Origin of the sequence: Algibacter sp. TI.3.09, assembly GCF_038154905.1 — a bacterium.
GTDB lineage: Bacteria > Bacteroidota > Bacteroidia > Flavobacteriales > Flavobacteriaceae > Algibacter.
The window spans coordinates 122,844-180,514 of the sequence record NZ_JBAKAN010000003.1 but is presented as its reverse complement, the minus strand read 5'-3'; the positions used below and the strand labels follow the sequence as shown (position 1 = coordinate 180,514).

Below are 57,671 nucleotides of genomic sequence, written 5' to 3'. Positions count from 1 at the left end.
ATCTATAGTTTCTTTTACTTTCCAGTTATCTTCTTCCATTGGTTCAGATAATGCTAAGTAGAATTTAAAGTTCGGGAACTCTTTTTCTAACTCGTAAAAATGATCTAAATAGAATAACTCACGTTTAGAACGTCCACCATACCAATATGTTACTTTACGACCTGTTTTTAAGGTTTTGAATAAGTGATATAAGTGAGAACGCATTGGTGCCATACCTGCACCACCACCAACGTAAAGCATTTCACTCTCAGACTCATTGATGAAGAATTCACCGTAAGGTCCAGAAATAGTTACTTTATCTCCTGGTTTTTGGTTAAATATGAAAGACGACGCGATTCCTGGATTTACATCCATCCAGCCACCTTTGGCACGATCGAACGGAGGACAAGCCACACGTACGTTTAACATGATTTCTCTTCCTTCTGCAGGGTAAGAAGCCATAGAGTAAGCACGTTCTATTGTCTCTGTATTCTTCATAACCAATGGCCAAAGTTTAAACTTATCCCATTCTGCTTGAAATTTGTCTGGAGTTTCGTGTTCTTCAGGGTGTGCTGTAATATCCATATCAGAATATTTTACTTCACATGGAGGAATTTCAATTTGAATATACCCACCTGCTTTGTAACCCATATCTTCAGGGATTTCAACAACAAACTCCTTAATAAACGATGCTACGTTATAGTTACGAACTACAACAGCTTCCCATTTCTTAATTCCGAATACTTCTTCAGGAATGGTGATATCCATATCTTGTTTCACTTTAACTTGACAAGCTAAACGTGCACCATGTTTCAATTCTTTTCTTGTAAAGTGAGGTACTTCCGTTGGTAAAGCTTCACCTCCACCAGAATTTACGTGACATTCACATTGAATACAAGTTCCACCACCACCACAGGCAGATGGTAAAAATATTTTAGAATTTCCTAAAGTTGAAAGTAAACTTGCTCCAGAAGCAACTTCGATTTCTTTTTCACCATTAATGGTAATCTTTACAGGTCCCGATGGTGATAGTTTTTGTTTTACAACTAATAATAAACCAACGAGTAAAAGTAAAATGATTAAAAAAGCAATTACTGTTACTCCAATTGTTCCTATTGTACTTGCGGCTAATATCATATTACTCATTTACTTTTATGTTGTTAGCTAACACTTCTTTGTTATCCTTTGCAGAATCTACTTTTGCAGTTGTTTCCTCCTTTGGTGCTTCTTCATCACCTCCAGTTAACATACCTCCAAAACTCATGAATCCAATCGCCATTAAACCAGTAATGATGAATGTTATACCTAAGCCTCTTAATGCAGGTGGTACATTTGAATATCTAATTTTTTCACGGATAGCTGCAATAGCTAAAATCGCTAAAAACCATCCAATTCCAGATCCTACACCGTAAACTGTAGCTAAACCTAAAGTTGGTATTTCACGAGATTGCATAAATAATGATCCCCCTAAAATAGCACAGTTTACTGCAATTAATGGTAAAAAGATACCTAATGAATTGTATAATGATGGTGAGAACTTCTCTACCACTATTTCTACTAATTGTACCATGGTTGCAATAGTTGCAATGAACATGATGAATGATAGGAAACTTAAATCGTAACTAGCATACTCTTCACCTAACCAAGATAAAGCACCTGGTTGCAATAAATACTGATCTAACAACCAGTTTAAAGGCACGGTAATCGCTAATACAAAAATTACGGCTGCTCCTAAACCAACAGCTGTACTTACTTTTTTAGATACCGCAAGGTAAGAACACATCCCTAAGAACGTGGCAAATACCATGTTGTCGATAAATATTGATTTGAAAAATAACTCTATATATTCCATTTTTTTTATAGTATTCAGTTTTCAGTTTTTCAATTTTCCGTAGGTTAAAAAAATCTACAGCAATTAATCTAACTGCTCACTAATTAATGATCTTCTACTAATGCTGTATTTCTGCTACGTTGTATCCAGATAATTATTCCAACTACTATTAAGGCCATTGGTGATAATAACATAAAACCGTTATTCTCGTAACCAATAGCGTATAATCCTGTTTTTTCGATTGGATCACCTAATACTTTAAATCCTAATAAAGTACCAGAACCTAAAAGCTCTCTAAAGAAACCTACTAGAATAAGAATTAAACCGTAACCAGCAGCATTACCAATACCATCAAGGAAAGATCTCCAAGGTCCGTTTGCTAAAGCAAAAGCTTCAAAACGTCCCATAATGATACAGTTAGTAATAATTAAACCAACAAATACAGAAAGCGTTTTACTTAACTCATAAGCATAGGCCTTTAATACTTGATCGACAATAATTACCAAAGCGGCAACAACAACCAATTGTACAATAATTCTAATTTTAGAAGGAATAATATTTCTCATTAAAGAAATAACAACATTTCCTATTGCTAATACGGCCATTACTGAAACAGCCATTACAATAGATGCTTTTAACTCCGCAGTAATTGCTAAAGCAGAACAAATACCAAGTACTTGAATAGTAATTGGATTATTATCTGCTAATGGATCTGTGATTAACTTGGCGTCTTTTTTTGATAAAAGTCCCATAAATTAATTGTTTTTTAAGTTTTTAAAGAACGGCTCATAAAGCTTTAAATCGCTTTTAATCATTGCTGCAACACCATTACCTGTAATAGTAGCTCCTGCAATAGCATCGACTTCGTTATCTGTTTTATCCTCGTTTTTTGGATCGGCATTACTTTTAGAAACCTCAATACCTTTAAAACGGTCTGCGTTATCTAATAAATGCTCACCAATAAAATCGTCCATAAAGAAACGTTGCTTAATATTAGCTCCTAAACCAGGTGTTTCTCCTTTGTGATCAAAATAAGCACCTTGTATTACCATGTTTTCGTCCATAGCAACATATGCCCAAATAGCATCCCAAAGTCCTTTACCACGAATTGGTGCAATGTAAAATGTTTTACCATCCTTTTCACCTTTTAATAAAGGTAAGCGTCTTGCAATACCAGCTTTCGCATTGGTTTGTTCCTTTTTAATATCGATTAAATACGCTTGGTCATCTTGGGTAACTTTACCATCTTGAATAACCAATTGTTCTTTAATGTATTTATTGAATAATTCTGGTGCTTTATCTGTTGAAACAAAGTTAGCACTACTTTCATCATTTTCGTTTACGCCCATTGCATACAAAATGTTTTGTTGCTTTTCTAGACGTTTGTTCTCATCAATATTTGGTTTCAAAGATGATGCTGCAAAGGCTAATAATGAACCTACAACCAACACCATAACAACGGCGAAAATTATAGTATATGAATTTTTATCTGTTCTACTTTCCATCGTTATGCAACTTTAGCTTTTAAACGTTTCATTCTTTTCTTCACATTCCCTTGTACCACATAATGGTCAATTGTTGGTGCAAACACATTCATTAATAGAATAGCTAACATTACACCTTCTGGATATGCTGGGTTGAATACACGAATCATAATAGAAAGAAATCCTATTAAGAAACCATAAAACCATTTCCCTTTATTGGTTTGCGACGCCGTAACTGGGTCGGTAGCCATAAACACGGTACCAAAAGCAAAACCACCAATAAGTAAGTGATGCCAAAATTCAGTACTCATTAATCCGTAAAACTTACTTGTTTCAGTAATCCATCCAGAACTAACAACACCATTAAATATTAAGCCCATTACTAATGCGCCAACACATGATGATAACATTATTCTCCAGCTTCCAATTTTAGCAAATACTAAAAATAAACCACCTAAAATAATAAGTAACGTTGAAGTCTCTCCTACTGATCCCGGAATAAACCCTAAGAACATATCGGCAACAGAATGTGTTACTGCTTTTCCTTGAGCTAAAGTTCCTAAAATAGTTTCACCAGAAATGGCATCTAAATTAGCACCAGCTGCAATTTCATTCGTTCTTTCAACGGCACCTTCTACCCATACTTTATCTCCAGACATCCATGTAGGATATGCAAAGAATAAAAAGGCTCTAATGGTTAATGCTGGGTTTAAGATATTCATCCCTGTTCCACCAAAAACTTCTTTACCGATAACCACACCAAATATAACGGCAACAGCTAACATCCATAAAGGAATATCAATTGGTACAATTAATGGCACTAGCATACCTGTTACTAAGTATCCTTCTTCTACTTCGTGACCTTTAATTACAGCGAATAAGAATTCAATTCCTAAACCTACACCGTAAGAAACGATTACTAAAGGAATAATTTTCCAGAAACCAATCATGAAGTTATCTAATGCCCAAAACTCAGGACTAAAAAAACCTGCTGTTACAGCTTGAATTTCTCCTACCTGTAAGTTGTGTTGGTAACCTGCGTTAAACATACCAAACAATAAACATGGCACCATAGCCATAATTACTGTATTCATGGTACGCTTTAAATCGTCGGCTGCTTTTATATGAGTTCCATTATGTGTGGTCTCATCTGGCAAGTATAAAAAGGTATGGATTGCATTAAATGCAGGAGCCATTTTTGTCCCTTTATACTTTAGTTTTAATTTATGTAAATTATTTTTTAAACCCATTATCCTATTTCTTTAAGCATTAAGTCTAAACCTTCTCTAATAATTTTTTGATGCGGTTGTTTAGATACACATACAAACTCGGTTAAAGCGAAATCTTCTGGTGCAACTTCGTACATTCCTAAAGCTTCCATTTCGTCTAAATCTTTATACATACAAGCTTTTAAAATTTGCATAGGATAAATATCTAAAGGAAAAACTTCCTCGTAAACTCCAGTCGTAACAAAAGCACGATGCTCACCATTAGTATTGGTGTTTAAATCGTATTTTTTAGTTTTACTTAACCATGAGAATGTCATGGCTCTAGAAGTAGAAATTTTATTAAACACAGGTTTGTTCCATCCAAAAAGCTCATAATCATCACCTTCAGGAATAACAGATACTACATTGCTGTAATAATCTAAATTTCCGTCTGGTTTAATTTGCTTTCCAGATAATACATTTCCAGAAATAACACGATCGTTACCACCTTTAGAAACACCTTTATCGTAAATTAAAGTAGAAATTTCGCTACCAATAATGGTTTTAAAATATCTTGGTTTTTCAACCGAAGAACCTACTAAAGCTACAATACGTTCAGCATTAAACTTACCAGTTAACAAAAGTTCTCCAATAATAACTAAGTCTTGAGCACCAACGGTCCAAACCACTTCGCCTTTATTTACTGGGTTCACTTTATTAATAAGTGTACCAACATTCCCTGAAGGATGTGGTCCTGAAACTGTATGTGTAGTAACACCTGTTAAACCAGCAAGTGGCGAGCTAGAAGTACCAACTGAAATGTGCACAGCACCTTCTGTTAGTTTTCCTAAAGCCGTTACCGCAGCTTGCAATTCAGCTTCTTTACCTTTTAAAGTAAAGTCTAAATCGGCAGCCAATGGCGCGCTAGCATACCCCGAAATAAAAATCGCTTTTGGCGACTTATTCGGATTTGCAATCACATCATACGGACGTTGTTTTACAAACGGCCAGCATCCTGATGCTAACAAATGTGCTTTTACAGATTCCGCTGTGGCACTGTTTAAATCAAATGCTGCTAAATCTGCGTATACTTGCGATTTATCGGCTTCAATTTTAATAGCGTCTATGCGTCTTTTTGGTCCACGTTGTACTTCTATCACTTTCCCTGAAACTGGCGATGCGAACATAACCGACTCCTGAGATTTATCGAAAAACAAAGTATCTCCAGCTTTTACTGAAGTCCCTTCTTTTGCAACAAGTTTTGGAATTACGCCGTGAAAATCCTCTGGCCTTATAGTGTAGTAGTTACTGATAATCGCTTGTTCAACGGTTTTATCAGCTTCGCCTATAAGTTTAATGTCCAGACCTTTTTTGATACGGATGTCGTTTGACATATTTATTTTTATTGAAATTAGTTGTCTAAAAATCGGTGCAAAAATACAAATAAATACCTAAATTATTCGTCCTAAAAAATGCTTATCATTTATTTATATTAATTCTAAATAACTAAATTTAATTAGGCATAGATTTTGTTTATATTTACACACAAAACTATAATGAATATGCATTCTAAGGTAATAAAAATATTTTTAATCGTACTCCTGCCTACTCTTGTTTTTTCACAGGTTAAAGAAGTAAATCCGCCAGATTATATTAAAACTATAAATTTTAAAAGTAACACGCCTGAAACCCAACTTCCTATATTAAAATTAGGCGAATATGTGGTTTTAGAGTTTGATGCTTTAAATGGAGAAGAAGCCGATTACTACTATAAAATCGAGCATTTCAATTCCGATTGGACTCCTTCAACACTTATAAAATCAGAATTCCTGAGCGGCTTCGATAACCAACGTATTCGCGATTACGAGAATTCATTAAACACCTACCAAATATTTTCGCATTACAAACTCACCATTCCTAATCAATTTACTAAAGGCTTACTGGTTTCTGGAAACTACATGATTTCGGTTTACAATGACGAAGATGAGCTTCAGTTTTCTAGAAAATTTATGATTTATGAAGATAAAACAGCTGTTGGCGTAAGTGTAAAACGCTCTAGAAACATCGAATTTATAGAACAAAAACAACGTATAGAACTCATAATTACTTCAAATAATATTCAATTAAACAACCCAACTCAAACGGTAAAAGCTGTTATTATTCAAAATAATAATTTAAACAATGTTATTACCAACATAAAACCTCAATATACGCTTGGCAACCAACTTATTTACAGATACGATAGTGAAACGAGTTTTTGGGCAGGTAACGAATTCCTGTTTTTCGAAAATAAAGATGTTCGTGCCGCTAATACAGGCATTCAGTTTATAGACTTAAAAGACCTTTACCACAACTACCTTTACACCAATATGCCGCGCGCCAAAATGCCGTACACATACAATCCAGATATTAACGGTAATTACCTTATCACCAATGTAGACGCCGATGATGCCAGCATTGAAGCCGATTACGTGTGGATGCATTTTTCTCTACGTGGCGACGACTTTTTAACCAATAAGAACGTACATATATATGGAAACTTTAATAACTATGCTATAGACGATAGCACAAGAATGATTTTTGATGAAGCCAACAATCGCTTTATCAACACCATGCTTTTAAAACAAGGTTTCTACAACTACAAATATATTGTAGTTAACGATGATGGTACTGTGGACGATGGTGCAGTGAGTGGTGATTTCTGGCAAACCGAAAACAATTACAAAGTACTTGTTTATTACCGCGATCTAGGCGCTCGATACGATAAAATAATTGGTTTAGGCGAAGCCAGTTCGGTAAACATCACAAATTAATACGTTAATATTATAAAATCGACAAAATACAGGGTAAGAAATGCATTTCAACTAATTTATTCGCCAAACCCGTTGAAATCAAGTACTAACTCTTTAATATTTATTATTTTAGCAAAGTAAATTGCTTAATCAATCATGGTACAACAAGTTACATCCGGCATTAAAATTTCGGTAGTTACAAACTTCGAAGGTTCATTTTATAAAAACTATAAAATGCAATACGCCTTTGGTTATACCGTAACTATAGAAAACCAAAGTAAAGATTCTGTGCAACTTTACGCGCGTCATTGGGAAATTCTAGACGCCTTAAACAATGTTGAAACCGTTATCGGCGAAGGCGTAGTAGGTAAAAAACCGGTTTTAAAACCTGGAGAATCTCACACTTACACCTCTGGCTGCCTACTCACCTCTCCTTTTGGTGCTATGCAAGGGCATTACAACATGGTTAACTTTACAACCACTAGAAAATTCCAAGTTACTATCCCTACATTCAAATTGAGCGCTACTTTTGCTATCAATTAATTTCTGAATTTATTTTAGTTTAGCGTTACCCGAAAAGGGTCGGGCTTTCCGCTATATCTTTATTTGTGCAGTATCATTTCGGCTTAGCAACACGCTATTTTCTAAATCCAAACTTTACGGCTTTCAACTAATTAAAAGGCTTGCACAAAAAAGGATGTCGCATCAATCCCTAACGCAATTATCCGCAAATATTTTCACATCACCTAAATCTATTCTCGCCCGCATATCAACACTGCATTTCACAAATAGATAACACCTTCTTAAAAAATAAAACACCGCTCCTACTGTAACATTTCAACTCAAATCGTTACTTATATATAAAGCAGCTACTTTTAAATATTCTTAAGATTATTAACCAATAACCTTAAACACGCTTGTTGAATATCTCAACAGTGTTTCACTTTAAAATATAAAATTATGGGAGGCGAAGGATCAATGATGGCTGCAAACCAGTCATTAAAAAACAATAGAAGTTTAACCGCAAAACGCAAAGAAAAAGGAGCGTTATCTGGCAGTTATGCCAATATAGAATTAAAAGAGTTTCCAAAAGCAACACAAGAACAACTAGACACTATAAAGGAGCAAACCATAACGGATAACAAAAAAGCTTTAATACAAACCATTGTGTTTTTCATAATCGCCAGCCTAGGTTTACTTATCGCTGCACACTACTTATTCTAACAAAAAAAAGAGCTGCTAGATTTAAAAATCTAGCAGCTCTTGATATATATAAGTTTTTTAAAGAACTAGCTTACTACTTCTTTAATACGCTTAATAGCTTCAATAATTTGTTCTTGCGAAGCTGCATAAGAAATACGAATACAGTTAGGGTTACCAAAAGCATCTCCCGTTACTGTTGCCACTAAAGCTTCTTCTAATAAATATAAAGAAAAATCGGTAGCATTATTTATTGTTTTTCCTCTTAACGTTTTTCCGAAGTAATAAGATACATCTGGGAATACGTAAAACGCACCTTCTGGCGTGTTTGAGTTAAAACCTGTAACATCGTTCAATAAGTCTAAAACTAAATCACGACGCACTTTAAATTCATCTATCATGTATTTTACAGCACTCGGATCTGCGTTTAAAGCAGTAATTACAGCACGTTGTGCAATACAGTTAGCACCACTAGTAATTTGACCTTGCATTTTATTACATGCACGAGCAATTTTTTCTGGAGCACCAATAAAACCAATACGCCATCCCGTCATAGCAAAAGCTTTCGAAACACCGTTTACAGTAATAGTGTTATTATACATATCATCAAATTCTGCTATACTTGCGTGACCAGAACCATAGTTAATATGCTCGTAAATTTCATCTGAAACTACATAAATATTAGGATATTTAACCAATACATCGGCTAAAGCTCTTAACTCTTCTCTACTGTAAACCGATCCACTGGGGTTACATGGAGAACTAAACCACATCATTTTGGTTTTAGGCGTAATAGCCGCTTCCAATTGTGCAGGTGTCATTTTAAAATCTGTATCGATAGATGTTGCAACCTCAACTGGCACACCACCGTTTAACTTAACAATATCAGAATAACTTACCCAGTAAGGACAAGGTAAAAGCACCTCATCACCATCATTTAACATAACAGCCGCTATATTTGCCAAACATTGTTTAGCTCCTGTAGAAACAACAATTTGTGGTAAAGTATACGTTAAATTATTATCACGTTTAAACTTTGTAATAACTGCCTCTTTCAACTCTACATAACCATCTACTGGCGAGTAAGAATTGTAATTATCATTCACAGCTTGAATAGCTGCTTCTTTAATAAAATCTGGCGTGTTAAAATCCGGTTCCCCAAGACTTAAACCAATAATGTCTTTGCCTTCGCCTCTTAATTCGCGCGCTTTGGCAGCCATAGCTAACGTTGCCGAAGTAGCCATGTTTAAAATTCTTTCAGATAATAATTGCATGAAATGTGTTTATGAAGTAAATATAAAGTTTAGGCAATATTAGGATTTTTCCCAAGTACCTTTAGTTGATTATAATGTTCTGAAACGGCTTTCCAAAATGTGTTGTATTCATTATATGGTAAGCTAAATTCGTTTGCTGTTTCCTTTACTATTTTCGCTATTTTGCTATAATGCACGTGGCTAATATTTGCAAATAAGTGATGCTCTACTTGTCTGTTTAATCCACCTGTATAGAACTCGGCCAACCAACTTTTAGGTGAAAAATTACATGTAGTAAATAATTGGTGAATAGCCCAAGTATTTTTCATATTACCATCTTCATCTGGTAATGGCATAACTGTACTTGGTACCACGTGAGCCAATTGAAAAACAACACTTAAAATAATTCCTGCTGTGTAGTGCATAATTAAGAAGCCAATTAATACTTGCCACCAAGTAAAACCAACTACTAAAGGTAATGCGACCCAAATAGAATAATATACAATTTTACCAATAATAAGCTTAGTCCATTGTGTTGCAGGACTTGGTAACTTACCGTAAGCTAATTTACGCTTTAGGTATTTGTAAGTTTGTATAAAATCTGTTGTGATGGCCCAGTTTGCAGTAAGCAAGCCGTATAAGAAAAACGCATAATACTTTTGGTATTGATGAATTTTAAACCATTTTGAATGTTTAGAAAAACGAATAATTCTACCAGCATCAATATCTTCATCGTGCCCTTGAATGTTTGTGTACGTATGGTGTAAAACATTGTGTTGTACTTTCCAGTTATAATCGTTACCAGCTAAAATATAAATGCTGCTTCCCATTAATTTATTAACCCACTTTTTACTAGAAAAAGAACCATGGTTAGCATCGTGCATCACATTCATGCCTACACCAGCCATACCAATCCCAACAACTACCATGCATAAAGCTTGTAGCCATCCAGACATTGGAACGGTTAAAATTAAAACTGCAGGAACAATTAATAAAGCAAACATTACTATCGCTTTTATATATAATTCCCAGTTTCCTGTGCGTTTAATATCATTTTCCTTAAAGTAATCGTTAACACGTTTATTCAACGTTTTAAAGAACTTCGCGGGGTCTTTTCTCGAGAACGAGACAGTTTGTTTAGTCATTCTAATAATTTTAATATGATTTCTAAAATGTTTTTTTGATCATACCTATCGGCAAAGATATGAATAAAGCTATTTAAGTAATCCCAATTTTTTGTAAAATTATGTACTTAAAAAGTATATTTTTGTTGAAAATTTAACACAAATGAAACTGCTTTTAAAATATTTCCCTAACCTCACCGAAGACCAAATTGAAAAATTTACACTTTTAGAATCCCTATATCAAGATTGGAATTTGAAGATAAATGTAGTTTCACGTAAGGATATCGACGAGTTATATTTACGTCATGTATTACACTCTTTGGGTATTGCCAAAGTGATAGAGTTTAAAGATGGTAGCCACATTTTAGATGTTGGTACAGGTGGTGGATTCCCAGGAATCCCGTTAGCCATTATGTTTCCTGAGTGTTCTTTTCATTTAGTAGATAGCATTGCTAAAAAACTAAAAGTTGTAAACGAAGTGGTTGAAGGCTTAGGCTTAACCAACGTTAAAACGACACACAGCCGTGTTGAAGAAATTAAAGAAAACTACGATTTTATTGTAAGTCGTGCCGTTGCCGCTATGCCTACTTTTGTACATTGGGTAAAAGGAAAAATTGCAAAAGAGCAAAAACACGAATTGAAAAATGGTATTATCTATTTAAAAGGTGGCGATCTAGAAGAAGAGCTAAAAGATTACAAAACCACTACTATTTATAATTTAAGCGACTATTTTGAGGAAGATTTTTACGAAACCAAAAAAGTAGTACACTTACCTTTAAAATACCGTGGGTAGTTTATAAAACACTTATTAAAAATAAAAGTCAGTAATAACAATTGTTATTACTGGCTTTTATTTTTTCTATATAATTGCATTAACATGGTAAATTAATTACAATGCAACCACACCTATCACGTTATTGAAAACTTAAGCTTTCTCAGGTATTTCTTTTAAAATTTCAATAACGAAATCCCAATATTTTTGAGCCGATGAAATTTGAGCACGTTCATCTGGAGAGTGTGCTCCTTTAATAGTTGGCCCAAAACTAATCATATCCATATCTGGATAATTGGTTCCAAGAATTCCACATTCTAAACCAGCATGACATGCTGCAACATGTGGCTTCTCGTTATTTAACTTTTCGTAAAGTTTTGTCATCACTTTTAAAATAGCCGAATCCATGTTTGGAGACCAACCAGGATAATCACCCGTGCATGTAACCTCGCAACCTGTTAACTCAAAAGTTGAGCGTAGTGTATTTGCTAAATCCCATTTAGAACTTTCTACAGAAGAACGTGTTAAACAACCAATTTTTACAGCACCATCTTTTACAATAACTCTTGCTATATTGTTTGATGTTTCTACCAATTCAGGAATATCTGCACTCATACGGTACACACCATTCCAAGCGGCATAAATAGCACGTGTTAAACCTTCTTGAACTCCTAAGTCCATGATTTTTTCTGGAGTTTCAACTTTAGAAACCACAATTTCTAAGTTAGGTTCCATAGTTTTTAACTCAGCCTTTAACATCGCTTCTTGTTCTTTTGTTTCTAAAAGAAAAGCTTCTTCGTGTATAGCATCTATTGCAACAACGGCATTACTCTCGCGAGGAATGGCGTTACGCAAACTTCCGCCATCGATTTCCGAAATACGTAAGCCAAAATTCTCAAAACCATCAAATAATACACGGTTCATTATTTTGTTAGCATTACCTAAACCTTCGTGAATTTGCATTCCCGAGTGGCCACCTTGTAAACCTTTTACTGTTAGTTTGTAACCTATTTTGAATTCTGGAGTTTCCTCTTCCTCGTAAGTTCTAGTTGCAGTAACATCGATACCACCGGCACAACCTACTCCAATTTCATCATCTTCTTCAGTATCTAAGTTTAATAGAATTCCACCTGTAAGCAAACCACCTTTTAAACCCATTGCTCCTGTCATTCCTGTTTCTTCATCTATAGTAAACAAAGCTTCAATTGCAGGATGTGCAATATCTGTACTTTCTAGAATAGCCATAATGGTGGCAACACCTAATCCGTTATCAGCACCTAAAGTGGTACCTTTTGCACGAACCCAATCACCATCAACATACATTTCAATACCTTGAGTATCAAAATCGAATTCAGTATCATTATTTTTTTGATGTACCATATCTAAATGCGATTGCATCACAATGGTCGTTCTATTTTCCATACCTGCCGTAGCTGGCTTTTTGATAATAACATTACCAACTTCGTCTTCTATAGTTTCGAAACCAAGTTTTTTACCAAAGTCTTTCATAAAAGCGATAACACGTTCTTCTTTTTTAGACGGACGTGGTACAGCATTTAGATCGGCAAATTTATTCCAAAGCTGTTTAGGTTCTAAATTTCTTATTTCTGAGCTCATTCTGTTTACATTTTAATGCAAAGTTAGCAAAAATACACAGATATTGGTAGCTACTCCTGATTGATGTGGCATCCTTTTTTTTTGGAATACCGAATAGTTCTCCAAAAACTCCAAGTTTTAATAATTAAGATTGATGTTACCTAATAGAAAAATACGTGCATTAAAAAAAAGATATAACTGAAAGCAGGAAGAAACCTTTATAAATATGTATAACCTTTGGGTACAAATTTTTACTATTTTTGGTTTATGCTGAAAGATAAAAAAACGATTATTGCACTGCTGTTGATTCCGCAGTACTTTTTAGTGAAATTATTAGGGAATTACCCCGATTTTGTGGAGACTTTTTACAGTAACGGACTTTATGTATATATATCCAAAATGTTTCGGTTTTGCTTGGGTTGGTTGCCTTTTTCTTTCGGCGATTTGTTTTACGCAGCAGGTTTAATTTATATTTTTAGATGGTTTTATAAGAATTGGAAACGAATTAAAACCGATACCAAACAATGGTTTGCTGATGTATTTTCGGCAGTTTCTATATTGTATTTCGCGTTTCATTTATTTTGGGGATTCAATTACTACCGATTGCCATTGTACAAAAGTTTGGATTTAAATCCGGAATACAGCACAGAACAATTAGTTAAAGTTACAGAGCAACTTATTTTAAAGGCAAACGCTTTACATTTTGAAATCACAAAAAACGATTCTATAAAAGTAGATGTTCCGTTAACCAAAAGCGAGATTTTAAAATTGGCTCCAGATGGTTATTTGGGATTAAAACAGGTGTTTCCAGATTTGGAATATTCGCCTCGAAGTGTAAAAAAATCCTTATTTAGTTATCCCTTAACGTATATGGGCTTTAGTGGTTACTTAAATCCGTTAACCAATGAAGCGCAAGTTGATGGCCTTATCCCTACTTTTAAATTTGCCACTACCACCACACACGAAATTGCACATCAGTTAGGTTTTGCTGCAGAAAACGAAGCTAATTTTATTGGTTGCTTAGCAGCCATAAACCATGAGAATATTTATTTTAGATATTGCGGTTACACCTTTGGCTTACGCTATTGCTTAAATGAAATTTACCGACGCGATCCAGACCTTTACCAAAAAACGGTTGAAAATTTAAATATTGGTGTTTTAAAAAATTACGATGAAGTGCGATTGTTTTGGGAAGCACACCAAAATCCGGCCGAACCCTTTTTTAAAAGCTTCTATAGCGGCTTTTTAAAAGCAAATAAGCAAACTAAAGGCATGGAAAGTTACAGCTATGTTGTTGCATTATTGGTTAATTATTTTGAAGAAAAATGAGAAATTCTTAAAGATTACAACTTTATATGTAAAGGAACTTTGATTCTAGATAGATATCCGTATTTTTAGCTAAAACTAACAGATTGTATCTATGATTAAAAAATGTATTGGAATCTTGAGCTTCTTTTGCTGCAGTTGCTTATTCGGTCAAGATTATTTTCCAAAAAATGATGGTGTTAAAACTACAAACACCAACTACACAGCATTCACGAATGCAAAAATCCATGTTTCTAGCGGACAAATTATTAACAAAGGCACCTTGTTAATACATAATGGAAAGGTAATTTCTACCGGAACAAATGTTTCGATTCCGAAAAACACTAAAATTATTAATATTGAAGGTAAAAGCATTTACCCTTCTTTTATTGATATGTATTCCGATTTTGGAATTGAAAAACCAAAAGCACAACCAAGAAGCAGAAGTCAGGCACCCCAATACGATGCCAGCAGAACGGGATATTATTGGAACGACCATGTGATGCCAGAAAACGAGGCACTTTCTAAATTTAGTTACGATTCTAAAACAGCCAAAGCATTATTAGATGCTGGGTTTGGAGTAGTGAACACACACATACAAGACGGTATCCATAGAGGAACCGGTGCTTTAGTGGCGCTTAATAATAAAGAAGGTAATGAAACACGTATACTAAAAGAGAACTCGGCACAATATCTATCTTTCGATAGAAGCGCCACGTCTCGACAAGCTTACCCAAATTCTATAATGGGTAGTATTGCTTTGCTACGTCAATTGTATAACGATGCGGCATGGTATAAAAAAGGACTTAGTAAAACAAAAGATTTATCTATTGAAGCCTTAAACAGAAACCAAGATTTAATTCAAATTTTTGAAGCTGGAAGTAAAGCCAATGCACTAAGAGCCGATAAAATTGGAGATCAGTTTGGTATTCAATATGTTATTTTAGGTGGTGGTGACGAGTATGAGCGTATTGATGAGATAAAAAACACCAATGCTGCGTTTATACTTCCTGTAAATTTTAAAGATGCTTATGATGTTGAAAACAGTTTTTTAACAAGTTCATTAGCACTTAGCGATATGCGTGCATGGAGCCAAGAACCAACAAATCCAAAGGTTTTAGCCGATAACAATATTAATTTTGCACTTACAACGCATACTTTAAAATCGCCAAGTGAATTTAAAGACAAATTAATGCAAGCTATTAAAAACGGACTTTCTAAAGAGAAGGCTCTAGAAGCATTAACGCTTATTCCTGCACAATTACTTGGGCAATCTACAGCAATAGGAACACTTAACAATGGTGCTTATGCTAACTTTTTAATTACCTCGGGTGATATTTTTGAGAAGAAAACCAAGCTTTACGAAAACTGGGTACAAGGTCAGCAACATATTGTTACCAACATGAACACTATAGATATTATTGGTGATTATGAGTTTAGCGTAGATAATACGGCTTATAAAATGACTGTAGAAGGCGATATTAAAAAGCTGAAATCTAAAATTACAAGCGAGACTAAAACCTTAGGTTCAAAAATTAGTTATAATAATGACTGGGTTCAAATCTCGATGACTACAAAAGATTCTACGTCGCAAGATTTTATTCGTATTGTAGCTCATGTTGAAAACGATGCTGCTTTAAAAGGAAAAGCTACTTTACCTAATGGTAATGAAATTCCTTTTTCAGCCAAAAAGAGTACAAAAGCCGAAGACGATTCCGAAGAAAAAAATAAAAAGAACGATGGTTCTAAAAACAACATAGCCTCTATCTCCTACCCTAACACTGCTTACGGATTTAAAACACTACCAAAACAAGAAACGCTTTTGTTTAAAAACGCAACGGTTTGGACTAACGAAACCGATGGTATTTTAGAAAACACAGACGTGCTTATTAAAAATGGTAAAATCGTTAAAATCGGTAAAAACCTAAGCGACGGAAAAGCTCAAATTATTGATGCAACCGGCAAACATTTAACGGCTGGTATTATAGACGAGCATTCGCATATTGCAACCGCCTCTGTTAACGAAGGCGGGCAAAACTCGTCTGCAGAAGTAAGCATCGAAGATGTTATCGATAATGAGGATATTGGCATTTACCGCAACCTTGCTGGTGGTGTAACCTCAATACAAGTATTGCACGGTTCGGCCAACCCAATTGGTGGACGTTCGGCTATTATAAAATTAAAATGGGGCGAATCTGCCGATAATTTAATTTATAACGATTCACCTAAATTTATAAAATTCGCTTTAGGAGAAAATGTAAAACAAACCAGATATTCTAATGGTGTGCGTTTTCCACAAACCAGAATGGGTGTCGAGCAAGTTTACATCGATTATTTTACACGCGCTAAAGAATACGATGCTTTAAAGAAAAGTGGCAAACCTTATAGAAAAGACGTCGAAATGGACGTGCTTGCCGAGATTTTAAACAAAGAGCGTTTTATTTCTTGCCACTCTTACGTTCAAAGTGAAATTAATATGCTTATGAAGGTTGCCGAACAATTCGACTTCAATATTAACACATTCACTCACATTTTAGAAGGTTACAAAGTAGCCGATAAAATGGTTGAACATGATGTTGGAGGTTCTACATTTAGCGATTGGTGGGCGTACAAATACGAGGTTAACGATGCTATTCCATACAATGCCGCCATTATGCACAATGCAGGCGTTACGGTTGCTATAAATAGTGACGATCCAGAAATGTCTAGACGTTTAAATCAAGAAGCTGCAAAATCTATTAAATACGGCGGTATTAGCGAAGAAGAAGCTTGGAAGTTTGTTACTCTAAACCCTGCTAAACTTTTACACATCGATAACCGTGTAGGAAGTATAAAAGTTGGTAAAGATGCCGATGTTGTTTTATGGACCGATCACCCAATGTCTATTTATGCTAAAGCAGAAAAAACAATTATTGAAGGTGTCACTTATTTCGATTTAGAGCGCGATACAATGCTGCGTTCGGAAATTAAGAAAGAAAAAAACGAGCTTATCAACCAAATGCTAAAAGCTAAAAACAAAGGCTTAAAAACGCAACCTATTAAGAAAAAGGAAAAAGTAGATATGCATTGCGATTTTATTGGCAATATAATTAACTAAAACATAGAAAATGAAATATTTCAATTTATATATAGCGTGTGCCTGCCTCCTATTTTTCGGATCCATACACGCCCAACAAACTCCAGCAGACAAACAAAGCAAAGCTATATCTATAGAAGGTGCCACGGCGCATTTAGGTACAGGTGAAGTTATTGAGAACGCCCTTATTATGTTTAATGAAGGTAAAATCACTTTCGTAGGAAGTGCTAATATGAAAATTGCTCGTATTGGTGATGTTATCGACGGTAAAGGTAAACACGTCTATCCTGGTTTTATTATCCCGAATTCAACTTTAGGCTTAGTTGAAATTGATGCTGTAAAGGCCACTGATGATGATTCTGAAATAGGAACTTGGAACCCTAACATTAGAAGTATAATTGCTTACAATACGGAATCTAAAGTTGTAGAGTCTATGAGACCAAACGGTGTTCTAATAGGGCAAATTACGCCACGTGGTGGTCGAATCTCAGGAACCTCATCTGTAGTGCAATTTGACGCTTGGAACTGGGAAGATGCTGCTGTAAAAACAGACGACGGAATTCACATAAACTGGCCGAGCAACTTCAAAAGAGGACGCTACTGGTTAGGCGAAGATCCTTCCTTAAAGGTGAATAAAGAATACGGCAACCAAATTACAGAAATAGAAGATTATTTTAATAACGCCAAAGCCTATTTAAAAGCAACCCCTTCTATCACCAATCTATCTTATAAAGCATTAGAAGGTATTTTCAATGGTTCTAAAAAACTTTACATTAATGTAGATGATGAAAAAGGCATTATCGATGCTGTAAATTTCACTAAGAAAAACGCCATTCCAAGCATGGTTATTGTTGGTGGAGCAGAAGCCTATAAAGTAACCGGTATTTTAAAATCGAATAATATATCTGTGGTTTTAAACCGTATACACTCGCAACCAAGCCAAACTGATGACGATTACGATTTACCATATAAATCGGCTAAATTATTAGTAGACAACGGCATTACAGTAGCCTTACAAGCCAACGGACAAATGGAACGTATGAATTCTAGAAACCTACCATTTTACGCAGGTACAACCGTAGCTCACGGATTAACAAAAGCACAAGCGCTACAGTTAATCACGTTAAATCCAGCAAAAATACTGGGTATCGATGCTCAGTATGGTTCTTTAGAAACTGGCAAGAGCGCCACCTTATTTATAAGTGAAGGTGACGCCTTAGATATGCGTACCAACATAATTTCTCATGCTTTTATAGACGGACGCTTAATTAGTCTAGAAACGCACCAAACAGAATTATGGAAACGTTATTCCAAAAAATATCAATCCAATTAATACCAACAAAAAAAGCAAGCTTCTCAGCTTGCTTTTTTTATTTTATATCAATTATTATTTAAAACTTACTTAGCAACCTTAGCGGTTTCAGGAGTTTTAAATACGCTACTATCAGGAGCTTCTGTAGATAGTTTTACGTCTATAAATTTATCTTCACGACCAGCAGCTGTTGGTACATTCTCTTCAGCTTTATAGCCAACCATCGCTTCCACTACGTCTAAGCCATTTACATTTTGCCAAGCTGTATAGCGCCTAAAATGTAATTCGCTACTTTTCTCTTTAGAGAAATACGTAACTGTATATCCTAACCATTCCATTTTATAGGTTGTTGGGTTATAGTAAAGCACATAATCGTCACCCGATGATTCACCAACACCATTTTGGTAAGAAATTTTTATTCCAGGATACGTAACGCCTTCAAAAGTTAAAGGTTCAGCATCACCATAAACAATTCCATCATCAGCTAAAACAAAAGGCATCGCGTAAAAATAAAACATTAAGTTATAGAAAAAACGAGGGTTTCCTTTAAACGCTTTCTCTCCTTTAGTATTTAACCAAACATCCTCATCATTAGCACCAATAGTATGCTCTGGCATATCTACAACAATGTTTCTATTCTTTAAATTAGTAATCGTAGACACATTGCCACTTTCCTTCACTTGTGTGTATGCTAGAGATTGCATATTATTCCATGTGTTTAATCCGCCATGCGCATCGAATACTTTAACTAAAGCTTCAGGGTAGCGGTTTTCCATTGCTACTTGTTTTTCCTCTTGAGGTTCAACAGGTTTTACGCTTGCATTTTTAGTTTCATTCTTGCAAGAAAAGAATGCCATTGTAATAAATAAAAAAAGAATATTTCTCATGATAAATTTTTGATTTGGTATAAGGTCGTAATTATCAACTCGAAATTACAACATTTAAATTATTAGTAAATAAAACAGTTTGTTAAACTAAAATAAAATAGGCGATAACGTATTATAAACCAATTGGATTTAATAAGTTTGAAACTTAGAGTCCAGAAAAAACCATTTTAACAAAATTAAGATAATAAATGAATTCAAATTTCACTGTGTCAACAAATAAGGTGTTTTTAAAAATTCCTTTATTAATATTAATTTTAACTATTCTGCATATCTTTAGGTTTATTACTTATGAATATACACCAGATACAGCACTGTATATTTTAGTTTGGAAACTGGTGATTGCGAGCATTACGGGCTTTTTTTTTAGTTGGTATTTCTATCTGAATAAAAAATGGGTGCTAGGTATTATTACACATTTACTATTCATTCTTTTTGCTTTTCAAACCAATTTATCAAATTTAATAGATTATTATTTTAGCATTGATAACAGTAGTTCCATAAGGACCTCTTTACAAACTATTCTCTTTCTAGTATCTGCTTCGTGGTTTGCTTTTGGCTTTTTTAAAACTGAAAAGGTAAAGCCAAATAAAAAAGCATTTCTAAACGTTTTTCTTTTAGTAATTGCAACCTATTTTGTTCTTGCTAGTGGGTTAGGGAAACTTAGCGAACTCTTTCAACAAATAATATCTAGCGATTCTAGTTTTTTCGAATATCTAGTTCAACTACTCGTTATATTAACGCGTGTACTTAAGTGTTTTGTATTATTAATTGGGTTTTACTACCTATTATCTAAAATTATAAATACAAACAAGGAAAGTAATATTTTAGCACCTCAATATATTTCTAAATCGTTTTTTAGTAAAGGTTTTGCCATTTCATACACATTAATTTTTCTTGTGTTTTTTAGTGTTTTAGAAAATATTGTCGCATTTGTTTTGTTCAGTTTTTTCTCTAGAAACTCTTTTGATTTTTACGAAAATATTCAATTACTATCTAATTTCGCCTATCTAATTTATGCTGTTTGCTTTTTAGGCCAACTTATGCAATACAGAAGTTATTCCTTGAAACATTTTTATGGCATATTTTCGGCTGTAGCTTTATTTCCAGTATTAAATACGGTATCACTATTTGTTCTTAGACACAAAAGGAAAGTAAAATCCGTATCCGATTTTATAAAAACCGCACTTAAACAAAGAAACACTCACCTTTTTATTTATGCTGTTTTAATGATTGCTTTTATACTTTTCATAAATAAAGATGATTTAACCAATGAAGATGAGTTAGCTTGGATTTTCGCAGGTATTATTCTGCATTGTATTTGCTTGTTTATCGTTTCATTAAACAAAAAAAACGTTTATATCGCACCTGCTATAATTACGCTTTTATGGATTATTAAAAATTACAGCTCTTTTTCTTTTATTGAAACCATTACAGAAAACGTTTTCGATGTCAGTATACTATCTCAAGGCATCTTTATTATCACCATTTACTATTTAACCTATTATTTATTGTTTTACATCTACCATAAGGCCTTTTATGTTAATACAGACGAAGAACAAATAAAAGCAGAATTAGATACTCATTTTTCTAACACTAACGAGTCCGAAGTTTTATAGAGAAACTTCCTCTTGAATAAAAGCTTATATTATCTTTTGAGTAAAGTTTAAAACTAAAACTATAGTCCCCATCTTCTGGAACTACATAAACTCTAGATTCGGCCTCATACTCACTTGTTACACGTGTAATATCGACTTCTTCCTCTTCGTTGTCGTCATTATATCTTGTTTCTGTATCCGATTCTTCTTCTTTTGAAGATTTAATAAAATGAGAAAAAACCAATGGAAAATACCGATCGACCAGCATCGAGTCCTTATCCTTTTCTATGTAGTATTTTATAGAGTAATCGTCTAGGTCTGGAGATTCGTACGCTTTATATTCTAAGCTAGATTTTGTCCAAATTACAACCTCTTCTCCTTTTTTCAAAGACACATTATCTATAGTAGAAATTGAGGAAGTCGATAACCCTATTTCTTTATCCAAATCATCACCAACAACATTGCAGGCATGCAACATTCCTAAACATAATAAACAATAAAAATATTTTATATACCGCATTTTATTCAATCATTAAAGTGTTATGTTCCATTTGATAATCAAGCATTTTTTTATAAAAATCTGTCGAGTTTTCATCCACGCCCTCTTTTCTAAAATAAAATACTTTATTGTGCTTTTCTATTCGATAGTAAAAATGATCTGCATAACTAGTTTCACCATCATAATTTTTGCTGTTTTTAGTAATCACATAGGCGTTGCCTTCATGCTTTACATTAACCATAAAACCATCACTTCTAAATGTTCGCCTTCTAAACTCCCACTCGGTCTTACCATCATTTACCTGCTTCACAAGGTTTTTATCGAGCATAGCTCCCTTTTTCAGAGCATTAATAATATTTAAAAATGATGTATCGAATTTTTTAGAAGCATAATAAAAATCGAAAGTTCTATAATTATATAAACTTCTTAAATCAATTTCTTCATTTTCCTCCATAAAAACCCTCATCTCTTTATCAACATCTTTAAGAGCAAAATTATAGGCTTTTATAGTAACTACAGGATACGTTGCCAAATAATCTGCCCAAGACTTAACAGTTAAATCTTGCTTGTTTTTAGGTTCCTTGGTTAAACTCTTAGCTATACCTAAAGAATAAAGAGCCATTTCAAAATTCTCTTTTCTATTTAAGTCCATCATATCGATTACAGCTTCATAAACAATAAAATACTCGTGTATCTCATCATATTCAAAATACACAACATTAAAACCATCTCTCTCGGAATAAATAACGCTGTTTGCATCTTGATACTCTACAATTAAATCTTCCCAAACTTTATTTTCGGCATCACTTATATCTTTTTTAAGTTTTTCAAAAGTAATTGCTTCTTTATCTTTAGATGGTAAGAGTACAATACCTTCAGAAATTCCATAAGCATCAAAATCTTCACCACTTTCAATATCAATTGCTACAGCTCTGTCTTCTCGTATTGTTAAATCTCCCCAAATATATTCTTCATAATCACTTGCTTCATAATCTTCAAAAGCATCCTTACCTGTAATATCATACTCATAATTAACTGGCAACAAAATCTTTGGATATAGCGTACTATCGTTTAAATATTGAATTGGAAGACGATCTATTTGTCTATTTAAAATAGACGCTATTCGCTCTTTAGATAACAGTTCTTTAGGCGTATCTACAATTTCAATCTGCTTACTTTCCTCTTTTTCCTGACATGAAAAAAGAGTAAGAAAAACGCAAAAAAATGTTTTCACTAAATATTTCATCATTATTTATTTAAAAATTCTAAAATACTCAAAATTAAAACGGTTTTAGAGTTCAATTCCATTTTTTAAAAACAGATTACAAATTAAAAAACTTAATTACAGAATTCTCTAAAGTAAAAACAAGGCGCACAAGAATAAACCCCGTTCTGTTTATTGTATATAAAAGTGTAAATTTGCAGCTACAGATTTTGCCATAAAGCGATATGAATTACAAAGAAATATCTAGTACACAAAACCCATATATTAAACAACTTGTTTTATTAAAAGACAAATCGCGTGAACGTAAAAAGTCCGGTTTATTTTTAATTGAAGGCATTCGCGAAATAGAATTAGCCATAAAAGGTGGTTATGTATTAGACACCGTTTTATTCTACCCAGGGCTCTTTTCTGAAAACGAACTAGAAGCTTTAACTACAAGCCAGAATTCAACCATTGAAATATCTAAAGACGTTTACGAAAAACTTGCTTACCGAAGCACCACAGAAGGTGTTCTAGCCGTTGCCAAACCAAAAAGCCACCTAATAAGTGATTTAAAATTTGACACCCAAACGCCACTAATCTTAATTGCTGAAGCTCCAGAAAAGCCAGGTAATATTGGCGCCATTTTACGTACTGCCGACGCTGCCAATGCCGATGCCGTAATTATTGCCAACCCAAAAGGCGATTTATACAACCCAAACATTATTCGTTCTAGCGTAGGCTGTGTGTTTACCAATACTATCGCAACGGGTTCTACTACCGAAATTATAAAATTTCTAAAAGCACATAACATCAATATTTACTGTGCCGCGCTACAAGCTTCGGTAGACTATCATACTCAAGATTTCACGCAAGCTACGGCACTTGTTGTTGGTACAGAAGCTACGGGTTTAAGTGATGAATGGCGCGTAAATTCCACTCAAAATATTATTATACCCATGCAAGGTGAAATCGATTCTATGAATGTTTCTGTTGCTGCAGGCATCTTAATATTTGAAGCGAAACGCCAACGTAACTTTAAGTAATTGCATTTAAAACTATAAAAACCCTCAATATTAATTCATTTTAAATTTAAAAACTATGCAGAAAACATTACTCTCTTTTTTTATTCTACTAAGCTATTTAGGTTTTTCTCAAAACCCGAATTTAGTTTATAATGGCAATGTAGAATTATTCTCATCACCAACAAGTTCACCATCAGGGTGGTCGTCTTCTAGCGATTTTGGCGGTTTTAATCAAAACACTACCGATTTTAGTGAAGGTGCTAGCAGTGTACAATTTAATCCAATGTTTACTGATTTAATGATGTTTACCACAGTGGCCATACCTTTAGAAGCCAATAAGACCTATAACATTAAATACAGCTACAAATTCCTTGGAAATGCGTTTGATACTGACGATAATATTAAATTTCAAATTTATCTAACATCTACCGAAAAGTTTGAAAACTTTGTTAGTATTACAAACAACGAGTGGAACACGGTTGAAGTACAATACACCCCAACCGTATCTGATGCCGATGCAGAAGCTAGTATTACAGTAACTCCAGGAGATTCAGAATACGCTGTATTATTCGACGATATTCAAATTATAGAAGCGGCTGCATTATCAAACACCGATGTTGTAAAAGAAAAAAGCATAAATTTAGTGGCGCTTGGTAATAACCAATACCAAATAAAAACCGCCGCAGATACGCAAGTAGCTAACGTGGCTTTATATTCTATTTTAGGCACTAAACAAAGATTATCTCAGACATTAAAAAGTGATCAAAAATATAATTTAAGCAATCTTTCGGCTGGTATTTACGTTTTTCATATCACGAGTAATACCGGACAAATTGCCGAAAAAATATTGATTAAATAATACCCTAATTTAAATTACCAACTATAGCGTTAATGAATTCAACAACCATATTTTACATTATAATTGCACTAATAATCGTCAATTTTATAGTTGATAAAGTTTTAGATGCATTAAATGCGAAACACTTTAATGATGCGCTTCCGGAAGATTTAAAAGATGTTTACGATACTGCAGAGTATAAAAAATCTCAGCAATACAAAGCAACCAATTACAAATTTGGTTTGCTAACATCTACTTTTTCCGTGATGCTTACTTTAGGGTTTTTATGGTTCGATGGTTTTGAATTCATTGATAATATAGCACGTACTTACAGTGAAAACCCCATAGTTATCGCGCTTATATTCTTTGGTATTATTACTATTGGTAGTGATATACTGAGCACTCCATTCTCTTATTACAGCACATTTGTAATTGAAGAAAAATTTGGTTTCAATAAAACCACAAAAGGCACTTTCTTTTTAGATAAACTAAAAGGCTGGCTCATGATGGCCATTGTTGGTGGTGGTATTTTGGCCATAATTATTTGGTTTTACCAAGTTACGGGAAACAATTTCTGGTTGTATGCTTGGGGATTAGTGGCTATTTTCAGTTTGTTTATGAATATGTTTTACTCCAAACTTATTGTACCTCTTTTTAACAAACAAACCCCATTAGAAGCCGGTAGTTTACGCGACAATATTTCGAAGTACGCCAACACAGTAGGTTTTAAACTCGATAAAATCTTTGTTATCGATGGCTCTAAACGCAGCACAAAAGCCAACGCTTATTTCTCGGGTTTTGGTAGCGAAAAACGAGTAACGCTTTACGATACTTTAATAAACGATTTAGATGAAGATGAAATTGTTGCTGTGCTAGCTCACGAGGTTGGCCATTACAAAAAGAAACACATCATTTTTAATTTAGTAACCTCTATTTTACTCACCGGTTTTACCCTATTTATATTATCGCTTTTTATTTCTAATCCCTTATTATCAGAAGCTTTAGGTGTGCAAATACCAAGTTTCCATATTGGGTTGGTGGCTTTCGGGATGCTCTACGCTCCTATTTCGGAAATCACAGGTTTAATAATGAACATGTTTTCTAGAAAGTTTGAATACCAAGCCGATGATTACGCCAAAAACACCTACAAAGCCGAACCATTAATAACCTCCTTAAAAAAACTTTCTAAAAATAGCTTAAGCAATTTAACACCTCATCCCGCTTATGTTTTTATGCATTACTCGCATCCTACGCTGCAGGAACGTATTGGAAATTTAAGACGATAATTATTTTAACTTTAAATCCCAAAACCTAATGAACTGGAAAAACACCTACCTACTATCAATAGCAACCATAATTATTACGTTAGTAATAACAATAATAATCAGCTTCCAATATGGCTTTTCCTATAATATTATTGGCAATATATTTACTTTAGGTAAACTTTTTGTCTTTTTTAGTTTTATAAACATCTTAGACAAATCTATAAAAGCCAAAACCATACAAAAAAACTTAAAAACTTTTGAGTACATACTATATGCTGTTATTGCTCTTAATGGTATAGCTGTTATTTCAATAACTATTCAGTTAATAACGCACCCCGCGATATTTGCCCATTACCAAATAATTATAAGTTTAGTATCGCTAATTTTAACAATTTACTTAGCTATTAATGCTTTTTACTTAAGAAAAAAAATATTAGGGAAATACAATGGCGTACAAAAAATCAACTACACGCCTACCGATGTTAATGCTTTAAAAACTAAAACGTACAACACCATTGATGATAGATTGAGCCTTTGTAAAAGATGTGTAAATAAAGCATTTGACTCTAAAACTGGATTAATTTGCAGTTTAGATAATACTAAACCAAGTTTTGATACATATTGCACAGATTTTATAGTTAATGAAGCAGAGACAGAAAGAATAGACAAAACCGAAGCCATTGAAAAACCAGGATTTTTTGGTAGTTGGAAAGGCGCTTTAGTGATGTCGATTCTTGGTTTTGCACGATTTGCGATGCGCGGACTAGATGATCCTTTTGGTGTAGTATTTCTTGCTCTTGGTTTAGGCTGGCTTGTAATTGTATTAACAAGCAGAAAGAGTGACTAATTTTTCCAAACCTTATTGATAGACTTCTATTTATCAATAAAAAAATAATTATGAAAATTCGGATTTATAGGTGGTGATTACACTAAAACCATCTATAAAGCCGAACCTTTTATTACCTTAAAGAAGCTTTCTAAAAACGGTTTTAAGCATTTTAAATCACATAAGGTTACGCATTCATGCATTACGTGTACCCCAAACTTTTACAGCATATCATTAATTAAAAAAACACCCCACTCCCTCTTTTTTTTTTGTCATTTCGACGCTAGGAGAAATCGCATCATTTTGGTGGGGTAAGTGGATGATTTTGATGGGTTTTCGTTTTGATAATTGTTGATTTTATGAAAGTTTTTAGCTACTTTCGTTTGAAGCTGAGTATCAAATATTTTTATATCCACAAAAGCCAGTTATAGTTAGAATGAAGCATATAAAGAAGAAATATTATTATCAAGAAAAAGTTGTTCCAGTTAAAAATAGCAATAAAGGCTACGTTATAGATAGACCCGATTCTAAAACTATCAAGAAAATAAAAAAAGATGTCATTCCATTCATTCAAACTACGGATGGCTTTAAGGTTTTATCAATGTTTCATAATTATAATGGCACTGAAGTAGTCATACCAATACCCGACCTAACCTTAGTTTATAATAATAATGCATACCTAAATAATTTAACCCGTAAAGAACAGGAAAAAAAATTATTCAAAAAACTACTAGACACTAGTGAAATAACAGAAGTTGCAACAAATGAATTATACGCATATATCGGTGTTGCAAGCTCTTCAATTATACAAATGTTTACATCTATTGAATCATTTACCAATCATTTAATCCCTGATGATCAACCTTACATTAATAGTAGTAGACGAGATAGAACAGAATCATACACAAAAGATCAAATTCAAATCCACATAAAATTTTGGGATAAAATGAAAGATGTCCTTCCTTATTTTCATTCAAAGAATTTTTTCCAAAAACAAACACCAACTAATTCTCATATTACAAAATTAAAAGAGTTAAGAGATGAAATTGTTCACACAAAATCTAATCAAGTATTTGAAAGTCAATCAAATTTGATTGAAAAACTCTTAAAATTTAAATATGACGAAACCTTATTAGCCATTAGAAAATTTATGAACTTTTATATACCAGAATACATTGTTGAATGTGATTGTAATGATGATTTTTAAAATTTATAGCATATTTTTCCTTGAGTACTTAATACAAAATTTCTTTTTTAACAAACCTATCAAAAAAGCCCAATCCCGCGTTAACGATTGCAGCGGCATCCTTTTTAAAAATTTAAGCAGCCAGAAACCTTGGTATTTCCACAACCATTATAGATAAACACTACCATACCTAAAGCTATAAGTTTTTAAAAAGATATAGCGGAAAGCGTGTTAAAACGCCCAAAAAATTGAATATCCAAAAATTTGATTACCTTTGCAGCTTGAAACTCGGGAAAAATCGAGTTTATATTCCTCAGAGAGAGGATGTGTTACTGGAAGTTTAAGGTTAAGTATGTCGATTCGCTTTCTTATGTAACACCACATAACAAAATCGAATACTTATACAAGAATGAGCACATTCCAAGAATTAGGTCTTAATGACGACCTTTTACGCGCAATTACCGATTTAGGATTTGAAAAGCCTAGTGAAGTTCAAGAAAAAGCAATCCCAATTTTATTAAATTCTGAAACCGATTTAGTGGCACTTGCCCAAACCGGAACAGGAAAAACAGCGGCATTTGGTTTCCCTATGTTAGCTAAAATAGATGTAAACAGCCGCACAACGCAAGGTTTAATTTTAAGCCCAACCCGTGAGCTTTGTTTACAGATTACCAACGAAATGAAACAATACGGTAAGTATTGTAAAGGTTTAAATGTGGTTGCCATTTATGGTGGATCTAGCATTACAGACCAAGCCCGTGAGGTAAAACGTGGTGCACAGATTATTGTGGCTACACCAGGTAGAATGAAAGATATGATTAGCCGTAGATTGGTTGATATTTCTAAAATTCAATATTCGGTTTTAGATGAAGCCGATGAGATGTTAAACATGGGTTTTAAAGAGGATATTACCGATATTTTATCGCATACTCCAGAAGACAAAAACACATGGTTATTTTCTGCAACGATGCCTAGAGAAGTAGCTAGAATTGCGAAAAAATTTATGGACAACCCACAAGAAATTACGGTTGGAAATAAAAATGAAAGTACAAGTAATGTAACTCACGAGTATTATTTAGTAAACTCTAGAGATCGTTACCAAGCTTTAAAACGTTTAGCAGATGCTAACCCAGATATCTTTTCTGTAGTATTTTGTAGAACAAAACGTGATACTCAAAAAGTAGCCGAAAACTTAATTGAAGATGGTTACAGCGCTGGTGCTTTACACGGCGATTTAAGCCAGAACCAACGTGATTTGGTTATGCAATCGTTTAGAAAAAACCAAATACAAATGCTTGTTGCAACAGATGTTGCGGCACGTGGTATTGATGTTGATGATATTACACACGTAATAAACTACCAATTACCTGATGAAATAGAAACGTATACACACCGTTCTGGTCGTACCGGACGTGCTGGTAAAAACGGTATTTCTATGGTTATTGTTTCGAAAAGTGAAGTTCGAAAAATAAAAAGTATCGAACGCATTATTAAACGTGAGTTTGAGAAAAAAGAAGTGCCAGATGGTATGGAAATTTGCGAAGTTCAGTTAATGTCTTTAGCGAATAAAATACATAATACTGAGGTTAATCATGAAATTGATAAATACCTTACTAGTATTAATGAAATGTTTGAAGAAACTAGCAAAGAGGAATTAATTAAGAAATTTTTCTCTGTAGAATTTACACGTTTCTATAACTATTACCAAAAATCTAAAAACTTAAATGTTGCAGAAGGTTCTAGAGATAGAGAAAGAGATGGCGGACGCGAAGGTGGTCGTGATTTTGGAGGAAACTCTAACTCTACAAGATACTTTATTAACGTGGGTGAAAAAGATGGTTTTGATTGGATGAAATTGAAAGATTTCTTAAAAGACCAATTACAACTTGGTAGAGATGATGTATTTAAAGTGGAAGTTAAAGAGAGTTTCTCTTTCTTTAATACTGAAAATGAAACTAAAGATAAAGTTTTAGCTTTCTTTACAGACTTTAAACATGAAGGTCGTTTTGTAAACGTTGAAGTTTCGGAAAACCGAGGCGGTGGCGGAAGACGCAATGATAGACGCAGCGGTGGCGGTGGCGGAAGACGCGACGACAAACGCGGCGGCGGCGGAAGACGCGGTGATGATAGAAAAAGTGGTTCTGGAGGAAGCAGAAGCGACAGACGTAGAAGTAGCGAAGGTGGAGGAAGCTCTAGACGTTCGGACTCTGATTCTGGTGGCGGAAAATTTGCTGGAGCTAGACGTTCTAGAAGATAGAACTTAGTTTTATAATATATAAAAAGCTGACTGAAAGTAATTTTACTTTTAGTCAGCTTTTTTTTATGATTAAATTTTAAAGTAATACAGACTACTACTCTGTTATAAGAAATAAACTTAACGGTGCTATTAACGTTTTAAAGTAAAGTGCCCGCGGTATTGGCGGTTTTTACTTGGCCTGTTTACTACAAACCAATAATCGGATGTGGTTAGCATGCGCCCATTAAAGGTTCCGTCCCACCCTTTTGAGTATGGATTTAACTGAATAATTAATTTACCATAACGATCGAAAATATGAACTTCTAAATCAGGCTCTGTTTCTGCGAATTCTATTTTCCAGTAATCGTGGTAGCCATCGTTATTTGGTGTAAAGTACTTTGGGTAATTTAGTAAGTAAATATCTTCGGAATATACCATGCAGTCACTCTCACTAGTAACATATACCGTATAATCGCCAGCATCTAGATTATCGAAGGTATTACTGCTTGTGTATATATTACCATCTATGGAGAATTTAAACGCACCAGAGCCCTCGGTTGTAATAACTACAGAGTTGCTGTTTGTCGTCCAATCGTTAATTTCAATATGTACCGCGAGTGGCAAACTAGCATCTACTACCCTAACGGTTTTACTTATGCTACATTTAGAGTTGTCTATATTAGATACTGTAATGGTATAATCGCCAGCTTGATCAACCATAATATCCGAGCTTGTTTCTCCAGTGTTCCAAAGATATTCGTCGTGCATAGAACTCACATAGACTTGCACACTTTCGCCTGGGCATAAATACCAAACCTCATCGATATCAATAATCGGTTGGCTACTTACTCGAATAAAAAATGATGTAAGCGCATAACATTCCGTATTAGACGAAAGTTCTACGCGCGCAAAGATTTCTTCTGTAGCACTTTGGTTCTCGTAGTTTTCTGGTAATGTATTAGATTTCGTTTCAGCTTCAGCTTGAGATATATGGTAAGTTACATTTCCGGCTTGACCGTTTAAAATAGTTGCCGTTTGATCGCCTAGATTAAAAAAGGCTTTACCGCCATTAGAGCAATCGTCACAAATAAATAAATCTTCCGCCACATAGGCCGTTGGCGTGTCGTTGATAATAACATTAAAGCTCGATGTTGAAAAACAGTCTGTTGCTATATTTTCTAAACGTGCAAAAAGTTCTTGGCTGTCGCTAGACGTTGTAAAAACACTAGTATTCAAGCCTGGGCCACCTGTATCGGCTTCCGTTTGCGATTCGTAATACGTTACTTCGTATTCGGTTGGCGAGGCACCGTTTAACACCTCATCATCAAACTGAGATAAACTGAGCGTTTCAACACCATCGTTAGAAACATCATCACACAAAACAAGATCGTCAGGAGTTCCCGCAGTTTCTGTCTCTATTATTAATTTAAAGCTCGATATATCGTAACAATCGGGGCTTAAGGTATTGCTAATTTTATAATAAATATCTTGAGCGTTACTTGTATTAGTGTACATACTATTCAGTGTATTAACACCATCTGTAGCATCTTCAAAGCTTTCAAAATAACTTACCTCAAAAAGTGTTGTACTTTGTGCGCCCATAATATCGGGGGTTTTTGTGGTTAAATCGAAAGTTTCAAAACCATCGTCTCCAAGATCTTCACAAAACACATAATCGGTTACAGCGTTCGCAGTAGGCATATCGTAAACCGTGAAACTTTTAGAGACATTGTATGTACAGCTTCCCGATTTAAAAGTAGCCTTAACCAAATAATCGCCTACCGCTGCATAAGTATGCTCGGGTTTTATTAAAGTCGATGTTGTGCCATCGCCAAACTCCCATAGCACAGAATCGACAGTCTCGCTTGTTATTAAATCGAATGCTACAGCATCGTTAAAACAGGTGTTTTCAACTTCTATTTTACCAACAAAAAACGACTGAATAAAGGAGGGTAATCCAAAAATAGCACTACGCCCGCTAAGGTTTATCGTTCTATATTGGTAATCGCAGCTCAGGCCTATATTATTAGGCGCTTCTATAACACTTAAATAAGACGAGAATGTATTTGAAACATATATTTTACCATCGGGTCCCAATTGCAAACCGGCGATTAAGCGTCGTTCTTTAGCGATAACCACATCGGATGCTTTAATGGCACTTGCTGTAAACACACTCAAATCTAATTGATGTAATTCTGAGGTATAATATTGCTGATTTAAATCGCTAACATAAAGGTATTGGCTGTTTGTAGAAAACTCTAAACCGTAAGCACCATCTAAATAATCTGCTCCAAAAAAATTATCGATTAAAACGGGGTTAGATATTACCCCGGTTTCTTTATTAAAATCGAATAATTCTACAAAACTATCGGTGCTCCATTTAGCAACTGCTAATTTTTTCCCGTTAGGTGAAAATTTCATGCAGCCTATAACGTTAAAACCAGCACCACCATGATAACTTCCAACATCGGATAATACCGGAGTAGTCTCTACACCGGCTGCTGTAATTTTAAATGTTGCAAAACTACTACTATCCCAAAGATGCGCAGTTACCCAATAATCTATACCGTTACTATGCTGTACTGCCGATATTTTCTCAGTGCCAGGAGCTACTAAAAACACATTTTTTTGAGATGTTACAGCGCCATTACCGCCATTTAAACTCATATCAACCTCTGAGTATTGTAAGCCTTCGGCTTTAAAGAAATCTATAATTGTAAAAATATAGTAAATAGTATCAGAATTTGGCTTAGGCACAATAATAGCCGATTGTGTACTCGACGGATGCCCATTTAAACCATTACCATTAGGCATAATATTATGGTTTTTATCCCAAACTGTAACACCGTTGGTATAAAATAAAAGTTCGCCCTTAGCATTTGAAATTGCAGAACAGCCTTCGTTTGTAGAAAGTGCTCCGTCTGTAAGAGAATTAACCTCACCATCATTAAAATTAACGCCCGCATTAAAACCAAAATACCAGTTAGCAGCTTGGTCTTGCGCGCTAGAAAACCCCGGAAATAAAAAGGCCGTAAAAACGCACAATAAAGCAATGTGCTTTAAGCAGTTAGCAAACTTAACTTTGCAATTAAAATTCAAATTTTGGAGGGGTTTATCAATTTGCTTCAAAAATAAGCATCTGTAATAATATTCTTAATAAAAAATATTTAAATTTTTACAAAAATCCTATAATCCTCGTTAAATCGGCATAACTCAAGCCCTTCTAAGTTAAATTATATTAAAATATATGGTTATATTTAATTGTTTAGTACTTTTATAAAAAATTTGTTGATGAGAAAATACGTATTACTCCTTTTTACTTTTGCTTTATTGGTTGGGCAAACTCACGCCCAAGATGCCGAAAAAGCTATTGGTGTAGTTCTTAATGCATCGACATCTACTCCACTAGAAGGCGTTAATATTGTAAACCTTAACCAAGTAAAAGGAACCACAACAAACGACAGCGGAGAATTTGCAATTACAGCTAAAGCTAACGATACCTTACACTTTTCTTATTTAGGTTTTAAATCTATTAAAGTACGTGTTACTAATGACTGGTTAAAATTTGGAAGCTCTAACATTAACCTTACCGAACTTGCACTTGCCTTAGAAGAAGTTGTGGTAAGCCAACTAAAATTAACCGGCTTTTTAGAAGTTGATATAAAACAAGTACCTGCCGTAAACAGTAATTACCGTTACAGTATTTCTGGTATAGAAGGTTCGGGTTACGAAGCCGATAAAAAATCTGGATTAACCAAAGTTATTGGCTCTATTTTTAACCCTGCCGATTTTCTACATCGTATGTTTGGTAAAAAGCCAAACGAGCTTAAAAAGCTTAAAAAGATGAAAGAAGACGACGAAATTAGAAACCTTTTAGCGAGTAAATTCGATCGTGAAATGCTTACCGTTTTACTACAAGTAGACCGCGTAGATTTAGACGAAATTGTAAGCCAATGTAACTACTCAAAAGGATTTATACAAAAGGCAAACGATCTACAAATTCTAGATGCCATAAGCGAATGCTACGAAGAGTACAAGCTATTAAGTCGCGGTAGAACACGTAAAATATAAACTATTTGGGCGTTACCACAAGGGTCGGGCTTTCCGCTATATCTTTTTGCAAAACATCTGTTTTTATTTAAAACCTATTACTTTTTTCATACACCAGTTTCAACGAAACTTAATGTGATTAACCTTTGCAAAAAGGATGTCGCATCAATCCCTAACGCACCCATCTGCCAAATTAAGCATCAAAGCAACCATTAGTTTAAACTTTACTAATTAACACTTTAAAAAATCTTAAAACCACAATACGCTAAACAATAATTGATTTAATTTGATATTCAACCATCAAAACAAATCATGCCATATAGAAAAACACTACTCTTCTTTTTATTACCTGCAACCATGATTTCTCAAAATATTACAGGGAAAATCTACGACTCGGAATCTACAGTAAAAGGTGCTAAAATTTTCAACAAAACAAAAAACACCACAGCATATTCCGATGCAAACGGAAGCTTCAATTTACCTGCAACACTAAATGATACGATTACCATTAGTTCGCTTTTTCACGCCACTAAAACGTTAAAAATTGACACCTTTCATGTGGAAAACGAATTGGTTATTGAATTAAAAAAACAAGTAAACCAACTAACAGAAGTGTTGCTCGCCGAAAAGCAAAACGATTTAAAAACATTTGAAACCAACAGTGATTTAGGAGCTGTATTAGCATACGACTTAAAAAACAATACAGAAACCTGGTACAAAAACATGCCTAAATCTGGAATAGATTTTGTTCAAGTTTCTAAACTAATTGGTAAGTTACTAAAGCTTAAAAAAAAGAAACCTGTAGAAATAACAACAATAAATCATAAAACATTCGATTCTCTATTTACAACGCACAAATTTTTCAATGCAGAATTATTAGCAAATCAATTAGAAATACCCGAAGGATATGCACCTTTATTCTTTGACTATTGCGAAGAACAATATGTTAACAGTAATTTACTTTTAGAGAAAAACGAATTTATGCTACTAGATAAACTGCTTAACTGCAGCCGCGACTTTAGAGAACTATTAAAAACGACCGAAACCGATTAATTCGTTTCATAAAAACGTTCGGTAATTTTCTCGTAACTTTTAATGGTTTTAGTGCACCAATCTAAGCGTTTTTGTAAAATTTCATTTTCGGTTAAACGCCATTCTAAATTAGATGCTCTAAGTTTAGAAGTAGCTTGTTGCAGAATAATAGCTGCAGAAACCGATATGTTCAAACTCTCGGTAAATCCAACCATAGGTATTTTTAAATAGCAATCTGCCTCATCTAAAACTGCTTGAGATAAACCTTCCGTCTCTCTTCCGAAGAAAAAACAAGATTTTTTAGTAACATCAAAATCCTTAATATCGCAATCGTTAGCATGTGGTGTAGTAGCAACGATTTGGTAGCCTTTAGCTTTTAAATCGGTAATACAATCTTTTACATGGTTGTAGCGATTTAAATCGACCCATTTTTGAGCGCCCATCGCTATTTCCCTATCAATATCTTTAGAGTTTCGTTCTTCTACAATATTAAGTTCTTGTATGCCAAAAACATCACAAGTACGCATTACCGCACTAGTATTATGCAGTTGGTAAACATCTTCTGTGGCTACCGTAAAATGTTTGGTACGCTGTGCTAAAACTTTGGTGAATTTTTCCTTTCGTGATGGTGTAAGGAAGGTTTCCAAATGCTCTAAGAGTTTTATATCGATCATGCGTCAAAAATATAAAAGTATTTTAAATCACGAACTCACAGACTGAGAAGATTTTAGAATTAAAAGAAAGTGATCCATTTTAAATTAAAACGGAAGCCGTTCTCAATTCATTTTAAATTTATATTTTTAACCGTATGAAACATATTGTTGTATTATCGGGAGCAGGCATTAGTGCAGAAAGTGGTATTAAAACATTTCGCGATGCCGATGGTTTATGGGAAGGTCATGATGTTATGGAAGTTGCCACTCCAGAAGGGTTTGCTGCAAACCCAGAATTGGTTTTAAACTTTTACAACCAACGTCGTGCACAGCTAAATACTGTAACGCCTAATAAAGCACATATTGGCTTAGCAGAGCTAGAAAAAGATTTTAAGGTAAGTATTATTACCCAAAATGTAGACGATTTACACGAACGCGCTGGCAGTACAGATGTAACCCATTTACACGGCGAATTACTAAAAGCGAGAAGCACTTTTAATGAAACCGATATAAAAACATGGAAAACCGACCTCAACCTTGGTGATTTATGCAAGCAAGGTTACCAAATGCGTCCGCATATTGTATGGTTTGGCGAAGATGTCCCGATGATGGATAAAGCCATTAAAATTTGTGAAACCGCCGATGTTTTAATTATTGTTGGAACCTCTATGCAAGTGTATCCTGCGGCAAGCTTAATGCATTATGTTCCAGAAAATACCAACACCTATTTTATAGACCCAAAACCCAATATGGCGAGTTCTAAAAACATAACTGTAATTGCAGAGCCAGCTACCGTTGGTGTTTTAAAATTGACTAACATATTAAAAGAGGCTTGATTTTCATCGGATTTTTACTTCATTAATCATCGTTTCAGCAATTTATATAAGAAATAGTTCCGTTACAAATTCGCAAACTAATATAAAAGACTATCTTCGCGCAAAATTTAGAATTACGATTTATGAAACGTATTAATGAATACAAGAAATTATTTGGTGCCGAACAAGATATGAGTTTAAAAGCTCTAAAATCTTCTTACAGAAACTTAGTAAAAGAATGGCACCCTGATAAATTTCAGGCTGGAGATGATAAGGCTATTGAAGCTGAATTAAAAAGTAGACAAATTATTGACGCTTACCACTTTTTAGTAAGTATTGCTCCTGAAACAAAAGCAGCTAATTTAGATGAATTTAATGCGACTATTTCTACTGCTATAATGGATTGGCAACATAAAGGGTTACTTTTAGAAGTTACTTTTTTAGACGGAAATACTTATGAGTTCTTTGGTGTAAACAAAGCATTGTATATCAAATTTTCACAATCTGATAAACAAACACGTTTTGGTAAACGAAACATCTTTAACTCATTTACTTACAGAAAAATTAAGAAAAGTGAAGTAGAAGCTTAGGCTTTATTCTTCTCTTCAATCCATCGGCTCATAAATTTGGTGCTCTGCATGCTATGATGATGTAGCATTTGCCCCATAAAATTATTTTGGCGATGTATATTTAAATGATCTACAATCGATTCAATTCGCGATAAGAACATCCTTTTATGTTTTTGCGAATTGAATCGATTGTTTATTATAGCAAATCCGTTCTCCTGCATTTTACTCCAAAGCACTTCGTTTTGGCATAATGCGATGGCTTGTTTCGCAAAACTATTGGCATCATCTTCAATAAACCCATTAGGTTCAAATTTACCAAACATACCTTCTGCTCCAACGGTAGAAGTTATCATAGGTGTACCATTTTGCATGGCATCTATTAATTTACCTTTTAAACCTGCACCAAACCGAATTGGCGCCAAACATACTTTAGCCTCTTGCATAACCGTATGCACATCTTCGGCAAAACCTTTTATTATAAAACCTCGCTTCTCGTTGTTTAACTGTGTTACTTTTTGAGATGCATAAGCACCATAGATATGTAATTCCGCTTGCGGTAATTGTTTTCTAATTAATGGCCAAATAGTATCTTTTAGATAAAGTACGGCATTATAATTAGGTTCATGCAGAAAATTACCAATGGTTATAAAATGCTGTCTGGTTTCAAACTTAGGAAGCTTAGTGATGGCATCCTCAGAAATTGACTCTAACATAAACGGTAAATAAAGCAACAAAGCCTGATCTACTTTAAAGTCGTTTTTTAAAATATCCATTTCCGCTTCCGAAATAATTAAAGTTAAATCGCAACGGTGAATACTAGCGATTTCTCGTTTTGCTGTATCGTTAAACAAATAGCTTTTATCGAACAAAACATTATCTTTAAATGCCTGATGGCGGCCTTTACGTAAACTATGTAAATCTTCAGTATCTAAAATCTTTATAGCATTTGGGCAGTTTTCGGTAACTCGCCAGCCAAATTGTTCTTCCATCATAAAACGATCGAAAAGCACAAAATCTGGGTTAAAATCTTTTACAAACGTATCGAAACTAGAATTATTCAATTCGATAGCAGTTTGAGAAACACCTATACTTTCTAAATTAAAAGCATTATCGCTTTTTGCACACGGACTCGCAAACGTGATGTTGTAATCTTGACTTTTAAAGGTTTCAATTAACTGCATCATTCGGCTACCTGCAGCAGAACTTTTAGGCTCTGGCCAAACAAAACCGATAATTAATACTTTTTTATTCACTTAAATTATATGATATTAACCGTAATGACTGCTCTCCTATTCGAATGCAACCGTTACTGTGACTGTGACTAAACCTACTCAGGCTTTGCTTGCATTCCGTATGTAACACGCACTAACTTGGCCCAATCTACAACAGCTTGAATTTGCGCATCGCTAAGTTTAGCTTCAGAATGTGTAATGGTGTAAGATTCTAAAGGCATTTCCTTCTCTTCTACCATTTCTATAATTTCTTCAAACTTATGGTCTTTTCTTTTTAAAGAATTACCTACCCAATTAGAGAAATTAAGCTCTTCTTTACCTTCTTCTACATGGTGGGCTAACCAAAAATTAACGGGAGTTATATTATTGTACCAAGGATATCGAGTAACATCACTATGGCAATCGTAACAGGATTCTTTTAAAATGAGTTTTACATCTTCTGGCGGATTTGTTTCAGCTAAAAAAGCATCTACCGAAGCTAAATCACCTTCATTTTTGTCTGGGCCAAAAAATTGACCGATCACAAAGGCCACCAATAAAAACAACAATACTTTTTTTACTATCTTCATTTTAATTAAATTTAAAGCATAAAAATAAGCAATCCATTTGACTACCGAGCAACTGTACAACGAATTAAATTACGTGAACCATTCTAGAGAAAAGCGCTTGTTTTATTCTAAAATGGTGATTAATAATCCTGCATTAATCCCGAAGTTACTGGATCTTCTTTTTATGGTAGACGATAAACTATCGCCAAGAGCAGCTTGGGTTTTAGAGTTTATGTGTACCGAAAATACCGATACTATAGCGCCTTATTTAGAGCCTTTTACCCAAGGTATAAACAAAGTGCATTTAGATCCTGCGGTGCGCCCAGTGGCCAAAATTTGTCAAATTTTAGCACAGCACTACTACTCTAAAGAAGATAACCTGATAAAAACAGCTTTAACGAAAACGCAGCAAGAACGTATTATTGAAACCTGTTTTGATTATATGATTAATGATGAAAAAGTTGCCGCTAAAGCCTATAGCATGGTTGCGTTGTTTTTATTCGGAAAAGATTTTGATTGGATTCATTCAGAATTAAAAATAATTTTAGATCGCGATTACCCTACTCAAAGTGCTGCATTTAAAGCACGAGCACGAATTATTCTAAAAAAAATGAAGAAAAAATAAATTTAAAAACCGTTAAATCTTCAAGCATCCGACTTCCGACTTCCAACGAAAAAAACTATCTTTACAGCTTCAAAAAAATCAAATAAACTATGTCATTATCAGCATTAAACGCCATATCACCAATCGATGGTCGTTATAGAAGTAAAGTAAATGAATTAGCACCTTATTTTTCGGAAGAAGCTCTAATTAAATATCGTGTTTTAGTAGAAATTGAATATTTCATTGCCCTTTGCGAAATTCCTTTACCTCAATTAGAATCTGTTGACAAAGCTGTTTTTGATAATTTAAGAGGTATTTACAAGAATTTTTCTTCGGAAGATGCACTTGCCATCAAAAAAATTGAAAGTGTAACCAACCACGATGTTAAAGCGGTTGAGTACTTTATAAAAGAAAAGTTTGATGCTTTAAACCTTTCTGCATACAAAGAGTTTATCCACTTTGGGTTAACATCTCAAGATATAAACAACACAGCAATTCCTTTAAGTATAAAGGAAGCTATGAACGATGTTTATGTACCTGAATATTTTGTGGTTTTAGAAAAACTAAAAACATTATCTAAAGATTGGGCACACATACCAATGTTAGCAAGAACGCACGGACAACCAGCTTCTCCTACTCGTTTAGGTAAAGAAATTGAAGTGTTTGTTGTACGTTTACAAGAGCAATTTAATTTATTGAATGATATACCAAGCGCAGCCAAATTTGGTGGTGCAACGGGTAATTTTAATGCGCACCACGTCGCTTACCCAAATATTGATTGGAAAGCTTTTGGAAGCACATTTGTTCAAGAAAAATTAGGATTACAACACTCGTTTCCTACAACACAAATTGAGCACTACGACCATATGGCGGCTTTATTTGATACCTTAAAACGTATAAACACCATTATCTTAGATTTAGATCGCGATATCTGGACTTACGTTTCTATGGATTATTTTAAACAAAAAATTAAAGCAGGTGAAGTAGGTAGTTCTGCAATGCCACATAAAGTAAACCCAATAGATTTTGAAAACTCTGAAGGAAATTTAGGTATAGCTAATGCTATTTTTGAGCATTTATCGGCTAAATTACCTGTTTCTAGATTACAACGTGATTTAACAGACAGTACCGTTTTACGTAATGTTGGTGTACCTTTCGGGCACACATTAATTGCTTTTAAATCGACTGTAAAAGGTCTAGACAAATTACTTTTAAACGAAAGCAAATTTGCTCAAGATTTAGAAAACAACTGGGCAGTTGTTGCCGAGGCTATCCAAACGATATTACGTCGTGAGGCATACCCAAATCCTTATGAAGCTTTAAAAGGTTTAACACGTACTAACGAGAAAATAAACCAAGCATCTATTTCTAATTTTATAGATACGCTAGAAGTAGCAGATGCTATAAAAACAGAATTAAAAAACATTACACCTAGCAACTATACTGGTATATAATATGTTTGATGATAAAACTTCTTTAATACTCTGTGGCGTTCTTGTAGCGGTTATTTTTTGCACAGGTGTTTTACAGGTTCTCGATAATTATATTGTTTTAACAGTAATATCTGTTTTGTTTATAACCATTGTTTACAATATTATCTACACCAAACAGAATTTAAAATAGTTAAAATACACTCATAAAAAAAAGGGACACTTCGGCAAAAGTGTCCCTTTTTACATTAACATTTAACTGTAATGATTACGAGTTAAATCATTTAAAAAAGTTTTGAATATCTTTAAGTTGGTCTTTATCGAAATTGGCACCTTTTAATGCGCCAACCAGAGTTCCCATTTTTGATGGATTCATGTCGCTACCTAAAACACGTACAACACCAAAACCATATTCTTTAGAGCTTCCGAAAATAATAATCTCATCTGCTTCATCATCGGTACCTATATATTTTACAGCAATCTTATTGCCTTTATCACTAAACTCAATAAGTTCGTTGTATTTCTCATCCTTTAGAATTTCTTTAACCGCAGCTATTTCTACTTTTAAATCCTCTGTATTACTTTCATTAGCCTTATAGCCAATAAAGTTTAAACGGGTTACAGAGTTAAAAGCTTCATTTTGCTCTTCTGTAAAACTAGATTTATCTACTTTCAACATAGAAATTGGTAAATCTTGCGAAATAAAATTTGGCGCCTCTTGGTGGTCTACAAAATAAGTTTGTAAAGTTGGCCCGCTGCTACAGCTAACTAACATAACTGTAGCAAAAAGACCTAATAACAAGTGATTAATAGCTCGTTTCATGATTGATGGTATTAATTTGATTGATGAAATTATTTTTATATTTAAGTAAAACATCTGTTAAACAGTATTAAACTATTACTTTTTATCTAAGTGCTTACCTCCAGGGATATTCATTTTATCGGTAAGTTTAGAGATTTCATTTAAGTCAATATCACCGGTTAGCGATACAACAACAGTTTCAATTTTACGTTCCTTTCCGCCTACTTCAATACCTTCTTCCATAAACTTATCAACGCCGTTTACAAAAATTAAAAGCTCCTTAACGTGGTCGGCATCTTTACCTTCTTTTACGTAAAAATTTACGTTAGTACCATCGTCTTTCACTTCCATTAATTCCTCTAAAGCACTAGAGCGCGATTTTACCCATTTAGCAAGATCTGCAGCGATCACTTTATTATCGGTAATCATGGTTTTAAAACTTGTAATGCTTTTTACCATATCCATATAAGCCTTAGCTTCTTCATCTTCCACATTAATTCCCATTTTGGCAATCATTTGAAACATTTTTGGTTTTATTGAAACGTAAGTCACATCCGAGTTGTCACTATATTTCTCAAAAACATCTTTTTGCGCCATTCCTGTTAATGGTACTAACATTACGGCCATTACGAATACTATTAATCTATTTCTCATTGTATTTGATTTTAATTTATTTGAATTCTTCATTTTTTCTCAATTAGTTTTTAAAAATTAATCCTGTAGCATTATCAATTTCGTTTAGATATCCAAGGGTTGCTTTACCTTTCTCCAATTCGTCTAAATAATTTACTGTAGACACACCTTTATTAAAATTTTGCGAAATCATTTCTAACGATTTTGTTAATTCCATTAAAGCCACTTCCGGATCTTCATAAGTTCCTAGGTCATCATTGTTTAACGAACCACTTCCAAAGTAAAACCCAATCATTAAAACCGCTACTGCAGCTACCGAAAGCCATTTGTAATTAAAATTACGCTTGGTTGCCTTAGTTTCTGTTTCAAAAGGGATATCCTTATTAAATTGCTCCTGCTTGCTTACCAAAAAATAGCCAAACATGGGTTTATACATTTCTAAATGGGGTGCAACATTGTCTCCTGCAAAATAGTTTTTTAACAGCTGCTCTTCCTTTAGGCTTGTTTCGCCATTCTCGTATTTTTCTAGTAAATTTTCTATATTATTTAATACCATAATTATGTGTATTAGTCAGTTTTTCTCTTATTGCTTTTCTTGCTCTCGATAAGTTTACGCGTACTGCTGTATTATTCATATCCAACATTTTCGAAATCTCATCTAAATCGTACTCTTCTATATCTCGTAGCTGAATTATTGTTTTCTGCAACTCGGGTAAATCTTCAATAATTTTCGACACCCAGTTAACGCTATCATTTAATTCAACTTGCTTTTGTAAAGCCGTTTGTTTATCCTCGTAATTTGTATGAACAATTTTAAGATTCTGCGCCTGTTTCGATTTCAACTTATCGAAACAAAAATTCTTAGTCATCGTCATCGAAAAAGCCTCCACGTTTTTATACTCAGCAATCTTTTTCTTATTGTTCCACAACTTAATTAAAACCTCTTGGGTCGCATCTTCGGCTTCTTCCGTCGAAACTAGTAAGCGTTTCGCTAACCGAAACACTTTATCCTTAAAAGGCATTACAACATTTAAAAACTCCGTTTGAGTCATTTTGAATTGGTTTTATTAAAACAGCTTGGTTACGGCTATTTAAGTTACGACGACTACATTTCTCATTTGTTACATCAAATAAAAAAAAACTTTAAAATAATTTGGGCGTATCCCTTTTCCGCAAAAGCTACAAAGGGTCGGGCTATACGCTCCAAGTCCTCGTAATCCCGATTCTCATCGGGCTTACTGTGGGCTTTCCACTGCTATCCCTTACGTAAGGTCTGCCTCCAAAAACAGTCTAAACTAAAAACAATATCGTTAAACGCGGCATAATGTTTGATTTTTAAACCGTAACAATATTTTTTATTACACAATAATGTACCTAAATTTAGAGTTTTAAATATCGTGCTCTACTAAAAAAATTAACATGAAAAATATAAAAAACCTTTTCCTTATTACCTTAATATCCTTAGCAGCAACAAGTTGCTTTAAAGATGAAGACGATATTATTGTCTCAGAAACTGAGAAAACCGAAGAAATAAACGACTTTGTATGGAAAGCCATGAACTCTTGGTACAACTGGCAAGACCTTGTACCCGATTTAGCCGACTCTAAAGCTGACGATAATAGCACTTACCAAGCCTATTTAAATCAATATTCTTCTCCAGAAAACTTATTTAACAGTCTTATTTACCAAACCGATGTAGTCGATCGTTTTTCTTGGTTTATAGAAGATTATATCGAACAAGAACAAGCCTTTCAAGGTATTAGTAAATCTTTCGGTTTACGCTTTCAAGGTGTTCAAATAAATACCGAAGGTGATGTTATTATATATGTACGTCACGTAGCCGACGACTCTCCTGCTAGTGCAGCCAATATTAATCGTGGCGATATTATAAACGCTATTAACGGTACGGTTCTAACAACTACAACATACAATACAGCCATAAATGGTCTATATCAAGATGATGTTACGTTATCTTTTGTTTCGGAAAATGCTGGTACTTTAACAGCTATAGAAGATAAAACAATTTCATCTGCTGTAATCTCAGAAAACCCGGTATATTTAACCAAAGTCTTTTCAGATATCGATGGAAGAAAAGTAGGTTATTTAGTGTATAACGCCTTTAGATCATCCTACAACGACGAGTTAAACGACGCGTTTGGCTTTTTTAAAGACCAAAACATTAGCGAGCTTGTATTAGATTTAAGACTTAACGGTGGCGGATCTGTAGAAACATCTGTTTACCTAGCTAGTATGATTTATGCTAACGCCAATACAGAACGTTTTGCTGAGTTAATTTTTAATAGCAAACAACAAGACGAAAACGATTATTACAACTTTGCAAACACTTTAAACGTATACAACAGCGATAGTGAAAGAACCGGTACACAAGCCATTAACCGCCTGAGTACTTTAAGCCAAGTCTATATTTTAACTTCTGGTAACACAGCATCGGCTAGTGAAATGATTATTAATGGACTAGCACCATACATGCCAGTGAAACTTATTGGTACTACAACTTATGGAAAAAACGTAGGATCTATTACTTTATACGATTCTCCCTCCTCTGATTACTTAAATCAAAGCTCAGCAAACTCTTCGCATTTAAACGCTCTACAACCTATTGTATTTCAAATTTATAATAAAAATGGAGACAGTGATTATGCTGATGGTTTTATACCTAACCTAGCCGAAATTAAAGAATCTGATTATTGGAATGTTACCCTACCATTTGGTGACGAAAACGAAGCGATTTTAAAAACAGCTTTAGATGATATTAGAGGTATTAGCGGACGAAGTACTGTTACCAAACAAGGCGATTTTAAACTTTTAAAAACACCTTTAACAGGCAACAAATTCGAAAACGAAATGTATATTAATAGCGACTTTATTTCTCGTTAATGCAAAAACATAAAACGTATTTTAATTGGAGCTCGGGCAAAGATTCTGCCTTAGCTCTTTATTATTTACAACAAAATAAAGATTATTCTATAGAGCAATTAGTAACAACCGTAAACAGCCACTACAATAGAGTGTCTATGCACGGGCTTAGAACAGATTTACTATTAGCCCAAACCAAGGCCTTAAACATTAAAGCGAGCCTTATAGAGCTTCCCGAAATGCCTAGCATGGAAATTTATGAGGATGTTATGCTTAAAACCGTATCGCAACTCAAAGCCGATGGTTTTACACACAGTGCTTTTGGTGATATTTTCTTGGAAGATTTACGTACTTATAGAGACAACAATTTAGCCAAGCACAACATTAAAACAGTTTTTCCTATTTGGAAAAAAGACACTAAAACACTCCTTACCGAGTTTTTAAATTTAGGTTTTAAAACTATTATAGTTTGTGCTAATTCTAAATATTTCGATGCCGATTTCGTAGGTACAATTATAGATGAAAATTTTATAGCTAATCTACCAGAAGGTGTTGATCCTTGCGGAGAAAATGGCGAATTCCATACTTTTTGTTTCGACGGCCCTATTTTTGAAAATCCGATATCTTTCACTATAGGCGAAAAAGTATATCGCGAATATGATATACCTAAAACCGATAAAAACACAATCTGTTCTGCAGATAAATATGGCGTTTGGTATTGTGATTTAGTACCAAACCTAACAACATAAAAAATGCCACCATAATAGGTGGCATTTCTTTTTATAAAAATACAATACGTATTCTATTTAGTTCTTTATTAATTTCTGTGTAAGTACACCTTCCGTTGTGGTTAACTTCACAATATATACACCAGAATTTAATCGAGCAACACTTATAGGCGTTGCTTTATTACCCACCAATTGCTTAAGTACTAATTTACCAGTAACCGAATAAATAGTAACAATTCCAGATTTAGAAACGTATAATTGAGACGTTGCAGGGTTAGGATACAATCCTAAAGCATTAGTTGCCGTTTTATCATTTAAGCTTAGCGTAACTTGCTTTAACACACCAATAGCATCTAAATCGAAACCAGAAGAACCAAAAGGTGTCGCGTAAGGATCGTTAACTATATTTCCATAACTATCGTATGATGCATACGCAGGATCAATAGTGCCAATAACATCAATAAGCTTTACGTGAGTAATGGCATTTTTGTTCAATAAAGCATTATCTGTAATATCATCTAAATCGAAAGGAGTGCCGTAACTCGCTCTATATTTGCCTGCTAAATTATTAATGTAAGTTGGGTCTACACTTCCAAAACCTCCAACTTGAGTCTCTGTTTGTGTTTGGCTGTGCGATGGAAATCTAAAGTAATCTGTTCCATTAGAACTTACCTCAACAAAAGCTAATTCTAAAAAAGTATCACTAAAGCTATTTTCAAAAATAGCAAAATCGAACCCCACATTATTAACTATAGGGTTTTCAAAAGTTAAAACCGCAGTTCCTCCATCACCAAGACTCACTATCACACCATTAGACTTTCCAATGGCATTATCTGCCTCTCCAACAGTTGCCAACGGTCCTGTTGGGTTTGCAATATTTTGAGGTCCGCGAACCACTTCTGCACCTGTAGCCCAAGCTACTAGATCTTCAGAATCGCGATGAATAGCTGTTGAGCCATCAGCACCTGCTTTTGGTGCGTAAGATTGTGCATTAATAGATAAGCTAAATAGTACAAAAAGTAATAAATTGAGGGAATTTTGCTTCATGATTTTTTAAATTAGGTGTAAAAAAAACAGTCACAAAGTGCAACTGTTCTTAATATGTTATTGTTGTTTTTCTAAAAATGCCCTGATACATTAGGGTGCATCAGGACTGGTAAAAGTTTAGATATTAGTTAAAGTAAATTTTCGATGCACCAAGACCAACATTAAAAGTCTCAAGTAAAGTAGCGCTATCTAAATCGTAAATTAACAACTCACTTTGTGCTGTAAAACTTGCGTTGGTTACATAAATTTTATCATCATCAACAGATAGTCCGTAAAGATAAATATCTGCAACATCCAAAATAGATGTTGTTGGTAAAGTTGATTCATCATCATCCAACTCGTATATTTTATTATTCATAGAATAATAAACCTCGTCATCATCATGTGCCATTTGGCTTGGGTGTAAACCTTCTGCAAACTCAAGTGTTTCAATAACAGTATCCGTAGATGTATTGATTCGTGTTATAGAAGCCGCTGTTTCTACATAGTCAGCTGCCAAAGTTCTGGTATCACCACTACATAAAACAACTAAGTTTCCGTTAGAATCAAAAGCTATTTCATCTGGAGCATCATTAACTGTAATAGTTTCAATACTATCATCTGTAGTATCAATTACAGAAATAATGTTATTAATATTATAACCTCCTTTGTGCGATACATATAAATTATCGCCTTTAGCCAAAATTTGTTCTGGACCTTCACCTATTGCAATAGTATTTGTTACAGTGTTTGTCGTTAAATCGATTTCAGCAATAAAATCATCTGTAGTATCATTACCATCTCCCCAGTTTGTTACATACCCTTTACCGTTTAGAAAAGTAATGTACCTTGGAGTTATTAAACCTGTTGAAATTTCAGCTTGTTTTACAAACGTATATCTATTTACTACGGTAATTGTGTTAGCGTTATCAGAAATAATGTAAGCTAAATCATCATCAAAGCCAATAGATTGTAAATACACACCTAAATTTTCAGAATTTACATTGTAATAAATTTCGTTTTCTAAAGTCATGTAATCATCTGATACATAAGATATAGATGCCGGCCCACCTTCCGAGCTAACTAAAATACCATTATCATAGTCGCCTAATGGTAATTGCACATCGCCATCATCGTCATTAGAACAAGAAAAGACAAAAAGAGATACTGATAAAAGTGATAAAATAATTTTCTTCATTTTTAATTTATTAGAATTTATAGTTAATTTGAATATTAAAATTTCTATTCGGCATAGGCCTAAAAGCTACGTTTTCGTAAACTTCATTAAATATATTTTTCAGAGTAACACCTATTTCTAGTTCGTTTTTTGTGTTCTTAAAAAAAGTGTAATTACACCCCATATTCCCCACATCAAAACCGCTTAAAGAAGTAAAACGTCCTTCTAGATTATCTGCTGTAGTAAAAACACCTCCATTAAACATGTGCTGATAAAAAACTGTAACAACTTTATAATTGTAGGCCAAGGCTAGATTCCCTTTATGAAACGGCACATAAATAAGTTGTTTATTGGTTTCTAAATCTTCAGAAACAGTATAAGAGTAATGCCCAGAGACATTAAATTGATGCTCATTAATATTGTAATGCGATTTCACCTCTACTTCGGCACCATAACTTGCTACTTCACCAATATTTATAGGGGACCATAGGCCAGTGCTGTTTGGTTGCCACTGTATCATATCTTCAGTATTGATATAATAACCATTAAGCTTTACATTAAAATTAGGGTAATTAAAGTTTTGCCCTAAATCTATTTGGTAAGACGATTCTGGAACCAGATCTAAATTTCCGCCTGGTTGCCAATACAAATCGTTAAAAGTAGGAATACGGTAGTTTTTAGAACCGTTTATTTGAATCTGATAATGTTCAAATAAATCAAAACCAGCATCAACTGAAAATACAAAGGGTCTCTCACCTCCTGTTGTAAAATCTTGTCTTAGGTTAACGCCATAACTTATCGAGTTATTAGGTTTGTGATTAAGCAACGCTGTTGTAGAAAATACGTTTCTTACCGGTTCCTTAAAACTATCTCCGTTTCCTTTTGAATTTGAATATTCTAATATGGTTTTAAATTGAAGTTTCTCATTAAAACTCACATTAAAACTATGATTAATTAATAATGTATTTACTCTTCCTAAACTATAATTGTCTTTATCCTTGTTCTCGAAATATTTAAACATTTCGTGTAAATGAACCACTTTTAATCGTGAACTAAATTTACCAATAATTCTCGACCATTCCAACATAGATCTAAAGTTTTCGTCCTCATATTTACTACGAGAAGGCCCAACTAGAGTGCCAGAAAAATTACGCTCGCCAATATAACTTTGGTGGTATAGTTTTAAAATATCCTTATCGGAAATAAAAACGCCCAAATTCACATTCATATTTAAATTATGGAACTCACCGTTTTCATTTACACTGTCGGTACCAAGGTATTTATAGTCGTTATCAGAGTCTACATAATCTACTCCAATATTTGCCGTCCAAGCCTCACTTCCAAAGGAAGAATTAACACCTAAATTTTTAGAATTAAAACTGCCATATCCCGTTTTTAAACGAGTTTCAACATGATCAGTAAATGTTAAATCGTTATTTAAATGGATGCTACCACCAATAGAGCCACTACCGTATTGCACACTTCCACCACCACTTCTAATGTCTATAGAACTATAGTTTGAAGTATTTACGGTGTTGAAGTCCGTTTGGCCGTTTAATTGTGAATTAATATTAATACCATTCCAAATTACGGCTGTTTGAGATGCTGTTGTGCCTCTAAATGAAGGCGACGACACCATACCTGCACCATTTTCTTTAAAATAAATATTAGAATTGAAAGCTAATAAATTAGTTAAAGATGTAGCATTATTCTTTAAAACAGAATCGGTAAGTTTTTCAATCTTTATACCAGCAGCATAGTTTTTTAATTTACTATCACTTAAAATTACAGCATCTAGTTTTTGAACAGCATCAACCTGTGCTTGCACACCGCTACAAACGCCTAAACCTAAAATTAAAATTAAAAATGTAAAAATCTGTTTCATAAATCTTTAAAACTCTTTACCCGAGAGTTGTTTTAGATGATGAAAATGGCAGGTCTCCTGACTTATTTTATGTTATCTTACCTTCCCAGTTAATACCAGTGGTTTTGAAGTTAATAACACCTTCTAAAGAAGTACCGAAAATATTTCGATAAAAACTTACAGTTGCGGGAACAGTCCTAGATTTTAACTAGATTCCCTTTTAATTCATTCAGCACGTACTGAATGAAACCAAAATTCTCTGCAAAAGTAGATTCTTTTTTAAATGCAGACTAATGAAATTCACTTTTTCTTGTTCAATTTATAAACAAGGTAAATAAAACCAATTAAAAAATGCAGTATTATAATTCCTCCTACTATATATATTGTTAAATTTGAACCGTTTCTCATAATAGAAATTTTATCTAAAGTTAAAAAAACCACCCCATATCAATGTCACTATTGTTACAAAAAAAGTACGTATCGTCTATTTTATTTTTTATTCTAATCGGCTTTTTTTCTTGTAAAAAAAAGAAAGAAAGTACTACAGAAGCTTTTGTTGCAAAAGAAGTGAAATTAAAATACGCCAAAGGCTTCTCAATAAAAGATCTAGGCATGTACAAAACTTTAGAAATAAAATCTCCATGGCCAAATGCCGAAACTACTTTTAAATACGTTTTAGCAAATTATGGTGATGACAGACAAGCGGATATCACAATTTCCTTACCCATTAAAAAAATTGTGGTAACATCTACCACACACCTTCCGGCTTTAGAACTTTTAGGCGTAGAACAAACTTTGGTAGGTTTCCCTGGCACAAAATATATTTCTTCGGAAAAAATAAGATCTAGAGTTGATAATGGCGCTATTAGAGAGCTTGGCAAAAATGAAGGTATAAATACCGAAGTGCTTTTAGAATTAAACCCCGATTTAGTGGTTGGTTTTGGTATCGATGGTAACAATCGCTCTTTAGACCTTATTGCGCGCGCAGGAATTCCCGTGATTTTCAATGGAGATTGGGTAGAAGAGTCGCCACTTGCAAAAGCCGAATGGATTAAGTTTTTTGGAGTCCTTTACAACAAAGAAAAAGAAGCCGATTCTATTTTTAACCGTATTGAAACCGAATACTTAAATGCTAAAAAACTAGCTAAAAATGTAAAAAACAGACCTACTATTTTAAGTGGCGCCATGCATAATGACATATGGTATTTACCTAACGGAACAAGTACAGAAGCGCAATTACTAAGAGATGCCAATACCGATTATTTATGGAACGATTCTAAAGGCACAGGAAGTTTACAACTTAATTTTGAATCTGTTTTTATGAAAGCTCAAGATGCCGATATTTGGTTAAGCCCATCCAATTATTCTAGTCTAGATAAGCTTAAAAATGCAAGCGCTCACAATGCCGAATTTAAAGCTTTTAAAAACAAAAACATTTACACTACAAACAATACAACTGGCGCCACAGGAGGCGTTTTGTATTTTGAATTAGGCATGAGTCGTCCAGACTTAGTATTGAAAGATTTGATAAAAATTTGTCACCCAGAACTATTAACAGACTATAATCTTTTTTTCTTCAAACCTTTAGAATAAACCATATTTTACACAATTATTAAACACAAATAATGAACAAAACCTATACCTATTCATTTCTAGCATTAGCACTAACTTTAGTGTTGTGCTTTTTCGTGAATATTAGTTTAGGGTCTGTTTCAATACCGCTAAAAGCTGTTTTTAATAGTTTACTAAACAGCAATGTAGAACAACAAAGTTGGCAACATATTATTTTAAACTACCGCTTACCAAAAGCCATAACCGCCATAATTGTAGGTTCGGGTTTAGGTATTTCTGGCTTATTGATGCAAACATTATTTAGAAACCCTTTGGCAGGCCCATTTGTTCTCGGTATAAGCTCGGGAGCAAGTTTAGGCGTGGCTTTAGTAATTTTAGGTTCTGGTATGTTTGGAGGCGTTTTAGCATCACTATTTGTATCCAAATGGGGCATTGTAATTTCGGCGAGTTTAGGTAGTTTTTTAGTTTTACTAGCCGTTTTAATGGTTTCTATTAGAGTTCGAGATACCATGGCCATACTTATTATTGGCCTAATGTTTGCCAGTATTACCGCTGCCATTGTTAGTGTGCTTTCTTATTTTGGGTCGGCAGAACAATTACAACAATATGTATTTTGGGGTTTTGGTAGTCTAGGAAATCTCTCTTGGAGCGATCTCACCATATTTTTAATTATTTATGTACTTGGAATTTTAGCTAGTTTATGCTCCATAAAATCGCTTAACACCTTACTTTTAGGAGAAAACTATGCAAAAAGCTTAGGATTGAATATAAAAAAAAGTCGTTTAATAATTATAATCGCTACCAGTTTACTTGCTGGTACAATCACGGCTTTTACTGGGCCAATTGCCTTTATAGGCTTAGCAATACCCCATTTAACCAGACAAATATTTAATACCTCAAATCATAAAATATTATTGCCAGCCGTATTTTTACTGGGCGGAATTGTTATGTTAGTTTGCGATAGTATTGCTCAATTACCAAATAGCGATTATACCTTACCGATTAATGCCATTACGGCTTTAATTGGAGCACCTGTTGTAATTTGGCTACTGGTTAGAAAACGTGGTATGGTATTTTAATCTTATAAAAAAGTAGTAGAAAAAAGCAGGAAACCCATATTATATAATGAAAGAGCAAAATCCACATATCATTTTAAAAACCGAAGATTTATCTATTGGTTACGCCTCAAAAAAGGCAAAAACGGTTGTGGCTTCTCAGGTTAATATTGAATTAAAAAAAGGAGAATTAATCGGACTTATTGGTGCAAATGGCATCGGGAAATCAACACTTTTACGCACCTTAACACATGTGCAAAAACCACTTTCTGGAACTGTTTTTATTAATGAAAAATCTATTTTAGATTACAATCCGTTAGATTTAGCCAAAGTCTTAAGTCTAGTTTTAACCGAAAAAATAGCATCTAAAAACTTATCTGTTTTCGAACTTATTGCGCTAGGCAGACAACCTTATACCAATTGGGTTGGTAATCTATCTGAGCAAGATAAAAACATTGTAAACCAAGCTATTCTTCAAACAAATATAGAAGATTTACAACATAAAAAATGCTTCGAATTAAGCGACGGTCAACTTCAAAAAGTTATGATTGCTCGCGCCTTAGCCCAAGATACCGATTTAATTATTCTAGATGAACCCACCTCGCATCTCGATATGTATCACAAGGCTTATATTTTAAAACTACTTCAAAGACTCGCTAAAGAAACAGGTAAAACCATTCTGTTTTCTTCTCACGAAATAGATTTAGCCATTCAACTTTGCGATACTTTAATTGTAATGAATGCCGGAACTGTAGTTTCCGATCAACCATGTAAACTTATAGAACAAGGCGTTTTTGAGACTCTTTTCCCTAAAGATTTAATTGCTTTTGATAAAAACACGGGGAGTTTTAGGGTGAAGAAGTAAAAACCTAAATTAAATTTTAGTTGAAGCTTCTTTTTTAACTTCAATCTTCAACCTAAAAAAATTATCTTTGAACCTATACCCTATTTTTAAATGAACGACAGTCTCATCTTAATCCTCGCTATTATTATTTCCGCAGTTATTGGTGGTTATTTAGGCATGCTTTTTACTAAACTTAAAAGTAAGAGCGAAAAAAGCACTTTAGAAGAACGTAACAGCAATTTACAGCAACAATTTGAAGCCTTCAAGCAACATACTGCAACCGAAAAACAGGAACAAAAAGTAACAATTTCTAAAATTGAAAACGACCGTGAAAATATTCGTCGTGAAAAAGATTTTTTAAATGCTGAATTAGCAAGAAGAAATACAGAGTTTGAAAACTTACAGGCCTTAAACCTTAAGCGCGATGCTGAGTTAGAGGAACGCCAAGAGCAACTGCGTAAAGATTTTGAAATTTTAGCTACTAAAATACTCGATGAAAAATCGGAGAAATTCACACTTCAGAATAAAGAAAACATTATTAATATTTTAAATCCGCTTCAAGAAAAAATTAAAGTTTTTGAACAAAAAGTAGACTTAACACAAAAGGAAAGTATTAGTATGCATTCCGCTTTAAAAGAGCAATTGTTAGGCTTGAAAGATTTAAACCAACAAATGACTAAAGAAGCGACCAACCTTACACGCGCCTTAAAAGGTGATAGCAAAATGCAAGGAAACTGGGGAGAATTGGTATTGGAGCGTGTGTTAGAAAAATCGGGATTAGAGAAAGATCGCGAATATTTTGTACAACAAAGTTTCACCTTAGAAAACGGATCTCGTGTGTTGCCCGATGTGGTTTTAAACCTACCGGATGGTAAAAAAATGATTATTGATAGTAAGGTGTCGTTAACCGATTACGAACGTTTTGTAAATGCAGAACTAGAAGATCAGCCGCAATTTTTAAAAGCCCACGTCAATTCAATTAAGCGACACGTAGATCAACTTTCAGAAAAAAATTATCAAGATTTATACGATATTGAATCGCCAGATTTTGTACTTCTTTTTATTCCTATAGAACCTGCTTTTGCGGTGGTTGTTAATGAAGATAATTCTATTTACAACAAAGCCTTTGAGAAAAACATTGTTATTGTTACACCATCGACTTTATTGGCGACATTACGCACCATAGACAGCATGTGGAACAATGAAAAACAACAACAAAATGCTATTGAAATTGCACGACAAGCTGGAGCGCTTTATGATAAATTTGAAGGTTTGGTGAAAGATTTAACCAATGTTGGAAAGAAAATTGATGCTGCTAAAACCGATTATTCATTAGCGATGAATAAACTAGTTGATGGCCGAGGGAATATAATTACAAGTGTAGAAAAACTCAAAAAAATGGGTGCAAAAGCTAAAAAGGCATTGCCCGAAGCTATTATTAAACGTGCTCAAGAAGACGACTTAGATTAGATTTCTAGCCGTAACGCATTGATATATTATTAGCTTAGTAAAACGATAGCTACGAAAATCATTTTTTAAAAGTAGATTTTTATAAAACTTCCTAAAAATTAAATACCTTTATAGATTACGTTTAATATATTTTTATTTTAGAATATATTTCAAAGTATTATTTAAAACTAAACGACTAAAATTTTATGTTTAAGCATCCAGAAGAATCTCAAGTTTCAATTACAGAATTAATGCTTCCGTCCCACTCTAATTTTAGTGGAAAGATTCATGGTGGACATATTTTATATTTAATGGATCAAATTGCATTTGCCTGCGCTTCTAAACACTCTAGAAACTATTGTGTAACGGCTTCTGTAAACAAAGTAGATTTTTTAAACCCTATTGAAGTAGGGCAACTAGTGACGCTTAAAGCTTCTGTTAATTACACAGGAAGAACTTCTATGGTTATTGGCTTGCGTGTAGAATCGGAAAACATTCAAACAGGAGAAGTTAAACATTGTAACTCATCATATTTTACTATGGTTGCTAAGGATGAAGATGGTAATAATGTACCGGTTCCTGGTTTAATTTTAGATAACGAACAAGGCGTTAGACGTTTTGCGCGTAGTATTGTAAGGCAAGATCAAGCTAGAAAAAGATCATCACGATTTAATTCTTCAGATTTTAAAATTGAAGAACATATCGATTTTGTAAAAACTCAAAACGTTCAAGTAAATTTATAAGAACATATCGATTTTATAAATTCAAGACATAAAAAAAGTTCAATTAACTGAATAAAACACTTTCAGCTAATTGAACTTTTTTAATTTTATAATAACCTTATTATAATCGACTTAATAATTCGGCTTTCTTGTTTTCAAACTCTTCAACCGAAAGTATATCTTTCTTTTTTAGATCTGCCAATTTTTCTATTTTCATAAAAATATCTTCCTCTAAAGCGCTATTGTTATTGTGACTATTATTATTTGTGTTTGCAGTTGCTTGCTCTACAAATATAGGCTCTGGCTGATTTTGAATAATGTTATTATTCACCGGTGCTGGTTTAGGTCTATTATCTTCACCCGATACAATTGGTAACGTACTTAAATCTACCGTACCATATTGACTTGTAAACGTCACAGAATAATTACCGCCTTGTTGCTGCCCTACACCACCAATTTGGTTGTCTAAAGTATCAAACACTGTTACTTTTCCGTTTTGTTGAATCGCTAAACGTCCAATATTAGAAAAAATAGCATAGCTCGTTCCGTTTTGGCTTCCTGTAGAATTAGGAAAACCTAAATTACCCCACCAGTTACCAGATCCGGATTGAAATCCGTTTTGGTTTTCTACTTTCGGTAACGGTTTATATTGTATACCACCTTGATTTATTAAATTAGATAATTCAACACACAGACCATCTACTGTAGATTTAAGCTGATTGTTAAACATATCGCCTACCATGGTCATGCCACCTTGCATCCACTGACCTCCGCCGCCTAATTCGGAAATATTAAATTGGGCCATTGTGCCGTTACTTCGCATAAGGGCTTGCGTTAAATCTGTTACGGCATTAGTGCTCACTCCATAACGGTTTGCTACATTCGTCATATTCTGAAAGCTAGCATCTGTGAATATTGAATTCATAATATATATTCTCTTTTTAGTTCAAATTGTTAACTTAACAATTTTGCGGTAAAGGTAATCTATAGTAATACCAATAACCTTCTTTTATACAGAAGTTTAGCTTTTATTTTACATTAAAGAAGAAAGAAGTTTCTTTCTTAACAGTAGCGTCATATTCTAAGTGAAAAATCTATTTTTATAACATGTAATTTGAAGTCAATTTTTCGTATTCTGCTATTTGTTCTATTTCCCAAGCCTTATCTTTTCCAAGTAATTCTCCCATTATTTTAGCGACTTCAGGAGCCATTCTAATACTTTCTTTAGCATCTAGTAATTGGCAACGTACTCTACGCGCTAGAAAATCTTCTACTTTCCTGGCCATTTCATGCCTTACAGCCCAAACGACTTGAGCTTGTATTACAGACATAGAAGTACTTATAGATTTATCCCATCCGTTTTGTTCAGATAACTCAAGAAGTGCATCTTCATCGCTTCCGTAGAAATATAAAGGATTATCAAAATTGACGTCTTCTTTATAACCATGTATTTTTAAATCTCTGGTTTTTGAAGGTCTATGTTCCCATTTATGGTT

At 33.9% G+C, this 57,671-nt stretch carries 52 protein-coding genes and 1 riboswitch (2 of these 53 cut by a window edge); of the genes, 27 read left to right on the top strand and 25 right to left on the bottom strand.

The annotated features are described in order from the left end of the window. The 6 genes from nqrF to V6246_RS12640 all read right to left on the bottom strand — a co-directional run. Window positions 1–1,116, bottom strand: the 5' portion of a protein-coding gene (nqrF, locus tag V6246_RS12665) for an NADH:ubiquinone reductase (Na(+)-transporting) subunit F (RefSeq protein WP_341560950.1). It extends 192 nt beyond the left edge of the window; the window shows 1,116 of its 1,308 coding nt (coding positions 1–1,116); it begins with the start codon at window positions 1,114–1,116; its stop codon lies beyond the left edge, outside the window. A 1-nt stretch (window position 1,117) separates the two neighbouring features. Then, the gene (gene nqrE, locus V6246_RS12660) at window positions 1,118–1,831 is read right to left on the bottom strand and encodes an NADH:ubiquinone reductase (Na(+)-transporting) subunit E (protein WP_341560837.1); all 714 of its coding nucleotides are present in this window, start codon (window positions 1,829–1,831) and stop codon (window positions 1,118–1,120) included. Between the two features lie 83 nt (window positions 1,832–1,914). After that, on the bottom strand, window positions 1,915–2,562 hold the full coding sequence (locus V6246_RS12655; protein WP_341560836.1) for an NADH:ubiquinone reductase (Na(+)-transporting) subunit D: 648 nt from the start codon (window positions 2,560–2,562) through the stop codon (window positions 1,915–1,917). A gap of 3 nt (window positions 2,563–2,565) precedes the next feature. Next, a complete protein-coding gene (locus tag V6246_RS12650; RefSeq protein ID WP_341560835.1) occupies window positions 2,566–3,315 on the bottom strand; it encodes a Na(+)-translocating NADH-quinone reductase subunit C in 750 nt (249 codons plus the stop codon). A 2-nt stretch (window positions 3,316–3,317) separates the two neighbouring features. After that, window positions 3,318–4,544, bottom strand: coding sequence for an NADH:ubiquinone reductase (Na(+)-transporting) subunit B (locus tag V6246_RS12645; RefSeq protein ID WP_159019638.1), 1,227 nt, complete (start codon window positions 4,542–4,544; stop codon window positions 3,318–3,320). After that, complete coding sequence (locus V6246_RS12640) at window positions 4,544–5,896, bottom strand: Na(+)-translocating NADH-quinone reductase subunit A (RefSeq protein ID WP_341560834.1); 1,353 nt, start codon at window positions 5,894–5,896, stop codon at window positions 4,544–4,546. The genes V6246_RS12645 and V6246_RS12640 overlap by 1 nt, the downstream gene beginning before the upstream one ends. Window positions 5,897–6,064: 168 nt before the next feature. On the opposite strand from V6246_RS12640, the gene V6246_RS12635 reads away from it, so the two are divergent. From V6246_RS12635 to V6246_RS12625, 3 genes are all read left to right on the top strand, one after another. Next, a complete protein-coding gene (locus V6246_RS12635) occupies window positions 6,065–7,315 on the top strand; it encodes a type IX secretion system plug protein (RefSeq protein ID WP_341560833.1) in 1,251 nt (416 codons plus the stop codon). Between the two features lie 135 nt (window positions 7,316–7,450). After that, entirely contained in the window at window positions 7,451–7,837 is a 387-nt protein-coding gene (gene apaG, locus V6246_RS12630; RefSeq protein WP_042495695.1) for a Co2+/Mg2+ efflux protein ApaG, read from the top strand. Window positions 7,838–8,254: 417 nt separating this feature from the next. After that, entirely contained in the window at window positions 8,255–8,518 is a 264-nt protein-coding gene (locus tag V6246_RS12625; protein ID WP_341560832.1) for a hypothetical protein, read from the top strand. A 65-nt stretch (window positions 8,519–8,583) separates the two neighbouring features. On the opposite strand, the gene V6246_RS12620 is transcribed toward V6246_RS12625, so the two are convergent. Beyond that, window positions 8,584–9,768, bottom strand: a complete 1,185-nt coding sequence (locus V6246_RS12620; RefSeq protein ID WP_159019634.1) for a pyridoxal phosphate-dependent aminotransferase — start codon at window positions 9,766–9,768, stop codon at window positions 8,584–8,586. 29 nt (window positions 9,769–9,797) lie between these two features. Then, on the bottom strand, window positions 9,798–10,892 hold the full coding sequence (locus V6246_RS12615; RefSeq protein ID WP_159019633.1) for a fatty acid desaturase family protein: 1,095 nt from the start codon (window positions 10,890–10,892) through the stop codon (window positions 9,798–9,800). Between the two features lie 142 nt (window positions 10,893–11,034). On the opposite strand from V6246_RS12615, the gene rsmG reads away from it, so the two are divergent. Further along, on the top strand, window positions 11,035–11,664 hold the full coding sequence (rsmG, locus tag V6246_RS12610; protein WP_341560831.1) for a 16S rRNA (guanine(527)-N(7))-methyltransferase RsmG: 630 nt from the start codon (window positions 11,035–11,037) through the stop codon (window positions 11,662–11,664). A 132-nt stretch (window positions 11,665–11,796) separates the two neighbouring features. On the opposite strand, the gene V6246_RS12605 is transcribed toward rsmG, so the two are convergent. Further along, window positions 11,797–13,260, bottom strand: coding sequence for an aminoacyl-histidine dipeptidase (locus V6246_RS12605; protein WP_341560830.1), 1,464 nt, complete (start codon window positions 13,258–13,260; stop codon window positions 11,797–11,799). A gap of 246 nt (window positions 13,261–13,506) precedes the next feature. On the opposite strand from V6246_RS12605, the gene V6246_RS12600 reads away from it, so the two are divergent. The 3 genes from V6246_RS12600 (at window position 13,507) to V6246_RS12590 (ending at window position 18,953) form a co-directional block, all read left to right on the top strand. After that, complete coding sequence (locus tag V6246_RS12600) at window positions 13,507–14,568, top strand: DUF3810 domain-containing protein (protein ID WP_341560829.1); 1,062 nt, start codon at window positions 13,507–13,509, stop codon at window positions 14,566–14,568. 91 nt (window positions 14,569–14,659) lie between these two features. Continuing rightward, the gene (locus V6246_RS12595; protein WP_341560828.1) at window positions 14,660–17,641 is read left to right on the top strand and encodes an amidohydrolase family protein; all 2,982 of its coding nucleotides are present in this window, start codon (window positions 14,660–14,662) and stop codon (window positions 17,639–17,641) included. 10 nt (window positions 17,642–17,651) lie between these two features. Next, window positions 17,652–18,953, top strand: coding sequence for an amidohydrolase family protein (locus V6246_RS12590; protein ID WP_341560827.1), 1,302 nt, complete (start codon window positions 17,652–17,654; stop codon window positions 18,951–18,953). Window positions 18,954–19,018: 65 nt separating this feature from the next. On the opposite strand, the gene V6246_RS12585 is transcribed toward V6246_RS12590, so the two are convergent. Then, the gene (locus V6246_RS12585) at window positions 19,019–19,819 is read right to left on the bottom strand and encodes a DUF6503 family protein (protein WP_341560826.1); all 801 of its coding nucleotides are present in this window, start codon (window positions 19,817–19,819) and stop codon (window positions 19,019–19,021) included. A gap of 188 nt (window positions 19,820–20,007) precedes the next feature. On the opposite strand from V6246_RS12585, the gene V6246_RS12580 reads away from it, so the two are divergent. Next, window positions 20,008–21,435 (top strand): hypothetical protein, encoded by a 1,428-nt coding sequence (locus tag V6246_RS12580; RefSeq protein ID WP_341560825.1) that lies wholly within the window; start codon window positions 20,008–20,010, stop codon window positions 21,433–21,435. Here the strand turns inward: V6246_RS12580 and V6246_RS12575 are convergent. Together V6246_RS12575 and V6246_RS12570 are read right to left on the bottom strand one after the other, a co-directional pair. Next, window positions 21,413–21,892, bottom strand: a complete 480-nt coding sequence (locus tag V6246_RS12575) for a hypothetical protein (RefSeq protein ID WP_341560824.1) — start codon at window positions 21,890–21,892, stop codon at window positions 21,413–21,415. The genes V6246_RS12580 and V6246_RS12575 overlap by 23 nt on opposite strands. 43 nt (window positions 21,893–21,935) lie before the next feature. Continuing rightward, window positions 21,936–23,162, bottom strand: coding sequence for a hypothetical protein (locus V6246_RS12570; protein WP_341560823.1), 1,227 nt, complete (start codon window positions 23,160–23,162; stop codon window positions 21,936–21,938). A 200-nt stretch (window positions 23,163–23,362) separates the two neighbouring features. Between V6246_RS12570 and V6246_RS12565 the strand changes: the two genes are divergently transcribed. From V6246_RS12565 to V6246_RS12540, 6 genes are all read left to right on the top strand, one after another. Continuing rightward, window positions 23,363–24,163 carry a TrmH family RNA methyltransferase gene (locus V6246_RS12565; RefSeq protein ID WP_341560822.1) on the top strand — a complete coding sequence of 267 codons (801 nt, stop codon included), beginning with the start codon at window positions 23,363–23,365 and terminating at the stop codon, window positions 24,161–24,163. Between the two features lie 55 nt (window positions 24,164–24,218). Further along, window positions 24,219–25,001, top strand: a complete 783-nt coding sequence (locus V6246_RS12560; protein WP_341560821.1) for a T9SS type A sorting domain-containing protein — start codon at window positions 24,219–24,221, stop codon at window positions 24,999–25,001. 32 nt (window positions 25,002–25,033) lie between these two features. Continuing rightward, window positions 25,034–26,266 (top strand): M48 family metallopeptidase, encoded by a 1,233-nt coding sequence (locus tag V6246_RS12555; protein WP_341560820.1) that lies wholly within the window; start codon window positions 25,034–25,036, stop codon window positions 26,264–26,266. Window positions 26,267–26,294: 28 nt separating this feature from the next. Continuing rightward, window positions 26,295–27,092 (top strand): hypothetical protein, encoded by a 798-nt coding sequence (locus V6246_RS12550; protein ID WP_341560819.1) that lies wholly within the window; start codon window positions 26,295–26,297, stop codon window positions 27,090–27,092. Between the two features lie 415 nt (window positions 27,093–27,507). Continuing rightward, a complete protein-coding gene (locus tag V6246_RS12545) occupies window positions 27,508–28,278 on the top strand; it encodes a hypothetical protein (protein WP_341560818.1) in 771 nt (256 codons plus the stop codon). A gap of 388 nt (window positions 28,279–28,666) precedes the next feature. Further along, complete coding sequence (locus V6246_RS12540; RefSeq protein ID WP_341560817.1) at window positions 28,667–30,514, top strand: DEAD/DEAH box helicase; 1,848 nt, start codon at window positions 28,667–28,669, stop codon at window positions 30,512–30,514. A gap of 129 nt (window positions 30,515–30,643) precedes the next feature. On the opposite strand, the gene V6246_RS12535 is transcribed toward V6246_RS12540, so the two are convergent. Next, the gene (locus tag V6246_RS12535) at window positions 30,644–33,592 is read right to left on the bottom strand and encodes a T9SS type B sorting domain-containing protein (protein ID WP_341560816.1); all 2,949 of its coding nucleotides are present in this window, start codon (window positions 33,590–33,592) and stop codon (window positions 30,644–30,646) included. Window positions 33,593–33,784: 192 nt separating this feature from the next. Between V6246_RS12535 and V6246_RS12530 the strand changes: the two genes are divergently transcribed. Next, on the top strand, window positions 33,785–34,564 hold the full coding sequence (locus V6246_RS12530) for a carboxypeptidase-like regulatory domain-containing protein (RefSeq protein WP_341560815.1): 780 nt from the start codon (window positions 33,785–33,787) through the stop codon (window positions 34,562–34,564). 291 nt (window positions 34,565–34,855) lie between these two features. Next, entirely contained in the window at window positions 34,856–35,596 is a 741-nt protein-coding gene (locus V6246_RS12525; RefSeq protein WP_341560814.1) for a carboxypeptidase-like regulatory domain-containing protein, read from the top strand. Here V6246_RS12525 and V6246_RS12520 read toward each other — a convergent pair. Next, window positions 35,593–36,249 carry a TrmH family RNA methyltransferase gene (locus tag V6246_RS12520; protein WP_341560813.1) on the bottom strand — a complete coding sequence of 219 codons (657 nt, stop codon included), beginning with the start codon at window positions 36,247–36,249 and terminating at the stop codon, window positions 35,593–35,595. The two genes, V6246_RS12525 and V6246_RS12520, sit on opposite strands and share 4 nt — an antisense overlap. 134 nt (window positions 36,250–36,383) lie before the next feature. Here V6246_RS12520 and V6246_RS12515 point away from each other — a divergent pair, with 134 nt between their 5' ends. Continuing rightward, complete coding sequence (locus V6246_RS12515; RefSeq protein ID WP_341560812.1) at window positions 36,384–37,064, top strand: SIR2 family NAD-dependent protein deacylase; 681 nt, start codon at window positions 36,384–36,386, stop codon at window positions 37,062–37,064. Window positions 37,065–37,186: 122 nt separating this feature from the next. Further along, window positions 37,187–37,633, top strand: a complete 447-nt coding sequence (locus V6246_RS12510) for a KTSC domain-containing protein (RefSeq protein ID WP_341560811.1) — start codon at window positions 37,187–37,189, stop codon at window positions 37,631–37,633. Here the strand turns inward: V6246_RS12510 and V6246_RS12505 are convergent. Next, the gene (locus tag V6246_RS12505; RefSeq protein ID WP_341560810.1) at window positions 37,630–38,865 is read right to left on the bottom strand and encodes a glycosyltransferase family 4 protein; all 1,236 of its coding nucleotides are present in this window, start codon (window positions 38,863–38,865) and stop codon (window positions 37,630–37,632) included. The genes V6246_RS12510 and V6246_RS12505 overlap by 4 nt on opposite strands. Before the next feature lie 74 nt (window positions 38,866–38,939). Continuing rightward, entirely contained in the window at window positions 38,940–39,413 is a 474-nt protein-coding gene (locus V6246_RS12500) for a heme-binding domain-containing protein (protein WP_341560809.1), read from the bottom strand. A 37-nt stretch (window positions 39,414–39,450) separates the two neighbouring features. On the opposite strand from V6246_RS12500, the gene V6246_RS12495 reads away from it, so the two are divergent. Continuing rightward, window positions 39,451–40,017, top strand: coding sequence for an adenylosuccinate lyase (locus V6246_RS12495; RefSeq protein ID WP_341560808.1), 567 nt, complete (start codon window positions 39,451–39,453; stop codon window positions 40,015–40,017). 89 nt (window positions 40,018–40,106) lie between these two features. Next, a complete protein-coding gene (gene purB, locus V6246_RS12490; protein WP_341560807.1) occupies window positions 40,107–41,450 on the top strand; it encodes an adenylosuccinate lyase in 1,344 nt (447 codons plus the stop codon). Between the two features lie 256 nt (window positions 41,451–41,706). Here purB and V6246_RS12485 read toward each other — a convergent pair whose 3' ends face one another. The 4 genes from V6246_RS12485 to V6246_RS12470 form a co-directional block, all read right to left on the bottom strand. After that, the gene (locus V6246_RS12485; RefSeq protein WP_341560806.1) at window positions 41,707–42,249 is read right to left on the bottom strand and encodes a DUF4252 domain-containing protein; all 543 of its coding nucleotides are present in this window, start codon (window positions 42,247–42,249) and stop codon (window positions 41,707–41,709) included. A 75-nt stretch (window positions 42,250–42,324) separates the two neighbouring features. Continuing rightward, complete coding sequence (locus V6246_RS12480; RefSeq protein ID WP_159019613.1) at window positions 42,325–42,882, bottom strand: DUF4252 domain-containing protein; 558 nt, start codon at window positions 42,880–42,882, stop codon at window positions 42,325–42,327. A gap of 43 nt (window positions 42,883–42,925) precedes the next feature. Beyond that, window positions 42,926–43,417: a hypothetical protein gene (locus V6246_RS12475; protein ID WP_042505807.1), complete on the bottom strand. Its 492-nt coding sequence runs from the start codon at window positions 43,415–43,417 to the stop codon at window positions 42,926–42,928. Further along, the gene (locus V6246_RS12470) at window positions 43,404–43,913 is read right to left on the bottom strand and encodes an RNA polymerase sigma factor (RefSeq protein WP_042495747.1); all 510 of its coding nucleotides are present in this window, start codon (window positions 43,911–43,913) and stop codon (window positions 43,404–43,406) included. Before V6246_RS12470 ends, V6246_RS12475 begins: the two co-directional genes overlap by 14 nt. Before the next feature lie 367 nt (window positions 43,914–44,280). Between V6246_RS12470 and V6246_RS12465 the strand changes: the two genes are divergently transcribed. Both V6246_RS12465 and V6246_RS12460 read left to right on the top strand, forming a co-directional pair. Next, on the top strand, window positions 44,281–45,759 hold the full coding sequence (locus V6246_RS12465) for a S41 family peptidase (protein ID WP_341560805.1): 1,479 nt from the start codon (window positions 44,281–44,283) through the stop codon (window positions 45,757–45,759). Further along, a complete protein-coding gene (locus tag V6246_RS12460) occupies window positions 45,759–46,487 on the top strand; it encodes a Dph6-related ATP pyrophosphatase (protein WP_341560804.1) in 729 nt (242 codons plus the stop codon). Before V6246_RS12465 ends, V6246_RS12460 begins: the two co-directional genes overlap by 1 nt. A 57-nt stretch (window positions 46,488–46,544) precedes the next feature. Here V6246_RS12460 and V6246_RS12455 read toward each other — a convergent pair whose 3' ends face one another. The 3 genes from V6246_RS12455 to V6246_RS12445 all read right to left on the bottom strand — a co-directional run bounded on the left by V6246_RS12455 (window position 46,545) and on the right by V6246_RS12445 (window position 50,554). Beyond that, window positions 46,545–47,513 (bottom strand): T9SS type A sorting domain-containing protein, encoded by a 969-nt coding sequence (locus V6246_RS12455; RefSeq protein ID WP_341560803.1) that lies wholly within the window; start codon window positions 47,511–47,513, stop codon window positions 46,545–46,547. Between the two features lie 124 nt (window positions 47,514–47,637). Further along, the gene (locus V6246_RS12450) at window positions 47,638–48,690 is read right to left on the bottom strand and encodes a YncE family protein (RefSeq protein ID WP_341560802.1); all 1,053 of its coding nucleotides are present in this window, start codon (window positions 48,688–48,690) and stop codon (window positions 47,638–47,640) included. Window positions 48,691–48,700: 10 nt separating this feature from the next. Continuing rightward, complete coding sequence (locus V6246_RS12445; RefSeq protein WP_341560801.1) at window positions 48,701–50,554, bottom strand: TonB-dependent receptor domain-containing protein; 1,854 nt, start codon at window positions 50,552–50,554, stop codon at window positions 48,701–48,703. A 30-nt stretch (window positions 50,555–50,584) separates the two neighbouring features. After that, window positions 50,585–50,802: riboswitch (cobalamin riboswitch) on the bottom strand. 181 nt (window positions 50,803–50,983) lie between these two features. On the opposite strand from V6246_RS12445, the gene V6246_RS12440 reads away from it, so the two are divergent. From V6246_RS12440 to V6246_RS12420, 5 genes are all read left to right on the top strand, one after another. Then, window positions 50,984–52,126, top strand: coding sequence for an ABC transporter substrate-binding protein (locus V6246_RS12440; RefSeq protein ID WP_341560800.1), 1,143 nt, complete (start codon window positions 50,984–50,986; stop codon window positions 52,124–52,126). A gap of 32 nt (window positions 52,127–52,158) precedes the next feature. After that, window positions 52,159–53,184 carry a FecCD family ABC transporter permease gene (locus V6246_RS12435; RefSeq protein ID WP_341560799.1) on the top strand — a complete coding sequence of 342 codons (1,026 nt, stop codon included), beginning with the start codon at window positions 52,159–52,161 and terminating at the stop codon, window positions 53,182–53,184. 46 nt (window positions 53,185–53,230) lie between these two features. Next, window positions 53,231–54,025: an ABC transporter ATP-binding protein gene (locus tag V6246_RS12430; protein WP_282149001.1), complete on the top strand. Its 795-nt coding sequence runs from the start codon at window positions 53,231–53,233 to the stop codon at window positions 54,023–54,025. A gap of 90 nt (window positions 54,026–54,115) precedes the next feature. Further along, window positions 54,116–55,474 carry a DNA recombination protein RmuC gene (rmuC, locus tag V6246_RS12425; protein ID WP_341560798.1) on the top strand — a complete coding sequence of 453 codons (1,359 nt, stop codon included), beginning with the start codon at window positions 54,116–54,118 and terminating at the stop codon, window positions 55,472–55,474. Window positions 55,475–55,659: 185 nt separating this feature from the next. Next, window positions 55,660–56,196, top strand: a complete 537-nt coding sequence (locus tag V6246_RS12420) for an acyl-CoA thioesterase (protein WP_341560797.1) — start codon at window positions 55,660–55,662, stop codon at window positions 56,194–56,196. A gap of 100 nt (window positions 56,197–56,296) precedes the next feature. Here V6246_RS12420 and V6246_RS12415 read toward each other — a convergent pair whose 3' ends face one another. Together V6246_RS12415 and V6246_RS12410 are read right to left on the bottom strand one after the other, a co-directional pair. Continuing rightward, on the bottom strand, window positions 56,297–57,100 hold the full coding sequence (locus V6246_RS12415) for an SHOCT domain-containing protein (RefSeq protein WP_341560796.1): 804 nt from the start codon (window positions 57,098–57,100) through the stop codon (window positions 56,297–56,299). Window positions 57,101–57,275: 175 nt separating this feature from the next. Next, on the bottom strand, window positions 57,276–57,671 hold the end of the coding sequence (locus V6246_RS12410; protein WP_341560795.1) for a glycerol-3-phosphate dehydrogenase/oxidase. 1,164 nt of this gene lie beyond the right edge of the window; the window shows 396 of its 1,560 coding nt (coding positions 1,165–1,560); its start codon lies beyond the right edge, outside the window; the stop codon is at window positions 57,276–57,278.

Excerpts from the sequence above, each read along its gene's own strand:
- nqrE (WP_341560837.1), bottom strand. The coding sequence starts at position 1,831 with ATGGAATATATAGAGTTATTTTTCAAATCAATATTTATCGACAACATG.
- V6246_RS12655 (WP_341560836.1), bottom strand. The coding sequence starts at position 2,562 with ATGGGACTTTTATCAAAAAAAGACGCCAAGTTAATCACAGATCCATTA.
- V6246_RS12650 (WP_341560835.1), bottom strand. The coding sequence starts at position 3,315 with ATGGAAAGTAGAACAGATAAAAATTCATATACTATAATTTTCGCCGTT.
- V6246_RS12645 (WP_159019638.1), bottom strand. The coding sequence starts at position 4,544 with ATGGGTTTAAAAAATAATTTACATAAATTAAAACTAAAGTATAAAGGG.
- V6246_RS12640 (WP_341560834.1), bottom strand. The coding sequence starts at position 5,896 with ATGTCAAACGACATCCGTATCAAAAAAGGTCTGGACATTAAACTTATA.
- V6246_RS12635 (WP_341560833.1), top strand. The coding sequence starts at position 6,065 with ATGCATTCTAAGGTAATAAAAATATTTTTAATCGTACTCCTGCCTACT.
- apaG (WP_042495695.1), top strand. The coding sequence starts at position 7,451 with ATGGTACAACAAGTTACATCCGGCATTAAAATTTCGGTAGTTACAAAC.
- V6246_RS12625 (WP_341560832.1), top strand. The coding sequence starts at position 8,255 with ATGGGAGGCGAAGGATCAATGATGGCTGCAAACCAGTCATTAAAAAAC.
- V6246_RS12620 (WP_159019634.1), bottom strand. The coding sequence starts at position 9,768 with ATGCAATTATTATCTGAAAGAATTTTAAACATGGCTACTTCGGCAACG.
- V6246_RS12615 (WP_159019633.1), bottom strand. The coding sequence starts at position 10,892 with ATGACTAAACAAACTGTCTCGTTCTCGAGAAAAGACCCCGCGAAGTTC.
- rsmG (WP_341560831.1), top strand. The coding sequence starts at position 11,035 with ATGAAACTGCTTTTAAAATATTTCCCTAACCTCACCGAAGACCAAATT.
- V6246_RS12605 (WP_341560830.1), bottom strand. The coding sequence starts at position 13,260 with ATGAGCTCAGAAATAAGAAATTTAGAACCTAAACAGCTTTGGAATAAA.
- V6246_RS12600 (WP_341560829.1), top strand. The coding sequence starts at position 13,507 with ATGCTGAAAGATAAAAAAACGATTATTGCACTGCTGTTGATTCCGCAG.
- V6246_RS12595 (WP_341560828.1), top strand. The coding sequence starts at position 14,660 with ATGATTAAAAAATGTATTGGAATCTTGAGCTTCTTTTGCTGCAGTTGC.
- V6246_RS12590 (WP_341560827.1), top strand. The coding sequence starts at position 17,652 with ATGAAATATTTCAATTTATATATAGCGTGTGCCTGCCTCCTATTTTTC.
- V6246_RS12585 (WP_341560826.1), bottom strand. The coding sequence starts at position 19,819 with ATGAGAAATATTCTTTTTTTATTTATTACAATGGCATTCTTTTCTTGC.
- V6246_RS12580 (WP_341560825.1), top strand. The coding sequence starts at position 20,008 with ATGAATTCAAATTTCACTGTGTCAACAAATAAGGTGTTTTTAAAAATT.
- V6246_RS12575 (WP_341560824.1), bottom strand. The coding sequence starts at position 21,892 with ATGTTGCATGCCTGCAATGTTGTTGGTGATGATTTGGATAAAGAAATA.
- V6246_RS12570 (WP_341560823.1), bottom strand. The coding sequence starts at position 23,162 with ATGATGAAATATTTAGTGAAAACATTTTTTTGCGTTTTTCTTACTCTT.
- V6246_RS12565 (WP_341560822.1), top strand. The coding sequence starts at position 23,363 with ATGAATTACAAAGAAATATCTAGTACACAAAACCCATATATTAAACAA.
- V6246_RS12560 (WP_341560821.1), top strand. The coding sequence starts at position 24,219 with ATGCAGAAAACATTACTCTCTTTTTTTATTCTACTAAGCTATTTAGGT.
- V6246_RS12555 (WP_341560820.1), top strand. The coding sequence starts at position 25,034 with ATGAATTCAACAACCATATTTTACATTATAATTGCACTAATAATCGTC.
- V6246_RS12550 (WP_341560819.1), top strand. The coding sequence starts at position 26,295 with ATGAACTGGAAAAACACCTACCTACTATCAATAGCAACCATAATTATT.
- V6246_RS12545 (WP_341560818.1), top strand. The coding sequence starts at position 27,508 with ATGAAGCATATAAAGAAGAAATATTATTATCAAGAAAAAGTTGTTCCA.
- V6246_RS12540 (WP_341560817.1), top strand. The coding sequence starts at position 28,667 with ATGAGCACATTCCAAGAATTAGGTCTTAATGACGACCTTTTACGCGCA.
- V6246_RS12530 (WP_341560815.1), top strand. The coding sequence starts at position 33,785 with ATGAGAAAATACGTATTACTCCTTTTTACTTTTGCTTTATTGGTTGGG.
- V6246_RS12525 (WP_341560814.1), top strand. The coding sequence starts at position 34,856 with ATGCCATATAGAAAAACACTACTCTTCTTTTTATTACCTGCAACCATG.
- V6246_RS12520 (WP_341560813.1), bottom strand. The coding sequence starts at position 36,249 with ATGATCGATATAAAACTCTTAGAGCATTTGGAAACCTTCCTTACACCA.
- V6246_RS12515 (WP_341560812.1), top strand. The coding sequence starts at position 36,384 with ATGAAACATATTGTTGTATTATCGGGAGCAGGCATTAGTGCAGAAAGT.
- V6246_RS12510 (WP_341560811.1), top strand. The coding sequence starts at position 37,187 with ATGAAACGTATTAATGAATACAAGAAATTATTTGGTGCCGAACAAGAT.
- V6246_RS12500 (WP_341560809.1), bottom strand. The coding sequence starts at position 39,413 with ATGAAGATAGTAAAAAAAGTATTGTTGTTTTTATTGGTGGCCTTTGTG.
- purB (WP_341560807.1), top strand. The coding sequence starts at position 40,107 with ATGTCATTATCAGCATTAAACGCCATATCACCAATCGATGGTCGTTAT.
- V6246_RS12485 (WP_341560806.1), bottom strand. The coding sequence starts at position 42,249 with ATGAAACGAGCTATTAATCACTTGTTATTAGGTCTTTTTGCTACAGTT.
- V6246_RS12480 (WP_159019613.1), bottom strand. The coding sequence starts at position 42,882 with ATGAGAAATAGATTAATAGTATTCGTAATGGCCGTAATGTTAGTACCA.
- V6246_RS12475 (WP_042505807.1), bottom strand. The coding sequence starts at position 43,417 with ATGGTATTAAATAATATAGAAAATTTACTAGAAAAATACGAGAATGGC.
- V6246_RS12470 (WP_042495747.1), bottom strand. The coding sequence starts at position 43,913 with ATGACTCAAACGGAGTTTTTAAATGTTGTAATGCCTTTTAAGGATAAA.
- V6246_RS12465 (WP_341560805.1), top strand. The coding sequence starts at position 44,281 with ATGAAAAATATAAAAAACCTTTTCCTTATTACCTTAATATCCTTAGCA.
- V6246_RS12460 (WP_341560804.1), top strand. The coding sequence starts at position 45,759 with ATGCAAAAACATAAAACGTATTTTAATTGGAGCTCGGGCAAAGATTCT.
- V6246_RS12455 (WP_341560803.1), bottom strand. The coding sequence starts at position 47,513 with ATGAAGCAAAATTCCCTCAATTTATTACTTTTTGTACTATTTAGCTTA.
- V6246_RS12450 (WP_341560802.1), bottom strand. The coding sequence starts at position 48,690 with ATGAAGAAAATTATTTTATCACTTTTATCAGTATCTCTTTTTGTCTTT.
- V6246_RS12445 (WP_341560801.1), bottom strand. The coding sequence starts at position 50,554 with ATGAAACAGATTTTTACATTTTTAATTTTAATTTTAGGTTTAGGCGTT.
- V6246_RS12440 (WP_341560800.1), top strand. The coding sequence starts at position 50,984 with ATGTCACTATTGTTACAAAAAAAGTACGTATCGTCTATTTTATTTTTT.
- V6246_RS12435 (WP_341560799.1), top strand. The coding sequence starts at position 52,159 with ATGAACAAAACCTATACCTATTCATTTCTAGCATTAGCACTAACTTTA.
- V6246_RS12430 (WP_282149001.1), top strand. The coding sequence starts at position 53,231 with ATGAAAGAGCAAAATCCACATATCATTTTAAAAACCGAAGATTTATCT.
- rmuC (WP_341560798.1), top strand. The coding sequence starts at position 54,116 with ATGAACGACAGTCTCATCTTAATCCTCGCTATTATTATTTCCGCAGTT.
- V6246_RS12420 (WP_341560797.1), top strand. The coding sequence starts at position 55,660 with ATGTTTAAGCATCCAGAAGAATCTCAAGTTTCAATTACAGAATTAATG.
- V6246_RS12415 (WP_341560796.1), bottom strand. The coding sequence starts at position 57,100 with ATGAATTCAATATTCACAGATGCTAGCTTTCAGAATATGACGAATGTA.